Origin of the sequence: Agromyces allii (assembly GCF_009749385.1) — a bacterium.
GTDB classification, from domain to species: domain Bacteria; phylum Actinomycetota; class Actinomycetes; order Actinomycetales; family Microbacteriaceae; genus Agromyces; species Agromyces allii.
Genome location: NZ_WBIN01000002.1, coordinates 1 through 57,233, shown reverse-complemented (window position 1 = coordinate 57,233; position 57,233 = coordinate 1). Strand labels below are relative to the sequence as shown.

The 57,233-nt window shown below is 70.7% G+C and carries 54 protein-coding genes (1 of these 54 running past the window's edge); 21 read left to right on the top strand and 33 right to left on the bottom strand.

The window, feature by feature from the left end:
* The 5 genes from ligA to GQR16_RS02760 form a co-directional block, all read right to left on the bottom strand.
* A protein-coding gene (gene ligA / locus GQR16_RS02780; RefSeq protein ID WP_157413660.1) for an NAD-dependent DNA ligase LigA crosses the window boundary here: on the bottom strand, positions 1–721 show its 5' end (the start). The gene continues 1,631 nt to the left of window position 1, outside the view; only the first 721 of its 2,352 coding nucleotides appear in the window; the start codon lies at positions 719–721; the stop codon falls past the left edge of the window.
* A gap of 99 nt (positions 722–820) precedes the next feature.
* Positions 821–1,579 carry an aminoglycoside 3'-phosphotransferase gene (locus tag GQR16_RS02775; RefSeq protein WP_157413659.1) on the bottom strand — a complete coding sequence of 253 codons (759 nt, stop codon included), beginning with the start codon at positions 1,577–1,579 and terminating at the stop codon, positions 821–823.
* A gap of 37 nt (positions 1,580–1,616) precedes the next feature.
* On the bottom strand, positions 1,617–2,483 hold the full coding sequence (locus tag GQR16_RS02770; protein WP_157413658.1) for a YrzE family protein: 867 nt from the start codon (positions 2,481–2,483) through the stop codon (positions 1,617–1,619).
* 181 nt (positions 2,484–2,664) lie between these two features.
* Positions 2,665–3,786, bottom strand: coding sequence for a tRNA 2-thiouridine(34) synthase MnmA (gene mnmA, locus GQR16_RS02765; RefSeq protein ID WP_246200450.1), 1,122 nt, complete (start codon positions 3,784–3,786; stop codon positions 2,665–2,667).
* A 94-nt stretch (positions 3,787–3,880) separates the two neighbouring features.
* Positions 3,881–5,104, bottom strand: a complete 1,224-nt coding sequence (locus GQR16_RS02760) for a cysteine desulfurase family protein (protein WP_157413657.1) — start codon at positions 5,102–5,104, stop codon at positions 3,881–3,883.
* Positions 5,105–5,142: 38 nt separating this feature from the next.
* Between GQR16_RS02760 and glgX the strand changes: the two genes are divergently transcribed.
* Together glgX and ybaK are read left to right on the top strand one after the other, a co-directional pair.
* Positions 5,143–7,311 carry a glycogen debranching protein GlgX gene (gene glgX / locus GQR16_RS02755; protein WP_157413656.1) on the top strand — a complete coding sequence of 723 codons (2,169 nt, stop codon included), beginning with the start codon at positions 5,143–5,145 and terminating at the stop codon, positions 7,309–7,311.
* On the top strand, positions 7,311–7,808 hold the full coding sequence (ybaK, locus tag GQR16_RS02750) for a Cys-tRNA(Pro) deacylase (protein ID WP_157413655.1): 498 nt from the start codon (positions 7,311–7,313) through the stop codon (positions 7,806–7,808). Before glgX ends, ybaK begins: the two co-directional genes overlap by 1 nt.
* A 62-nt stretch (positions 7,809–7,870) precedes the next feature.
* Here the strand turns inward: ybaK and glgP are convergent, their stop codons facing one another.
* Positions 7,871–10,444, bottom strand: a complete 2,574-nt coding sequence (gene glgP / locus GQR16_RS02745; protein ID WP_157413654.1) for an alpha-glucan family phosphorylase — start codon at positions 10,442–10,444, stop codon at positions 7,871–7,873.
* A gap of 82 nt (positions 10,445–10,526) precedes the next feature.
* Here glgP and GQR16_RS02740 point away from each other — a divergent pair, with 82 nt between their 5' ends.
* Complete coding sequence (locus GQR16_RS02740) at positions 10,527–12,548, top strand: alpha-1,4-glucan--maltose-1-phosphate maltosyltransferase (protein WP_157413653.1); 2,022 nt, start codon at positions 10,527–10,529, stop codon at positions 12,546–12,548.
* Positions 12,541–14,748 (top strand): 1,4-alpha-glucan branching protein GlgB, encoded by a 2,208-nt coding sequence (gene glgB, locus GQR16_RS02735; protein ID WP_157413652.1) that lies wholly within the window; start codon positions 12,541–12,543, stop codon positions 14,746–14,748. Before GQR16_RS02740 ends, glgB begins: the two co-directional genes overlap by 8 nt.
* A gap of 73 nt (positions 14,749–14,821) precedes the next feature.
* On the opposite strand, the gene GQR16_RS02730 is transcribed toward glgB, so the two are convergent.
* Together GQR16_RS02730 and GQR16_RS02725 are read right to left on the bottom strand one after the other, a co-directional pair.
* A complete protein-coding gene (locus tag GQR16_RS02730; protein WP_157413651.1) occupies positions 14,822–15,772 on the bottom strand; it encodes a tetratricopeptide repeat protein in 951 nt (316 codons plus the stop codon).
* Positions 15,769–17,736 (bottom strand): DUF8094 domain-containing protein, encoded by a 1,968-nt coding sequence (locus GQR16_RS02725; protein ID WP_157413650.1) that lies wholly within the window; start codon positions 17,734–17,736, stop codon positions 15,769–15,771. The genes GQR16_RS02730 and GQR16_RS02725 overlap by 4 nt, the downstream gene beginning before the upstream one ends.
* A 215-nt stretch (positions 17,737–17,951) precedes the next feature.
* On the opposite strand from GQR16_RS02725, the gene GQR16_RS02720 reads away from it, so the two are divergent.
* Positions 17,952–19,568, top strand: a complete 1,617-nt coding sequence (locus GQR16_RS02720) for a coiled-coil domain-containing protein (RefSeq protein ID WP_157413649.1) — start codon at positions 17,952–17,954, stop codon at positions 19,566–19,568.
* A gap of 32 nt (positions 19,569–19,600) precedes the next feature.
* Complete coding sequence (locus GQR16_RS02715; RefSeq protein ID WP_157413648.1) at positions 19,601–20,665, top strand: AI-2E family transporter; 1,065 nt, start codon at positions 19,601–19,603, stop codon at positions 20,663–20,665.
* A gap of 62 nt (positions 20,666–20,727) precedes the next feature.
* On the opposite strand, the gene GQR16_RS02710 is transcribed toward GQR16_RS02715, so the two are convergent.
* The 9 genes from GQR16_RS02710 to rpsB form a co-directional block, all read right to left on the bottom strand.
* Positions 20,728–21,474, bottom strand: coding sequence for an alpha/beta hydrolase (locus GQR16_RS02710; RefSeq protein ID WP_157413647.1), 747 nt, complete (start codon positions 21,472–21,474; stop codon positions 20,728–20,730).
* Entirely contained in the window at positions 21,471–21,779 is a 309-nt protein-coding gene (locus GQR16_RS02705; protein ID WP_211373417.1) for a hypothetical protein, read from the bottom strand. The genes GQR16_RS02710 and GQR16_RS02705 overlap by 4 nt, the downstream gene beginning before the upstream one ends.
* 102 nt (positions 21,780–21,881) lie before the next feature.
* Complete coding sequence (locus GQR16_RS02700) at positions 21,882–22,538, bottom strand: aggregation-promoting factor C-terminal-like domain-containing protein (RefSeq protein WP_246200448.1); 657 nt, start codon at positions 22,536–22,538, stop codon at positions 21,882–21,884.
* 62 nt (positions 22,539–22,600) lie between these two features.
* Entirely contained in the window at positions 22,601–23,155 is a 555-nt protein-coding gene (locus tag GQR16_RS02695) for a DivIVA domain-containing protein (RefSeq protein WP_157413646.1), read from the bottom strand.
* Between the two features lie 20 nt (positions 23,156–23,175).
* A complete protein-coding gene (locus GQR16_RS02690; protein ID WP_246200446.1) occupies positions 23,176–24,081 on the bottom strand; it encodes a phosphatidate cytidylyltransferase in 906 nt (301 codons plus the stop codon).
* A gap of 87 nt (positions 24,082–24,168) precedes the next feature.
* The gene (gene frr / locus GQR16_RS02685; protein ID WP_157413644.1) at positions 24,169–24,723 is read right to left on the bottom strand and encodes a ribosome recycling factor; all 555 of its coding nucleotides are present in this window, start codon (positions 24,721–24,723) and stop codon (positions 24,169–24,171) included.
* 31 nt (positions 24,724–24,754) lie between these two features.
* Complete coding sequence (gene pyrH, locus GQR16_RS02680) at positions 24,755–25,486, bottom strand: UMP kinase (RefSeq protein ID WP_157413643.1); 732 nt, start codon at positions 25,484–25,486, stop codon at positions 24,755–24,757.
* A 170-nt stretch (positions 25,487–25,656) separates the two neighbouring features.
* Entirely contained in the window at positions 25,657–26,481 is an 825-nt protein-coding gene (gene tsf, locus GQR16_RS02675; RefSeq protein ID WP_157413642.1) for a translation elongation factor Ts, read from the bottom strand.
* 39 nt (positions 26,482–26,520) lie between these two features.
* Positions 26,521–27,444 carry a 30S ribosomal protein S2 gene (rpsB, locus tag GQR16_RS02670; RefSeq protein ID WP_157413641.1) on the bottom strand — a complete coding sequence of 308 codons (924 nt, stop codon included), beginning with the start codon at positions 27,442–27,444 and terminating at the stop codon, positions 26,521–26,523.
* Between the two features lie 271 nt (positions 27,445–27,715).
* On the opposite strand from rpsB, the gene GQR16_RS19555 reads away from it, so the two are divergent.
* Positions 27,716–28,285 carry a M23 family metallopeptidase gene (locus GQR16_RS19555; protein WP_170298399.1) on the top strand — a complete coding sequence of 190 codons (570 nt, stop codon included), beginning with the start codon at positions 27,716–27,718 and terminating at the stop codon, positions 28,283–28,285.
* A 25-nt stretch (positions 28,286–28,310) separates the two neighbouring features.
* Here the strand turns inward: GQR16_RS19555 and GQR16_RS02660 are convergent, their stop codons facing one another.
* From GQR16_RS02660 to GQR16_RS02650, 3 genes are all read right to left on the bottom strand, one after another.
* On the bottom strand, positions 28,311–29,294 hold the full coding sequence (locus GQR16_RS02660) for a tyrosine-type recombinase/integrase (protein ID WP_157413979.1): 984 nt from the start codon (positions 29,292–29,294) through the stop codon (positions 28,311–28,313).
* Between the two features lie 61 nt (positions 29,295–29,355).
* Positions 29,356–30,261 carry a metallophosphoesterase gene (locus GQR16_RS02655; RefSeq protein ID WP_157413639.1) on the bottom strand — a complete coding sequence of 302 codons (906 nt, stop codon included), beginning with the start codon at positions 30,259–30,261 and terminating at the stop codon, positions 29,356–29,358.
* Positions 30,262–30,313: 52 nt separating this feature from the next.
* Positions 30,314–30,784 carry a DNA-processing protein DprA gene (locus GQR16_RS02650; RefSeq protein ID WP_157413638.1) on the bottom strand — a complete coding sequence of 157 codons (471 nt, stop codon included), beginning with the start codon at positions 30,782–30,784 and terminating at the stop codon, positions 30,314–30,316.
* 32 nt (positions 30,785–30,816) lie between these two features.
* On the opposite strand from GQR16_RS02650, the gene GQR16_RS02645 reads away from it, so the two are divergent.
* From GQR16_RS02645 to GQR16_RS02635, 3 genes are all read left to right on the top strand, one after another.
* Positions 30,817–32,274: a recombinase family protein gene (locus GQR16_RS02645; RefSeq protein ID WP_157413637.1), complete on the top strand. Its 1,458-nt coding sequence runs from the start codon at positions 30,817–30,819 to the stop codon at positions 32,272–32,274.
* Positions 32,275–32,908: 634 nt separating this feature from the next.
* Complete coding sequence (locus tag GQR16_RS02640) at positions 32,909–33,802, top strand: P22 phage major capsid protein family protein (protein ID WP_157413636.1); 894 nt, start codon at positions 32,909–32,911, stop codon at positions 33,800–33,802.
* 298 nt (positions 33,803–34,100) lie between these two features.
* Positions 34,101–34,448: a hypothetical protein gene (locus GQR16_RS02635; protein WP_157413635.1), complete on the top strand. Its 348-nt coding sequence runs from the start codon at positions 34,101–34,103 to the stop codon at positions 34,446–34,448.
* On the opposite strand, the gene GQR16_RS02630 is transcribed toward GQR16_RS02635, so the two are convergent.
* Together GQR16_RS02630 and GQR16_RS02625 are read right to left on the bottom strand one after the other, a co-directional pair.
* Positions 34,445–34,651 (bottom strand): hypothetical protein, encoded by a 207-nt coding sequence (locus GQR16_RS02630; protein WP_157413634.1) that lies wholly within the window; start codon positions 34,649–34,651, stop codon positions 34,445–34,447. The two genes, GQR16_RS02635 and GQR16_RS02630, sit on opposite strands and share 4 nt — an antisense overlap.
* 24 nt (positions 34,652–34,675) lie before the next feature.
* Positions 34,676–35,128, bottom strand: a complete 453-nt coding sequence (locus GQR16_RS02625) for a hypothetical protein (protein WP_157413633.1) — start codon at positions 35,126–35,128, stop codon at positions 34,676–34,678.
* Between the two features lie 154 nt (positions 35,129–35,282).
* On the opposite strand from GQR16_RS02625, the gene GQR16_RS02620 reads away from it, so the two are divergent.
* On the top strand, positions 35,283–35,621 hold the full coding sequence (locus tag GQR16_RS02620; protein ID WP_211373416.1) for a terminase: 339 nt from the start codon (positions 35,283–35,285) through the stop codon (positions 35,619–35,621).
* 2 nt (positions 35,622–35,623) lie between these two features.
* Positions 35,624–35,947: a hypothetical protein gene (locus tag GQR16_RS02615; RefSeq protein WP_157413632.1), complete on the top strand. Its 324-nt coding sequence runs from the start codon at positions 35,624–35,626 to the stop codon at positions 35,945–35,947.
* Positions 35,948–36,017: 70 nt separating this feature from the next.
* Here the strand turns inward: GQR16_RS02615 and GQR16_RS02610 are convergent, their stop codons facing one another.
* Both GQR16_RS02610 and GQR16_RS02605 read right to left on the bottom strand, forming a co-directional pair.
* Entirely contained in the window at positions 36,018–37,028 is a 1,011-nt protein-coding gene (locus GQR16_RS02610) for a hypothetical protein (protein ID WP_157413631.1), read from the bottom strand.
* A gap of 6 nt (positions 37,029–37,034) precedes the next feature.
* A complete protein-coding gene (locus tag GQR16_RS02605; RefSeq protein WP_157413630.1) occupies positions 37,035–38,705 on the bottom strand; it encodes an N-6 DNA methylase in 1,671 nt (556 codons plus the stop codon).
* Positions 38,706–39,446: 741 nt separating this feature from the next.
* Between GQR16_RS02605 and GQR16_RS02600 the strand changes: the two genes are divergently transcribed.
* Both GQR16_RS02600 and GQR16_RS02595 read left to right on the top strand, forming a co-directional pair.
* On the top strand, positions 39,447–39,668 hold the full coding sequence (locus GQR16_RS02600; protein ID WP_157413629.1) for a hypothetical protein: 222 nt from the start codon (positions 39,447–39,449) through the stop codon (positions 39,666–39,668).
* A gap of 10 nt (positions 39,669–39,678) precedes the next feature.
* Complete coding sequence (locus GQR16_RS02595) at positions 39,679–39,849, top strand: hypothetical protein (protein ID WP_157413628.1); 171 nt, start codon at positions 39,679–39,681, stop codon at positions 39,847–39,849.
* Positions 39,850–39,854: 5 nt separating this feature from the next.
* On the opposite strand, the gene GQR16_RS02590 is transcribed toward GQR16_RS02595, so the two are convergent.
* From GQR16_RS02590 to GQR16_RS02555, 8 genes are all read right to left on the bottom strand, one after another.
* Positions 39,855–40,724 (bottom strand): DNA-processing protein DprA, encoded by an 870-nt coding sequence (locus GQR16_RS02590; RefSeq protein WP_157413627.1) that lies wholly within the window; start codon positions 40,722–40,724, stop codon positions 39,855–39,857.
* Positions 40,721–42,259 (bottom strand): YifB family Mg chelatase-like AAA ATPase, encoded by a 1,539-nt coding sequence (locus GQR16_RS02585; protein WP_157413626.1) that lies wholly within the window; start codon positions 42,257–42,259, stop codon positions 40,721–40,723. The genes GQR16_RS02590 and GQR16_RS02585 overlap by 4 nt, the downstream gene beginning before the upstream one ends.
* Positions 42,259–42,615, bottom strand: coding sequence for a YraN family protein (locus GQR16_RS02580; RefSeq protein WP_157413625.1), 357 nt, complete (start codon positions 42,613–42,615; stop codon positions 42,259–42,261). The genes GQR16_RS02585 and GQR16_RS02580 overlap by 1 nt, the downstream gene beginning before the upstream one ends.
* A gap of 126 nt (positions 42,616–42,741) precedes the next feature.
* A complete protein-coding gene (locus tag GQR16_RS02575; RefSeq protein ID WP_067875570.1) occupies positions 42,742–43,065 on the bottom strand; it encodes a DUF2469 family protein in 324 nt (107 codons plus the stop codon).
* 5 nt (positions 43,066–43,070) lie between these two features.
* Positions 43,071–43,772, bottom strand: coding sequence for a ribonuclease HII (locus tag GQR16_RS02570; RefSeq protein ID WP_246200444.1), 702 nt, complete (start codon positions 43,770–43,772; stop codon positions 43,071–43,073).
* A gap of 1 nt (position 43,773) precedes the next feature.
* Positions 43,774–44,529 (bottom strand): signal peptidase I, encoded by a 756-nt coding sequence (lepB, locus tag GQR16_RS02565; RefSeq protein WP_157413624.1) that lies wholly within the window; start codon positions 44,527–44,529, stop codon positions 43,774–43,776.
* 91 nt (positions 44,530–44,620) lie between these two features.
* Positions 44,621–44,968, bottom strand: a complete 348-nt coding sequence (rplS, locus tag GQR16_RS02560; protein WP_067875560.1) for a 50S ribosomal protein L19 — start codon at positions 44,966–44,968, stop codon at positions 44,621–44,623.
* Between the two features lie 243 nt (positions 44,969–45,211).
* The gene (locus GQR16_RS02555) at positions 45,212–45,724 is read right to left on the bottom strand and encodes a hypothetical protein (RefSeq protein WP_157413623.1); all 513 of its coding nucleotides are present in this window, start codon (positions 45,722–45,724) and stop codon (positions 45,212–45,214) included.
* An 86-nt stretch (positions 45,725–45,810) separates the two neighbouring features.
* Here GQR16_RS02555 and map point away from each other — a divergent pair, with 86 nt between their 5' ends.
* Positions 45,811–46,578, top strand: a complete 768-nt coding sequence (gene map, locus GQR16_RS02550) for a type I methionyl aminopeptidase (protein WP_157413622.1) — start codon at positions 45,811–45,813, stop codon at positions 46,576–46,578.
* A gap of 96 nt (positions 46,579–46,674) precedes the next feature.
* On the opposite strand, the gene nirD is transcribed toward map, so the two are convergent.
* Entirely contained in the window at positions 46,675–47,085 is a 411-nt protein-coding gene (nirD, locus tag GQR16_RS02545; protein WP_157413621.1) for a nitrite reductase small subunit NirD, read from the bottom strand.
* A gap of 202 nt (positions 47,086–47,287) precedes the next feature.
* On the opposite strand from nirD, the gene nirB reads away from it, so the two are divergent.
* From nirB to GQR16_RS02515, 6 genes are all read left to right on the top strand, one after another.
* Positions 47,288–49,897, top strand: a complete 2,610-nt coding sequence (gene nirB / locus GQR16_RS02540; protein ID WP_157413620.1) for a nitrite reductase large subunit NirB — start codon at positions 47,288–47,290, stop codon at positions 49,895–49,897.
* Complete coding sequence (cobA, locus tag GQR16_RS02535) at positions 49,894–50,706, top strand: uroporphyrinogen-III C-methyltransferase (RefSeq protein ID WP_157413619.1); 813 nt, start codon at positions 49,894–49,896, stop codon at positions 50,704–50,706. The genes nirB and cobA overlap by 4 nt, the downstream gene beginning before the upstream one ends.
* Positions 50,703–51,833 (top strand): uroporphyrinogen-III synthase, encoded by a 1,131-nt coding sequence (locus tag GQR16_RS02530; RefSeq protein ID WP_157413618.1) that lies wholly within the window; start codon positions 50,703–50,705, stop codon positions 51,831–51,833. Before cobA ends, GQR16_RS02530 begins: the two co-directional genes overlap by 4 nt.
* Before the next feature lie 138 nt (positions 51,834–51,971).
* A complete protein-coding gene (locus GQR16_RS02525; RefSeq protein WP_157413617.1) occupies positions 51,972–53,384 on the top strand; it encodes an MFS transporter in 1,413 nt (470 codons plus the stop codon).
* An 11-nt stretch (positions 53,385–53,395) separates the two neighbouring features.
* Entirely contained in the window at positions 53,396–55,573 is a 2,178-nt protein-coding gene (locus GQR16_RS02520; RefSeq protein WP_157413616.1) for a molybdopterin oxidoreductase family protein, read from the top strand.
* Positions 55,570–57,186, top strand: a complete 1,617-nt coding sequence (locus GQR16_RS02515; protein ID WP_157413615.1) for an NAD(P)/FAD-dependent oxidoreductase — start codon at positions 55,570–55,572, stop codon at positions 57,184–57,186. Before GQR16_RS02520 ends, GQR16_RS02515 begins: the two co-directional genes overlap by 4 nt.
* Positions 57,187–57,233 lie beyond the last annotated feature (47 nt).

Sequence of the window (57,233 nt, the reverse complement as noted above, 5' to 3'; positions counted from 1 at the left end):
GCCGCAGGCTGCCCGCTGCGGTGTTCCGGGCGTTGGCGAACTCGGCGTACCTCGTGGGGATCGCGTCGGCATCGCGACCACGGGCCACCCACTCGGTCTCGAACGCGGCCTGCAGTTCGTGCTGGCGCTCGTTCAGCGCCTCGAAGTCGGTCGTTCGCAGGAACACCTCGCCGCGCACCTCGAAGAAGTCGGGGTATCCGGTGCCTTCGAGCCGCCGCGGGATGACCGGGATCAGGTCGACGTTCTCGGTGATGTCCTCACCGACCCGGCCGTCGCCTCGGGTCGTCGCGGTCTCGAGCACGCCGTCGCGATAGGCGAGGCTGATCGCGAGCCCGTCGATCTTGAGCTCGGAGAGCCAGTGCACCGGGCGCCCGGCGGCGGCCTGCGCCTTCGCCGCCCACTCGCGGAACTCGTCGATCGAGAAGACGTTGTCGAGGCTCAGCATGCGCTCGGCGTGCTCGTGCTCGGGGAAACCGGCCGACACGATCGCGGCGCCGACCTGCTGGGTCGGACTGTCTTGACCGGCGAGTTCGGGGAATGCGCGTTCGAGCGCCTCGAGGCGGTGGAAGTCGGTGTCGTACTCGGCGTCGGACAACGGCGACTCGCCGTCGCCGTAATAGGCGAGTCGCGCACCCTCGATGCGCGCGGTGAGGGCGTCGGCCTCGGCGCGCGCCGCATCGAAATCGGTCGGAAGGTCGGTCTCAGCCGGGGTCTCGCTCACATCGCAATCCTACGAGCGCCCACCGACGAGGGCGCGGCTCCCGGCACGCGTCGTCGAGCGGATGCCGCGGCGAGACCATGAAGCCCATGGCGGCCTCGTTCAGGTCGCGTCCCACAGCGCCCGGTAGTAGGCGATGCGCCGCGCGTCGGGCACGACCCCGTAGGCCTCGAAGAACGCGGGCTCGTGCCCGTCGCCGAAGTTCCACTCGAGGCTCCAGCTGCCGACGGCGAGATCGGCCCAGCGGTCGGCGATCCCGAGCCTCGCCACGTCGACGATGCCCGCGAAGGCTCCGTGCACATCGATGAGCGTGTTCGGCGCGCACGGGTCTCCATGGCAGACGACGAGCCGGTCGACGGGCGGCGGCACGCGCAGGCCGTCGGGCACGACGGTGCCGGATGCCTCGGCGACCGCGATGCGCTCGGCGACCGACCAGTCGAACGGGCAGTCGGCGGGGTCGAGGGCGTCATGCAGGCGACGCAGGCCGATGCCCATGGCGCGTGCCGCGGCATCCGCACGGCTCGTCCAGGCCGGCGCCACGGCGGATTCGGCGTCGATCGCCGACGTGGCGAACCATTCGCCGAGCCCGTCACGGCCGGACGCCACGACCCTGGGCACCGCGAAGCGGCCGCGCAGCCACTCGAGGCGTCGTTCCTCGTCGGCGAGCGACTCCCCCGAGCCGCTCGGGTTCCACTTCACGAAGCAGCCGCCGCCGGCGGCCACGGGGAGGTCGACGCGGAAGGTCAGCCCGCCGACGCCGTTGCGCCAGACCGGCGTGATCGGCGCACCGGCCGCGAAGGCGGCGACCGCGTGCGGCACCGGAGTCGGCACGACTGGAACGCCGGCGAGCTCGCGCGTCATGCGAGCTCACCGGCGTTCCGGTCGAAGATCGTGCCGATCAGCCCTCCTCGACGAACCCGGCACGGTCGACGCGGCGGTGGTAGCGCGTGCCGGACATGCCGCCGAGCACCGCTCCGGCGAGGCTGGCGACGAGCACGACCGCAGCGATGGCGAGTCCGGCGAGCGTGAACTCCTCGGGGCTCATCTGGATGCGCGGGTACAGGTTCGCGTTCGCGAGCACGTCGACCTGGCTGCCGATGATGACGCTCACGAGCGACACGACGATCGCGATCACGAGCGCCCAGACCCAGACGGCGAGTCCCTGCACGGCGCCGTTGAACCGCGCCATGCGCGCAGCGACGTAGCCGCCGCACCAGTACGACACGAGGAGGATCGCCGCGAGCACGGCCACCGCGACCCACCCGACGCTCTCGGAGGCCACGCCCGTGAGCACGGCGGCTCGACCGGCCGTGTCGACGCCGAGCGCCGTGGCGGCTCCGGCCACGGTGCCGGTGAGGATCGCCGCGGTGCCGGTGGCGGTCAACCAGCCGAACAGGGCCGAGCCGAGCTTCACGCCGCCGAACGCCTCGCGCTGGCGGGCGACCACGGCGCGGCGGGCCGCTGCGCCGTAGGGTGCGGACTCGCCGTGCTCGGCGGACGCCGACGCGGCAGATGGGTCGGATGAGCCGGATGCATCGACCGGACGCGAGCCGACGGCGTCGACCGGTGCGGTCCGAGCGTTCGCTCCGGCCGCGACGGTCGGGTACGCGACGGTCTCCTGCTGGTCGGCGCGGCGAACCTCGGCGCGGTCGGCGCGGTCATCGGTGCGCTCGTCGATCACGGCGGTGCCGGATGCCGGCGTGCGGGCGGGGACAGGTGCGGGCTGCGTGGCGCTTCGTTCTTCGGGAACTCGGGGGGTGGTCACGTCGTCCTCCTCGGGATGCGCCGCTCGGTCGAGCGACGTCCGCACGAATCTAGTGAAGCCGAGCACGGGCTGCGGGGCCTTGACACCGCGCCCGACGAACCGCTATTCCACGCGTGAGCAGGGCGCATCGAGACGTCGACGCGCGTCGGGCGGACGCCGCGGCGAACGGTCGGTGAACGGCTCAGGCCCCGACGGGCACCGCGCTCACCGTGCGGTCGATCGTGAACTGCCCGAGCACGCGCGTGCCGACGTAGATCACGGCGGTCTGCCCAGGAGCGACCCCGTCGAGCGGGATCTCGGGGGTCACGACGAGCTCGGCCGCGCCCGCGGCATCCGCGACCACCTGGGCGACGGCCGGAACGGGATCGGCGTGCGCGCGGATCTGCACCTCGCAGGCGAACTCGCTCGTGGGGTCGGCGGGCGCGAGCCCGGCCCAGGTGAACCGCGACCCGGCGACGAGCGCGGTCGCGAGCGCCTCCTTCGGGCCGACGACGACGGTGTTCTCCTTCGGACGCACCTCGAGCACGAAGCGCGGCTTGCCGTCGGCGGCCGGCGTGCCGAGGCGCATGCCGCGGCGCTGGCCGACCGTGTAGGCGTGCGCGCCCTCGTGGGTGCCGACGACGGCGCCCGTGCGGTCGACGATGTCGCCGGTCGCCGTGCCGACCTTGTCGGCGAGCCAGCCCTTGGTGTCGCCGTCGGGGATGAAGCAGATGTCGTACGAGTCAGGCTTCTGCGCGACGCTGAGCCCGCGGCGGGCCGCCTCTTCGCGCACCAGCGCCTTCGAGGGCGTGTCGCCGAGCGGGAAGTACGCATGCGCGAGCTGCTCGGCCGTGAGCACGCCGAGCACGTAGGACTGGTCCTTCGCCTCGGCGCTCGCGCGGTGCAACTCGAGCGCACCCGATGCACCGGGGAGGACCTTGGCGTAGTGGCCCGTCGCGACGGCGTCGAAGCCGAGCGCGAGCGCCTTCTCGAGCAGGGCCGCGAACTTGATGCGCTCGTTGCAGCGCATGCACGGGTTGGGGGTGCGGCCGGCCGAGTACTCGGCGATGAAGTCGTCGACGACGTCGGCCTTGAACCGCTCCGAGAAGTCCCACACGTAGTACGGGATGCCGAGCACGTTCGCGGCGCGCTGGGCGTCCATCGAGTCCTCGATGGTGCAGCAGCCCCGGCTGCCCGTTCGCAGGGTGCCGGGCATGCGGCTGAGCGCCAGGTGCACGCCGACGACCTCGTGCCCCGCCTCGACGGCGCGCGCGGCCGCGACGGCGCTGTCGACGCCACCGCTCATCGCTGCAAGAACCTTCACCACTCCAGTGTAGGCAGGGCCTCCTGAGCGGATGCCGCGTGGCGGCGTTCCGGCGTGCGGATGCCGCGGCGAGCGCAGCGCGTTCGGCTCGGGGTCAGCGGTCGAACGAGGTGGCTCGCGCGGCGAGCCCGGCCTTCACGGCCTGCGCGTGCGCGGCGGGCAGTGCGGCGAGGAACGCGTCGACGTCGGCGTCGGTCGAGTCGTGGCCGAGCGTGATGCGCAGGGCGCCGCGGGCGTCGGCCTCGGTGCGGCCCATGGCCATGAGCACGTGCGAGGGCTCCGGCACGCCGGCCTGGCATGCCGACCCGGTCGACACGGCGACTCCGGCGGCGTCGAGCAGGAAGAGGAGCGAGTCGCCCTCGCATCCGTCGAACGAGAGGTGCACGTTGCCGGCCAGCCGACCGGCGGCGTCGGGGTCGCCCGAGAGGTGCACGCCGTCGACCGCGGCGAGCGCGCCCGCGATGAGCCGGTCGCGAAGGGCGGTCATGCGCGCCGCATCGTCGGCGAGGTGCGCGTGCACGGCCTCGGCGGCGGCCGCGAATCCGGCGGCGGCGGCGACGTCCTGCGTGCCGGAGCGCACCTTGCGCTGCTGCCCGCCGCCGTGGATGAGCGGTTCGAGCGCGGCCGACCGGTCGAGCACGAGCGCGCCGATGCCGGTGGGCCCGCCGATCTTGTGCGCCGAGACGCTGAGCGCCACGAGTCCGGCGCCGCGCGGCGCGTTCGTGACGCGACGCAGCGCCCGCACGTCGATCGGCACCTGTCCGTACGCCGACACGGCGTCGACGTGCAGCGGCACTCCGGCCGCGGCCGTCAGGCGCGCGACCTCGGCGACCGGCTGGATCGTGCCCACCTCGTTGTTGGCCCAGAGCATCGTGACGAGGGCGACGGATGCCGCGTGCTCGGCGAGCAGCGCCTCGAGCACGTCGAGCCGCAGGCGTCCGACCTCGTCGAGCGGCACCTCGTCGATCACGGCGCCCTCGTGGGTCGCGAGCCACTCGACCGTGTCGACGGTGGCGTGGTGCTCGCCCGCGGGGACGATGAGGCGCGGGCGCGCGGCATCCGCCTGCCTGCTCCACCAGAGGCCCTTGATCGCGAGGTTCACGGCCTCGGTGCCGTTGCCCGTGAAGACCACCTCGATGCCGTCGACGCCGAGGGTCGCGGCGATGCGCTCGCGGGACTCCTCGAGCACGCGCTTGGCCTGCTGGCCGGCGCTGTGGATCGAGGCCGGATTGCCGACCAGCCGCATCGCGTCGACCATGGCGTCGATCGCCTCTGCCCGCATGGGCGTGGTCGCCGCGTGGTCGAGATAGACCGGCATGCAACCTCCGTCCGTGATGTGGTTCTACTCTAGAACGCATGTCTGAGAGCGATCCCCTGCACGACCTCGGCGCCAGCACTGGCGCCGACGGCGGCACGGTCCGAGTGTGGTCGGCGAACGCGACGTCGATCGAGCTCGAGGTGTTCGATCGCGCCGACGCGGGCTGGGCGACCGACCGGGTCGACCTCGTGCGCGACGAGCACGGCGTGTGGCAGGGGTTCTCGTCGGCGCTCGTGCACGGCGCCCGGTACGGGTTCCGCGTCGACGGGCCCACGGGCGTCGAGCACGCGTTCAACCCCGCGCAGACCCTGCTCGACCCGTACGCGCGCGGCCTCGCGGCCGTCGGCGGCGGATCGTGGCACGGCGTCGCCCTCGACCGGGTGACCGAGGCGCCCGCGGCCGACGGCGAAGAGCGGTTCTCGTGGAACGGCGTCGCGAAGCCCGGAGTGCCCCTCGACCACACGGTGGTCTACGAGGCCCATGTGCGCGGCTTCTCCAAGCTGAACCCGGCCGTGCCGGAGGCGCTCCGCGGAACCTACGCGGGTCTGGGCCACGATGCCTCCCTCGAGTACCTGACCGGGCTCGGGGTCACGACGGTCGAGCTGCTGCCCGTGCACGCGTTCCTCTCGGAGCACCGGCTGAAGCGCCAGGGGCGCACGAACTACTGGGGCTACAACACGCTCGGGTTCTTCGCGCCGCACGCCCCGTACGCCACGGCTGCGGCGCGCGCGAAGGGCGCAGGGGCGGTGCGCCGCGAGTTCGCCGAGATGGTGCGGAGCCTCCATGCCGCCGGCCTCGAGGTCGTGCTCGACGTCGTCTACAACCACACCGCCGAGGAGGGCCGCGAAGGGCCGACGTACTCGTTCCGCGGCATCGACAACGCGTCGTACTACCGCCACGACGCGCACGGCCGCTACGTCGACACGACCGGATGCGGCAACACGCTCGACTTCGGCCGCGACGAGCCGTCGCGCCTCGTGCTCGACTCGATGCGCACCTTCGCCGACGAGCTGCAGGTCGACGGGTTCCGCCTCGACCTCGCCGCGACCCTCGGACGCGACGACCACGGCGCGTACACGCCCGACCACCCCCTCCTGCAGGCGATGCTCGCCGACCCTGTGATCGGCGCCACGAAGCTCATCGCCGAGCCGTGGGACGTCGGCCCCGGCGGCTGGCAGACTGGCAACTTCCCGCGCGGCTTCATCGAGTGGAACGACCGCTACCGCGACCGCATGCGCGACTTCTGGCTCGGCGACCTGCGTCGCGAACGCCAGACGGGCGACGCCGGGAGCGGCATCGGCCGTTTCGCCACACGACTCGCGGGTTCCTCGAACACGTTCAGCCTCGAACGCGGCCCGCTCGCGAGCCTGAACTTCATCACCGCGCACGACGGCTTCACGCTCGCCGACCTCACGGCGTACGACGTCAAGCACAACCTCGGCAACGGCGAGCAGAACCGCGACGGTACCGACGGCAACAACTCCTACAACCACGGGGTCGAGGGCGACACCGACGACGCCTCGGTGCTCGCGGCGCGGCGGCGCAGCATCCGGAACCTGCTCGGCACGCTGCTGCTGTCGGCCGGCGTGCCCATGCTCACTGCGGGCGACGAGTACGGGCGCAGCCAGCGGGGCAACAACAACGCCTACTGCCAGGACTCCGACCTCACCTGGCTGTCCTGGAACGCCGACGACCGCGACGCGGGCCTCGAGGCGACCGCCCGCCGACTCGTGCACCTGCGCCGCGACAACCCGGCGATCCGGCCCGTGCGCTTCGGCGTCTTCGGCGAGACGACGCCGAGCGCGTCGCAGATGGACTGGTACAACGCCGACGGCGAGACCATGACCATCGACGACTGGAACGATCCGGCCGAGCGCACGCTGCAGTACCTCGCGGCCTCGACGCCCGAGGTCGAGGAGTTCAACCGCATCCTGCTCGTCGTGCACGCGCACGAGGCGCCTGCCGAGGTCGTGCTGCCCGAGCACGACGGCGTCACCGGCTACATGCTGCTCTGGGACTCGTCCGACGAGCACCCGGTGACCGAGTCGAGCGAGCACCTGCCCGGCGAGCGCGTGGGCGTTCCGCCGCAGTCGATGCTGCTCTACCGGGCCCTCGGCGAGGCATCGAGCGCGGCCTCGGATGCGACGGCCGTCATCGATCCCCCGACCGGCGACGACCCGGTCGCCGACGCTCGGGTCGGCGGCTGATGGCGAGACGGTCGGATGCCGCGGCCGGCACTCCGGCGACGCTCGCGCTGACCCGGGCGGGCGTGGCCTTCCGGGCTCACGCGTACGAGCACGACCCCCGCGCCGCCGCATACGGCCTCGAGGCCGCCGAGAAGCTCGGCCTCGATCCCGAGCGCGTGTTCAAGACGCTGCTCGCCGTGGTCGACGGCTCGCTCGCGGTCGCGATCGTGCCTGTCGCGATGCAGCTCGACCTCAAGGCGTTCGCCCACGCGATCGGCGGCAAGCGCGCCGAGATGGCCGACCCCGCCGTCGCCGAGCGCAAGACCGGGTACGTCGTGGGCGGCATCAGCCCGATCGGGCAGAAGACGTCCCTGCCGACGGTGCTCGACGAGTCAGCGATCCTCTGCGAGGCCGTCTACGTCTCGGGCGGGCGCCGGGGACTCGATCTCGAGCTCGCACCCGACGACCTGCTCGCCGTCACCGACGGGCGGTACGCGCCGATCGCCCGCGCACGCTGACCCTTCGGGCCCGCCGAGCGGCTCGGTGCGGCGGCGCCCCTCGGACGCCGCCGCACCGCCGCTCAGCCGGCGACCGCGACGAGGCCGAGCTCTGCAGCCGAGACGAGCAGCGGATGCCGCGGCACGACGCGCACCGTGTACCCGAACGACCCGGCCCTGGCGAGCACGATCGTGCCGGTGTAGAGCTGTGGACCCGGGGCGGCGGCTCCGGCATCCGTTCCGCTGATCGCCGGGGTCAATGGGGTCAGGCGCGCATGCTCGATGCGCTCGTCGGAGCGGCTGCGCCCGTGCACGGCCTCGACCGTGACGTCGTCGACGGAGAGCCCGCCGAGATCGACGTGCGCCCGCAGCTGCAGCTCGTCGCCGACGTGCGGCGCCTCGACGCCGCCCGACTCGACATGCCGCACCTGCACGCGCGGCCAGGCCTCGCGCACCCGGTCGGCGTAGGCCGCGAGCTCTTTCGCGCCGCGGTCGTTCTCGGCGGCGACGCGCTCGGCCTGCTCGGCGGCCGGGCGGTAGAGCTCGTCGACGTACTGCCTGACCATGCGGTCGGCGCCGAGCTCGGGCGCGAGCACGCTGAGCGTCGTGCGCACGCGACGCACCCACTCCACGGGCACGCCGTCGTGGTCGCGCTCGTAGTACCTGGTCGCGACGCGGTGCTCGAGCAGTTCGTAGAGGGATGCCGCCTCGAGCGCGTCGCGTTCGCCGGCGTCGCCCGCGGCATCCGCCGACGGAATGACCCAGCCGTAGTCCTCGCCCTCGTACTCGGCCCACCAGCCGTCGAGGATCGACAGGTTCAGCGCGCCGTTCATGGCGGCCTTCATGCCCGACGTCCCGCACGCCTCGAGCGGCCGGAGCGGGTTGTTCAGCCACACGTCGCAGCCGGGGTAGAGCAGCTCGGCCATGCCCATGTCGTAGTCGGGCAGGAAGACGATGCGCTCGCGCAGCTCGGGCTGCGCGGCGAACTGCACGAGCTTCTGGATGAGGCGCTTGCCCTCGTCGTCGGCGGGGTGCGACTTGCCGGCGATCACGAACTGCACCGGACGGTCGGGGTTCGTGAGGATCGACTTCAGGCGCTCGGGGTCCTGCAGCATGAGCGTGAGGCGCTTGTACGTCGGCACGCGCCTGGCGAACCCGACGGTCAGCGTGTCGGGGTCGAGCACCCGGCCGACCCACTTCGGAGGTTGTGCGCCGGAGTGCTGCTCGCTCCAGGCGGCGGCGAGGCGACGACGCGCGTCTTCGACGAGCTGGAGCCGCATGCGACGCTTGACGCCCCAGAACTCCCCGTCGGAGACCGCGGCGCTGCGCCAGTCGGCGTGCTCGGTGTCGCCGGTGCCGAGCTTCTCCTCGGCGAGCGCGACGAGGGCCGGGTCGGTCCACGTCGGCGCGTGCACGCCGTTCGTGATCGACGTGATCGGCACCTCCTCGGTGTCGAACCCGGGCCACAGGTCGCCGAACATGCGCCGGCTCACCTCGCCGTGCAGCTTGGACACGCCGTTCGCGTGCTGCGCGAGCCGGAGCCCCATGACGGCCATGTTGAACGCACTCGTCGCCGGGTCGGCTCCGGGCTCGACGCCGAGCGCGAGCGCGTCGTCGAGTTCGACGCCCGGCAGCAGCGACGAGGTGAGGTAGCGCTCGACGAGGCCGCGATCGAACCGGTCGATGCCGGCGGGCACCGGGGTGTGCGTCGTGAAGACCGTGCCGGCCCGCACGAGCTGCAGCGCCTCGGCGAACGAGAGCCCCTCGCCGATGTGCGTCGAGATTCGCTCGAGCCCGAGGAACCCCGCGTGACCCTCGTTCATGTGGAACACGTCGGGCGCCGGACGCGACGCGAGCTCGGTGTAGAGCTTGACCGCGCGGGCGCCGCCGACGCCGAGGAGCAGTTCCTGGAGCAGCCGGTGCTCGCCGCCCCCGCCGTAGAGCCGGTCGGTGACCGAACGGAGCGCGTCGGAGTTCGACGGGATGTCGGTGTCGAGCATGAGCAGCGTGATGCGTCCCACGGCAGCCGTCCAGACCCTGGCGTGCAGCGACGCGTCGTCGGGCAGCGCGAGCGTGATCTGCACGGGCGAGCCGTCGGGATGGCGCAGCATCGAGAGCGGGAGCCCGTCGGGGTCGAGCACCGGGTAGCGCTCCTGCTGCCAGCCGTCGTCGGTGATCGACTGCGAGAAGTAGCCGGCCTTGTAGAACAGACCGACGCCGATGAGCGGCACCCCGAGGTCGGAGGCCGCCTTCAGGTGGTCGCCCGCGAGGATGCCGAGACCGCCTGAATACTGCGGCAGCGCCGCCGTGATGCCGAACTCGGGCGAGAAGTAGGCGATCGTGCGAGGGACCTCCGCGCCGAGCGACTGGAACCATCGCGGCTGCTCGAGGTACTCGCGGAGTCCGGCGCGTTCGCGCTCGGCCCAGTCGACGTAGCCGCCGTCGGCGGCCAGCTCGTCGAGCCGCTCGGGGGCGACCTCGCCGAGCAGCGTGACGGGGTCGCGATTGGAGGTCCGCCAGAGCTCGGGATCGATGGCTTCGAACAATCGGCGCGTCGGCTCGTGCCACGACCAGCGCAGGTTGGCGGCCAGCTCCTCGAGTGCGGAGAGCGGGGCCGGGACGACGGCACGGACGGTGAACTTGCGAATCGGCTTCACGGCACCAACCTACGTGCCGTGCATGTCGAATGTGTGAACGTCGAGGCGCTCGGGCGGGGCATTCCGCGCTACGGTCGTTCACGTGAGCACCCGTACCGTTCGCGCCGGCCGCATCCCCGTCACCCGGCTCTCGCCCGCCGTGCCCGATCCCCGCTGGCATCCGAAGGCGTTCGACGGCGAGGTCGTGCCGTTCAGGGCGAACGTGTTCCGCGAGGGCCACGACCAGGTCGGCGCGATGCTCGTCGTCACCGCGCCCTCCGGCGTCGAACGGCGTGAGCGCATGACCCTCACCGCGCCCGGAACCGACCGCTGGGAGGCGAAGCTCCTCCTCGACGAGGTCGGCGAATGGCGCTGGTTCGTGACCGGCTTCGACGACGAGATCGGAACCTGGCGTCACGATGCCGCGCTGAAGATCGACGCCGGCGTCGACGTCGAGCTCATGTTCGAGATCGGCGCGCGGCTGCTCGACCGGGCCGTCGCCGAGCGGTCCCGCCCCGCGCCCGCCCGCAAGCGCCTGACGGCGATCGCCGCGCAGCTTCGCGACCCCGCGGCATCCGTCTCGAAGCGTCGCCGACTGGTCGACGATCCCGCGTTCGCCGAGTTCGAGACCCGACCGCTCGCCCTGCTCTCGAGCGACTCCGACGAGCACACGATCCTCGTCGAACGTCGTCGAGCGGGCGTCGGCTCGTGGTACGAGTTCTTCCCCCGTTCCGAGGGTGCGCGGCGCCTGAAGAACGGCGCCTGGAAGTCGGGCACCTTCCGCTCCGCGATCAAGCGCCTCGACGGCGTGGCGGCCATGGGCTTCGACGTGCTGTACCTGCCGCCCATCCACCCGATCGGCGTGACGAATCGCAAGGGGCCGAACAACACCCTCGACCCCGCGCCCGGCGACCCCGGCTCGCCGTGGGCGATCGGCGGCCCCCAGGCCGACGGCACGCCGGGCGGCCACGACGCGGTGCACCCCGACCTCGGCACGCTCGCCGACTTCCGTGCGTTCGTGCGCCGGGCGAACGCGCTCGGCATCGAGGTCGCGCTCGATCTCGCGCTGCAGGCCTCCCCCGACCACCCGTGGGTCGCCGAGCACCCCGAGTGGTTCACGGTGCTGCCCGACGGGAGCATCCGCTTCGCCGAGAACCCGCCGAAGAAGTACCAGGACATCTACCCCGTCAACTTCGACCTCGACCCCGAGGGCGTCTTCGTCGAGGTCGAGCGCATCGTGCGGCACTGGATGAAGCAGGGCGTGCGCATCTTCCGCGTCGACAACCCGCACACCAAGCCCCTCGCGTTCTGGGAGCGGCTCATCGGGGCGATCAACGCGACCGACCCCGACGTGGTGTTCCTCGCCGAGGCGTTCACCCGCCCGTCGATGATGCAGGCCCTCGCGATGGCCGGGTTCCAGCAGTCGTACTCGTACTTCACCTGGCGCAACACGAAGGAGGAGCTCGAGGAGTTCCTCACGAGCGTCACGCAGGAGACCGCCGACTTCATGCGCCCGAACCTCTTCGTGAACACCCCCGACATCCTCACCGAGTACCTGCAGTTCGGCGGTCCTGCGGCGTTCACCGTGCGCGCGACCATCGCCGCGACCGCCGCGCCGAACTGGGGCGTCTACTCGGGCTTCGAGCTCTTCGAATCGGTCGCCAGGCCCGGCGCCGAAGAGGCCATCGACAACGAGAAGTTCGAGTACAAGCCGCGCGACTTCGCCGCGGCCGAGGCCGAGGGCCGCTCGCTCGGCCTGTATCTCGGCATCCTGAACGGCATCCGCTCCGCTCACCCCGCGCTCGGGCAGCTGCGCAACATCAGGTTCCACACCAGCGACGACGACGCCGTGCTCGTCTACTCGAAGCATCTCGAGGGCCGATACACCCCCGACGGCGTCGACGACACGATCATCGTCATCGCGAACGTGGACCCGCATTCCGTGAGGGAGACCACCGTGCACCTCGATCTCGAGTCCATCGGCATCGCGCCGGGCGCGCGTTTCGTCGTCGAAGACCTGGTCACCGGGCATCGCTGGGACTGGGGCGATGCGAACTACGTGCGCCTCGACGCGTTCACGCGCCCCGCTCACGTGCTCCACGTCGTGCGGGTGCCCAATGCCTGAGCCGATGCCGGTGGCGGGCCCGACCGTGCCCGACGACGTGCTGCTGGCCGTCGCCGAGGGCCGCCATGCCGACCCCCACTCGGTGCTCGGGCAGCACCCGCTCCCGACCGATCCGGGGCGAGCGGATGCCGCGGCCACCGTGATCCGCACGCTCCGCCCGCTCGCCGACTCGGTCGAGGCCGTCTTCGGCGACGCGCCCGCGCTGCCGCTCGCGCACATCGGCCACGGGGTGTGGGCCGGCGTCGCCGACGGTGCTCCGCGCGACTACCTGATCCGCGCCGTCTACGGCGAGAACGACTGGACGAGCGACGAGCCGTACCGCTTCGCGCCGAGCATCGGCGAGCTCGACCTGCACCTCATCGGCGAAGGACGGCACGAGGAGCTCTGGCGCGTGCTCGGCGCCCACCATCGCGAGCACTGGGGCATCTCCGGGGCCGTCGCCGGCACCTCGTTCACGGTCTGGGCCCCGCGTGCGCAGGCGGTGCGCGTCGTCGGCGGGTTCAACCGCTGGGACGGCACCTCGCACGCCATGCGCAGCATGGGTTCGTCTGGCGTCTGGGAGCTCTTCGTCCCCGACGTCGAGGCCGGCTCCACCTACAAGTTCGAGATCCGCACGCCCGCCGGCGACTGGATCATGAAGGCCGACCCCATGGCCAGGCAGGCCGAGATCGCGCCCGCCACCGGCTCGATCGTCTCGACCACCTCGCACGAGTGGGGCGACGGCGAATGGATGTCGCAGCGCGCCCGCACCAACGCGCACGAGGCGCCCATGAGCATCTACGAGATGCACCTCGGCTCGTGGCGCCCCGGCCGTTCGTACCGCGACGTCGCCGACGAGCTCATCGAGTACCTCGGCTGGCTGGGCTACACGCACGTCGAGTTCATGCCGCTGGCGGAGCATCCGTTCGGCGGATCGTGGGGGTACCAGGTCACGGGCTACTACGCCGTGACGAGCCGGTTCGGCTCCCCCGACGACCTCAAGTACCTGATCGACCGGCTGCATCAGGCCGGCTACGGCGTGATCATGGACTGGGTGCCCGGCCACTTCCCGAAAGACGAGTGGGCGCTCGCGCGCTTCGACGGGGAGGCGCTCTACGAGCACCCCGACCCGCGGCGCGGCGAGCAGAAGGACTGGGGCACGTACGTCTTCGATTACGGCAACCCCCGCGTGCGCAACTTCCTCGTCGCGAACGCCCTGTTCTTGCTCGAGGAGATGCACATCGACGGCCTCCGCGTCGACGCGGTGGCCTCGATGATCTACCTCGACTACTCGCGCGCCGAGGGCGAGTGGCTGCCGAACGTCCACGGCGGCCGCGAGCACCTCGAGGCGATCGCCTTCCTCCAGGAGGCGACCGCGACGGCGTACAAGCGCAACCCCGGCGTCGTGATGATCGCCGAGGAGTCCACCTCGTTCCCCGGGGTGACCGCCGCGACCTCGAGCGGCGGCCTCGGCTTCGGCTACAAGTGGAACATGGGCTGGATGCACGACACCCTGCAGTACATCTCGAAGGACCCGATGTACCGCTCGCACCACCACCACGACCTGACGTTCTCGTTCCTCTACGCGTTCAGCGAGCACTTCGTGCTGCCGATCAGCCACGACGAGGTCGTGCACGGCAAGGGCTCGCTCCTCCGCAAGATGCCCGGCGATCACTGGCAGCAGCTCGCGAACGTGCGGGCCTACCTCTCGTTCATGTGGGCGCACCCCGGCAAGCAGCTGCTCTTCATGGGGCAGGAGTTCGGCCAGCTCTCCGAATGGAGCGAGGAGCGCGGCCTCGACTGGTGGATCCTCGAACAGCCCAGTCACAAGCAGCTCGCCGAGTTCGTCGGCGCCCTGAACCGCGCCTACCGCGAACAGCCGGCGCTCTGGCAGCTCGACGACGACTCGGCGGGCTTCGAGTGGATCGAGGGCGGCGCGGCGCACCTGAACGTCGTCGCGTTCCTGCGCTACGACCGCGAACGCCGGCCGCTGCTCTGCATCGTGAACTTCGCGGGCGTGCCGCACGAGCGCGTGCGACTCGGCCTCCCGGTCACCGGGCGCTGGCGCGAGATCCTGAATTCGGATGCCGCGCAGTGGGGCGGATCCGGCGTCGGCAACCTCGGCGGGGTCGACGCCACTGCGACGCCGTGGGCCGGCCGCCCGGCCTCGGCCGAATTCACGCTGCCCCCGCTCGGCGCCGTCTGGTTCACGCTCGAGTGAGACACCTCGGGCCCCGCTGATCAGCGGGGCCCGAGGTGTTTCTCCGTGTTCCGCCCGACTCGGCGGACCGGGATCAGAACAGCAGGTTGGTGAGGCGTCGACGCGCGACCACGACTCGCGGGTCGTCCGTGCCGACGACCTCGAACAACTCGACCAGTCGCTCGCGCACGAGCTTCTTCTGATCGGCGTCGAGCTTCACGAAGAGCGTGAGCAGCCGGTCGAACGCGTCGTCGACGTGACCGCCCGACAGGTCGAGGTCGGCCACGTCGAGCTGCGCGGTCAGGTCGTCGGGGTTCGAGGCCGCCGCGTTGCGGATCGCGTCGAGGGTCTTGCCGTTCAGGCGCCCGAGCAGGTTCGCCTGCGCGAGGCCCGCGACCGCCATCTGGTCGCGCGGGTCCTGGGCGATCGCCTTGCGGTAGGTCGCGGCCGCCGTGTCGAAGTCGCCGCGCTCGATCGCGTCGTACGCCTCCTGGTGCAGCGGCGGCAGCGGCGGCTCGACGGGCGCCTGCGCCTCGGCATCGGGGTCGCCCGCGGCATCCGTCGCCTCGAGCGACCCGGTCACGCCGTGCTGCGAGGCGAGCTCGAGCAGCTGGTCGAACACCTGGTCGATGACGTCGTCGGGCTGGGCGCCCGCGAAGAGCGGGACCGGCTGGCCCGCGACGACGGCCACGACCGTCGGCACGGACTGCACCTGGAACGCCTGCACGAGCTGCGGGCTGCGGTCGGCGTCGGCCGTCGCGAGCACGAGGCGACCCGAGCGCGCACGGACGAGCCGGTCGAGCGTCGCGACGAGCTCGACCGAGGGCTCGCTCCACGAGCCCCACACGGCCACGACGACCGGAACCGTGCGCGAGAGCTCGAGTGCGGCCGGAAAGCCCTGGTCGTCGGTCGCGAAGACGACCTGACCCGGTGCCGGCGCGGCCGGTGCGGATGCCGCGGGTCCGCCGGGCTGCGGCGGACGCTGCACGAGCGACGAGAGGTCGACGGCGCCGCGAAGCGCGGCGTGCGGAGTGGGGTCGGTCACGGTACCTCCGATGCGCCGACGAGTCCCTCGGACCACCCGAGGAGTCGGATCTGTTCGTCTGAGCCGACGGCCGGAACGTAGAACACCATCTGGATGCCGATGATGCGCTGCACGCCCTTCGCGCTCTTGCCGGTGAAGCCAGAGAGGGCGGCACCGGGCGCGCCGTCCTGGAAGCCGATCGTGCCGCCGTCGTTCGGCGTCACCTTCTCGGTCTGCTCGATCGTCGCGGTCACGAGCGCGCCGGAGTCGTTCGTCGCGAGCGCGATGGTCGGGCCGTCGCCGACGGCGTTCGAGAACGCGATGTCGGCGGTCGGCGACGTCGCGTGCAGGTCATCGCGAATGACCTGCTGACCAGCGACGCCGAGCTGCTCGCGCAGCAGGTCGCCGTCTGGCTCGAACATCGCCGCGTAGGCGGAGTCGTCGCCCTTCAACAGCACGTCGGCGTAGGCGGCCGCCACCTCGTCCGGCTGCATCACCAGGCCCTTGAACTCGGGAGAGATCAGCGGGGCGCCGATGCTCGCGGGCGCGACCTCCGGAACGTCGGCGTCGGGGGCGAGTGCCATCGCGTACACGATCTTGTAGTTCTCGCGCGGCGAAGCCTGCTGCAGGTAGAGCGCCGTCGGAGCGACGGTGGGGTCGTCGGACGCCTTCTCGATGACGAGCACCGTACGACCGCCGGCCGGCCACCCCGCGACCTGCTGCGGGAGGATCAGCGTCGGCGTGGTCGCCGGAACGGGCACCGGCCCGGCCTGGTCGGGGAGCGTCTTGCGGATCGAATAGTTCGCACGCCGTGCCTCGAGCGCCGGACCGATGAACCGGTCGGCGGCGAGGTCGCCGTCGAGCGCCTCGTCGGCGGCCGCGGCGCTCTCGGCCACGCGGGCCATGATGAGCTCCATCTGCGGCACGGTCACCGCAGGGACGAGCGGTTCGGCGATGGGCTCATCGGCGTCGGGGTCGTCGGTCGCGGGCGGCTCGACCGGCGGAGCGGTGGTGGCCGGTGCCGTGGTGGCGGGCGGCTGGTCGAAGCTCGGCCAGTAGTCGGGCGAGCACGCCGTGAGCGCCAACGCGGGAAGCAGCAGCACCGGAACGAGCGCGACGCGCTTCGAACGGCCGATCGCGCGGCGTCCGCCGCCCATCGGGCCGCGACGGAGTTCGGCGGGCTTCGGCCCGCTGCCGGCTCGGCCCTTCGGCAGGTTGCGGCGCGGTCCGCGCGAACGGCGGTGGTGGAGGAAGCCCGAGATCACCAGGGCGATGCCCACGAGGAACAGGATGCCGCCGCCGAGCAGCAGCGGACCGGCCCACGGCGTCGCGTTGTCGAGCGGCCACGTGAGCGTGACTCGCGACGGCGCCGGGTTCGTGCCGTCGGAGGCGATCAGCACCGCGATGTCGTCGGGCACGTCGATCGTCGTCGTCACGGTGCGCTCCCCCGAGAGCTCGTCGAGCCACAGGTCGGAGCCCACCGGCGAGTTCGCGGGATCCACTTCGATCGACTCGTCGTCGGAGGCCGCATCGCCCGCGGCCGGCGTGGGTTCGGGCGTCGGGGCCGGCGTCTCGCTCGGCGACGGACGAGAGGTCGCATCGGTCGCACCGTCGCCCTCGTCGGTCGAGCCGTCGCCGCTGCCCGCCTCTTCGCCCTCGACGTCGCGCGAGTCGGTCGCGACCAGCTCGTCGGAGTCGGCGTCATGGGTGATCGACACGTGCGGCGCGTCGCCGATCCACGACTCCACGTCGCTCAGCCGACCATAGGCGAGGAAGACCGTGTCGGCTCCGGCCGCGGTGAGCGTCTGCTTGCCCGGGTGCGCGGCCAGCGCCCCCGGCTCGACGACGACATATGCGGCATCCGATTCGACCGTCGACGTCAACGAGACGCGGTCGGGCTCGAGGAACACCGTGCGCTGCGCGATGCCGAATCCGATCATCACTGCGGCGGCGGCGAAAGCCAGGATGGCGAAGACGAATCGCACGTTACCTCCGGTACCGCTCCGGGCGGCATTGAACAAAGACATCCAAGCCTACCGACATCAGCCTGTGAGTCGCCTCCGCCGCGACGCATCCCCGATCGACGCGTCTCACCGCGTCACCGTCGCCGAACCTGTACCCGAGTGCCCCGCACGCACCCGTAGAATCGTTGAATCCCGCACGAGCCCCCACGAACGCGGGACAGAGCCCGGAGGAAGAATTGGCCGTCGAAGAGACCGAGTTCACGCAGGTTTTCCGTGGATACGACAAAGAAGAAGTCGACAAGTCCATCAACGGACTTCGTCGTGACGTCATCACCGCGAACAACCAGCTGACCGAGCAGTCGAAAGAGAACAAGCGACTGCTCGCGCGCATCGAAGAGCTGAGCGCAGAGCTCGAAGAGGTCGGCAGCCCGACCTTCTCGGGCCTCGGCACCAAGCTCGAGAACACGCTGCGCGTCGCAGAAGAGCAGTCCACCCGCCTGATCGCCCAGGCCGACATCGACGCCGAGAAGCTGCGTCGCGCGGCCGACGACGAGGTGCACCTGCTCCGTTCCGACGCGAACGAGCTGGCCGAGCGCACGCTCACCGAAGCCCGCTCGCAGGCCGCACGCCTGCTCGAGAACGCGCGCTCCGAGGCCGACGACATGGTCTCGCGCGCCCACGAGTCCAGCGAGCAGCTGCGCAACGACGCTGCTCGGGATGCCGCGGCCATCCGCGGTGCGGCAGCCACCGAGGCCGCCGACCTCCGCTCGAGCGGCAAGCGCGATGCATCCGCAGCCGTCGCCGGCGCCGAGCGCAAGGCATCCGAGATCCTCGTCTCGGCGAACAACGAGGCCTCAGAGGCCCGTGCCACCGCCGCCGGCCTCACCCAAGAGACCGAGCAGACCCGTGCCGAGGTCGCGATCGAGCTCGACCGCGCCCGCGCCGAGCTCGCCAAGGAGACCGAGCAGGCCCGCATCGACCTCGCCTCCGAGACCGACCAGGCCCGCATCGACCTCGAGCGGGAGACCGCCGAGGCGCGCGCCGCCCTCGAGGCTGAGATCACCGAGCGTCGCGCAGCCCTCGTGCACGAACTCGAGCAGGCGCGCACCGACCTCGACCGCGAGCTCGCGACGAGCCGTGCCGAGCTCGAGCAGCAGCGCGAGCAGACGACCGTCGACCTCACCCGCGAGGCCGAGCTGGCCCGGGTGAAGCTGCAGAGCGAGCTCGACCGCCTTCGCGCCAAGCACGCGGCCGACCTCGAGCAGATGCGCGCCGACCTCCTGCTCGAGCAGGAGCAGGCGCGTGCCGACTTCGACGCCGAGTCCGAGCAGTCCCGCATCGACCTCGACAACCAGCTCACGTCGATGCGCAAGAAGACCACGCACGAGGTCAACCGCATGCGTCGTGAGATCGAGAAGGCGCACCTCGACCTCGAGGCCGAGCTCGCCGCCAAGCGCGACGAGGCCGAGCAGGAGCTGCTCGCCAGCCACCAGGAGGCGACCTCGCAGACGCAGAAGTTCCTCGAGGACGCCAACACCGAGCTCGCCGAGGCGACCGCACGCACGGCCGAGAGCCGCGCCGAGGCCGACCGACTCGAGACCGAGGTCCGCGGCGAGATCGCGAAGCTCCGCGACAAGGCCGACGAAGAGGCGCGCGAGCGCATCGCCGCCGCCCACACGCAGGCCCGCAAGCTCATCGCCGACGGCGAGGAGCGCACACGCGCCCTCGTCGCCGACGCAGAGGACCGGCTCTCGCAGATCAAGATCGAGCGCGATGCGGTGGCCGGCTACTTCGAGAGCCTGCGCGGAGTGCTCACGCAGGCCGAGCAGGTCGCTGCGGCCAGCCGCGGCTGACCCACCGCCAGTCGCGCAGTCGGCGAGGTTCGATGAAGATCCAGAACGCGTTCCGCATCGGCCTCGCCGGCACGCTCGGCGTCGGTGTGGGCATCGTGATCCTCTCGTCGATCGCGAGCCTGTCGACGGTGCTGACCTACGTCGGCGCCGCACTCTTCCTGGCCCTCGGCCTCGAGCCGGCCATCGGCTGGCTCGAGCGCCGGGGGCTTCCCCGTTGGGCGTCCATCCTCATCGTCATGACCGGGGTCGGGCTGCTCATCGCGGCGCTCGTGCTCGCGGTGGTGCCGATCGTCGTCGACCAGGTCGGCCAGCTCGTCGAGGAGATCCCGGCGATCGCACTGCGCGTGCAGTCCACCGACTGGGTCGAGGAGCTCTCCCAGCAGTTCCCGCAGGTCCCGATCGGCGACATCACCCGTCAGGTCACCGCGTCGATCACCGATTTCTTCACCAACCCCCAGCAGCTCAGCGAGCTCGCGGGCGGCGTGCTCCAGGTGGCGTTCGCCCTCGGAGCCGGCATCTTCGCGATCGTGATCGTGTTCATCCTCACGCTGTACTTCTCGGCCTCGCTGAGCGCGATGAAGCACACCGCGTACCAGCTCGTGCCCGCGTCACGTCGGGCCCGATTCGCCGATCTCACCGAGCAGATCACGCAGTCCGTCGGCCGCTACGTGCTCGGGCAGGCGAGCCTCGCCGCCTGCAACGGCGTCGCGAGCTTCATCTTCCTGTCGATCATCCAGGCGCCGTTCCCGGCGGTGCTCGCGTTCCTCGCCTTCGTGTTCTCGCTCGTGCCTCTCGTCGGCACGCTCTCGGCGTCGGTCATCATCGTGCTCGTCTGCCTGATCCCCGGACTCGGGTCGCCGTTGACGGCACTGGTCGCGGCGATCTACTACCTCGTCTACATGCAGGTCGAGGCATACGTGCTGAGCCCGCGCATCATGAACCGCGCCGTGCGGGTTCCCGGAGCCCTCGTCGTGATCGCCGCGCTGGCCGGCGGCACCCTGCTCGGTCTGCTCGGCGCACTCGTCGCGATCCCGGTCGCCGCATCGTTCCTGCTCATCATCAAGCAGGTCGTCATCCCTCGGCAGAACGAGCTCTGAGCGCACGCGCACGTGGCATCCGGCCGGATGTCACGTGGTGGCGCGATTGCGTCAGCGGCGGGTCACACGGCGTCGGCAGGCGGCCAGGTCGTCGGCAGGGGCAGCGCCGACGGGTTGACCGCGGCGACGATCTCGTCGAGCACGCGACGGGTCTGGCTCTCCCCCACCCACAGGTGCCGCCCGCCCTCGACGTCGATGCGGGCGATCTTCGGCGCGACCGCGAACCGCTCGGCCGCGGCATCCGGACGAAGGAAGTCGTCGAACTCGGGAATCAGCGCGACGACCGGCACCGTGACGTCGTTCCAGCGACGCAGTTCTTCGGCCGACGTGCGGTGGAGGGGCGGCGAGAGCAGGATCGCGCCGGCGATGTCGTGCTCGAGACCGTACTTGAGCGCGAGCTCGGTTCCGAACGACCAGCCGACCAGCCACGGGTTCGGCAGGCCGCGCTGGGCGACGAACGCCATCGCCGCCGCGACATCCTCTCGCTCCGAGATGCCCTCGCCGAACGAGCCGTCGCTCGTTCCGCGCGGAGAGGTGGTTCCGCGCGTGTTGAAGCGGAGCACGGCGAGGTTCGCCAGCGCCGGAAGTCGTGCCGCGGCCTTGCGGATGATGTGGGAGTCCATGAAGCCGCCGGCGGTGGGCAGCGGATGCAGCGTGACGAGCGTCGCGACCGGCTCGCCCCCGACCGGGGTCGCGAGCTCGCCGACCAGCGTGAGGCCGTCGGCCGTGTGCAGCCGAACCTCCTCGCGGACGGCCGGGAGTTCGACTGCGGCGCGGATCTCGACCGGCGCGGATTCAGGACTGCTCATCGGGTTCCGATCCTCCAACAGTGCTGATGCCAGTGACGCCGGGCCGAGAGGTCGGCCGCATCGCCCAGCACGCCGTCGGCGCGCCAGACGACGAGATGCGCGACACCCGGAGCGACGTCGAGCCCGCACGCGGGACACACGTAGCGCTTGACGGCCTGCGCCTCCGAGACGGGCTGCACGTTCCACTCCCGACCATCGCGCGACTCGGTGCGGCGCCAGCCAGCGCTCAGCCGATCGACGTCGAGTTCGGGGTGCGGTTCGCGAGCCTTCGCGGCGCGACCATGGGAACGGTTCGAGCGCGGCATGACCACAAGTCTAGGGTCGGATGCCGCATCCGCGGGTCAGCTCGGAGCCATCGCCGGGCCGAGCGGCCGGGCGCGTCGGCGCCGATCGCCAGGACCGGGCTCTCAGTACCACCCGATGGACTCGGAATGCGCCCACGCCCCGCACGGCGTGCCGTAGCGCCCCTGCACGTATCCGAGACCCCATTCGACCTGCGTGGCCGCGTTCGTCTCCCAGTCGGCGCCGGCGGAGGCCATCTTCGAGCCCGGGAGCGCCTGCGGGATGCCGTACGCGCCGCTGCCGGCGTTGTAGGCGTTGACCCGCCAGCCGGACTCCTTGTTCCAGAGCGCCACGAGGCAGTCGAACTCGGTGGTGGCCCATCCGCGAGCGGCGACGGCCGTCGCGGCATAGGCCTGCGCCGAACCGGGATCGGGCGTCACCGCGGGCGGTGCCCAGCCGCTGGAGGCGCTCGTGGATGCCGGCTCGACGTACGCGGGCTTCGCCTCGACGGCGTAGCTCTCCTTCGAGGCGTCGATCGTGTAGTCGCCGTCGACCTCGAGGGCCTGGATCGCGGCGCCGCCGAACCGGTCGACGGTCACCCTGTCGGGTGTGGCGGTGGCGCCCGCATTCGGGTCGACCAGGTTGATCGCGACGAAGCTCAGGGCTGCGCAGAACGCGAAGACGACCGTGACGCCCTGCTTGACGGCGCTGCGCGTGCCCGTCGCCGTACGAGCGGTGTTCGCGGGCGCTGCGCCCTGCTCGATGCCTGTATGCCTGCCCACGATTCGTCGAGTGTATCCGAGGTCCGCACGCTCGAGCGAACGGCGTCCTCGCGGCTGCCCGCTCAGCGGACGGCCTGCATGACGTCGACGACCGCGTCGAGCACGAGATCGACCTGCGACTCGCGGTATCCGCCGCGTTGCGTCGAGAAGACGACACTCCGGACGTCGTCGATCGAGATCGGCCAGCCGTCGCGGAAGTAGCGCGTGAGCTTCTCGGCGAACTTGTCGACGTCGCGCACGCGATACCCCAGTGCGAGCGGACTCATGCGGTCGAACCGGTGGCCCTCGGGCCTGGCGAGTCGGTTGGAGATCACCTGGGCCGTCGTTCGGGCCTCGGCCAGCCAGACCTCGTCGCCGTGCAGACGCGCGGCGACCTGGCGCTCCTCGATGGCGAACGCGTCTTCGAGTCGCTCCATGGCGGCATCGACGTCGGCCGTCGCGTACCCGCCCTTCTGCAGCGCGAACGCCGTGAGTCGGATGCGCTCGGAGTTCAGCGGCGGATCGGACGGGAGGGCGGAGCCGTCGTACGCGCGGCGAGCGATCTGGAGGAACTCGTCGACCTGATCGGCGTTGTAGCCGCGCTGAGGCTTGCGGGTGCGGGGGAAGGTGGAATCCACCGACCCATTATCTCCGAGCTTCACCCGAAGATGCGGAACGCCACGAACGCGACTGCCGCGGACGGCAGGATCGAATCGAGCCGGTCGAGGAATCCGCCGTGACCCGGCAGCCACGAGCTCATGTCCTTGATGCCGAGATCGCGCTTGACGAGCGATTCGGCGAGGTCGCCGAGCGTCGCCGTCAGGAAGATCGCGACACCGAAGATGAGTCCGAACCACCACGTGTTCTCGAGCATGAAGAGCGAGAGCAGCACGCCGGCGAGCACGCTGGCGAGAGCGCCTCCCGCGAAGCCCTCCCACGTCTTCTTCGGGCTGATGATCGGCGCCATCGGATGCTTGCCGAACATGAGTCCCGACGCGTACGCGCCGGTGTCGGCCGAGATCGCGACGATCACGAACGCGAGGGTCCACCACTCACCGCCGTCGGCCGCGGTGAGCACCACGGCGAAGGTCGCGAGGAAGGTGACGTACCCCTGCACGAAGGCGCCGGCACCCAGGTCGCGCAGCAGCATGCGCCCGGAGGTGCGCCGGCCCGCCGACAGCTGCTCGAAGAGCCGCCACGCCGAGACGAAGGCGACGCCGACGAGCACGGCGATGACCTGCCCGCCGGCGCCGCCGAAGTAGGCGAACGGCACGACGGCCACCGCTGCGACGACCGTCGGGATGCGGGGAACGTCGAATCGTCCCTTGCGAAGCGCCTGTGCGAGCTCGTAGCTCGCGAACCCGACGAGGGCGACGGCGAAGACCAGGAAGAGTTCCTTGATCACCAGCAGGCTCAGCAGCAGGGCTGCGCCGAACCCGAGTCCGATGAGGATCGCGAGGATCAGGTTGCGGCCCGTGCGGGCGTTGATCTTCTCCTGCGCCTGATCGAACTGCGCCTTCGAAGCCTCGAGCTGGCGCTCGATATCGACGCGCTTGGCATGCACCTGCGACCGGAACTCATCACGAGCGTTGCGGTCCCGCCCACCGGCGTCCGCATCGTCATGTTCAGGGACGCCCGACATCGTCTTCCCTCAGACCTCGAGGAGTTCGGCTTCCTTGCGCTTGAGCGCGTCGTCGATCGCGTCGATGTTCGACTTCGTGACCTGCTCGAGCTCCTTCTCGCCGCGGCCGACCTCGTCGTCTCCGACCTCGCCCTTCAGCGCGTCGAGGTCGTCCTTCGCCTTGCGGCGGATGTTGCGGACGGAGACCTTGGCGTCTTCGGCCTTGGACTTCACGATCTTGACGAACTCGCGCCGACGTTCCTCGGTGAGTTCGGGCAGGGTCACGCGAACGATGTTGCCGTCGTTCGTCGGGTTCGCGCCGAGGTTCGGGGTGTCGCGGATCGCCTGCTCGATGTCGCGGATGGCGCTCTTGTCGTAGGGCGTCACGACGAGCGTGCGGGCCTCGGGGTTCGCCAGCGACGCGAGCTGCGCGAGCGGGGTGGGGGTGCCGTAGTAGCTCACCAGGATCTTCTGGAAGAGCTGGGGGTTGGCACGGCCGGTGCGGACGGACGCGAAGTCGTCCTTGGCGACCTCGACCGCCTTCTGCATGCGTGCATTGGCATCGGACAGTACATCCGCGATCACGGGGGCTCCTTCGTTCGCTGCTCGGAACAGTCTATCGAGTGGTCGGGGTCTCGCTGTTGCTGACGATCGTGCCGAGGTCGGCGCCGAGGATCGCCGCCGTCACGTTGCCGCCCGGCTCCATGCCGAACACCTGCATCGGCATTCCGTTGTCCATGCACAGGCTGAACGCCGTCGAGTCGACCACCTTGAGGCCGCGCTGGAGCGCCTCATGGTAGGTGATCCGATCGATCTTGTGCGCATCGGGGTTCGTACGGGGGTCGTCGGAGTAGACGCCGTCGACGCCGTTCTTCGCGACGAGCACGACCTCGGCATCGATCTCGAGTGCGCGCTGCGCGGCCACGGTGTCGGTCGAGAAGTACGGCAGTCCGGCGCCGGCGCCGAAGATGACGACGCGGCCCTTCTCGAGGTGGCGCTCGGCGCGGCGCGGGATGTACGGCTCGGCGACCTGGGTCATCGAGATCGCGGACTGCACGCGCGTCTCGGCGCCGGCCTGCTCGAGGAAGTCCTGCAGGGCGAGCGAGTTCATGACCGTGCCGAGCATGCCCATGTAGTCGGCGCGCCCGCGGTCCATGCCGCGCTGCGAGAGCTCCGCGCCGCGGAAGAAGTTCCCGCCGCCGACCACGATCGCGATCTCGACCGTGCGGGCGGCATCGGCGATCTCGCGCGCGAGTGCGCTCACCACGTCGGGGTTCACGCCGAGCGCGCCTCCGCCGAACGCCTCGCCCGAGAGCTTGAGCATGACCCTGCGTCTACGTTCCGTCATCCCCGAACCGTTCCTTCCCCTTGGGAGTCAAAGTTAGTGCCTCCCGTGTCTTCGGCGCAGCGGCGCAACACGGGTCTTTCCGCGACGGATCCGTCGGCGGAGGTCCGGAGCAGTCCGGACACAGCAAAGGAGTCCGGATCGCGAGGCGATCCGGACTCCTTCACAACGACTTACGCCGTGGCCTTGAAGCGGGCGAACGACGACACCGTGATGCCTGCGTCTGCCAGAACCTTCTGGACCTGCTGCTTGTTGTCGCGAGCGTAGTCCTGCTCGAGCAGGGCGACCTGCTTGAAGAACGAGGTCAGTCGACCGTCGATGATCTTCGGCAGGGCCGCCTCGGGCTTGCCCTCGTTGCGGCTGATCTCGGTGACGATCTCGCGCTCCTTGTCGACGACGTCGGCCGGAACCTCGTCGCGCGTCAGGTACGTGGGGTCGAACATCGCGATGTGCTGCGCGATCGCACGGGCGGTCTCCGCGTCGTCTCCCGTGTAGGACACGACGACGCCGATCTGCGGCGGGAGGTCCTTCGAGGTCTTGTGCAGGTAAACCGCGAACTGGTCGCCCGGCAGCGTGACGGCGCGCGTGAGCGCGACCTTCTCGCCGAGGATGGCGGCCGACTCGTCGATGACCTCGCCGACGGTCTTGCCGTCGAGCGGCGCCGCGAGTGCGGCGTCGACATCGGCGGAACCGGCGGCGGCGACCGCGTCGAGGACGCGCTCCGACAGGGCGACGAACTTCTCGTTCTTCGCCACGAAGTCGGTCTCGCACGCGAGCTGGATCAGGGTGTAGCCCGCGGGCGACTCCTTGGCGGCGACGAGGCCCTCGCTGGTGGAGCGGTCGGCACGCTTCGCGTTGCCCTTCGCACCCTTGAGGCGGAGGATCTCAGTGGCCTTCTCGAGGTCGCCGTCGGCTTCCTCGAGCGCCTTCTTCGTGTCGACCATGCCCGTGCCGAGCTGCTCGCGCAGGGCCTTGATGTCGGCGATGCTGATTGCCATTTCCGGCATTCTCCTTTGAGTTGAAGTGGAGCGGCTGAATTACTCGGCAGCAGCCTCGGTGGCGGCCTCTTCGACGACCTCGACGGCCTCGGGAGCGGCAGCCTCTTCGACGACCTCTGCAGCCTCGACCTTGGCCTCGGCCTCGGTCTCGGCGACCTTCTCGGTCTCAGCGGAAGCCTGCTCGGGCGTGGTGGCGGAACCGGCCTGGAGGAGCTCCTGCTCCCACTCGGCGAGCGGCTCGACGGCCGAGACGTTGCCGGCCTCTTCAGGCTTCTGGTGGCGCTCGATGAGGCCCTCGGCAGCAGCGTCCGCGATGATGCGGGTCAGCAGCGCGACGGAACGGATCGCGTCGTCGTTGCCCGGGATCGGGTACTGGACCTCGTCGGGGTCGCAGTTGGTGTCGAGGATGCCGATGACGGGGATGCCGAGCTTCTTGGCCTCGTCGATCGCCAGGTGCTCCTTCTTGGTGTCGACCACCCAGAGCGCCGAAGGGGTCTTCGTCAGGTTGCGGATGCCGCCGAGCGACTTGTGCAGCTTGTCGAGCTCCCGCTTCTTGATGAGGAGCTCCTTCTTGGTGAAGCCGCTCGTGGTGCCCTCGAAGTCGAGCTCCTCGAGCTCCTTCATGCGCGCGAGGCGCTTGGAGACCGTCTGGAAGTTGGTGAGGAGGCCACCGAGCCAACGCTGGTTGACGTAGGGCTGGCCGACGCGGGTCGCCTGCTCGGCGATGGATTCCTGAGCCTGCTTCTTCGTGCCGACGAAGAGGACGGTGCCGCCGTGGGCGACCGTCTCGCGGACGAAGTCGTACGCCTTGTCGATGAAGGCGAGCGACTGCTGCAGGTCGATGATGTAGATGCCGGAACGCTCGGTGAAGATGAACCGCTTCATCTTCGGGTTCCAACGGCGGGTCTGGTGCCCGAAGTGCACGCCGCTGTCGAGCAGCTGGCGGATGGTGACGACGGCCATGAGCCGTACTCCTTTGTTCTCAGTTGACGCACCGACCGGCGGTCGGAGCCCTGGTGCCCGGCACGGCTCCGCCGCCTTCGCGCTCGTGAGAGCTGAAGTCGGACCGAGTGGAGTCGTCTGCCGAAATGGCACGCGTAGTCACCCCGACGCGCGGGGTGCTCTCGAAAGTCTAGCACCGGCACCGATCCTCCCCAACCCGGTGCCGGTCGTCGGGCACCCGGATGCCGATCGTCGCGCCGATCGCGAGCACGATGTCGCAGAGCATGTGGGGATGACCATCCCCCGACGTGCGGTGCGCACGAGACCCAGCTCCGCCTCCGGTCGATCGCGCCGAGCGCTCGATGCCGCGGTGCGCGTCGCAGTGGCGCTGACGCTGGCGGCCGCGATCGCCGTGCAGGGCGGAGGGGCCGCGGCCGCCGACCGGTTGCTCGTGCTGGCCGACTGGACCTGGCCGACGTCGCCGCCGATCCGCGTGCTGGCTCCGTTCCGCGCACCCGCGACCCCGTACGCCGCCGGTCATCGGGGCGTCGACCTGCGGGCCTCGCCCGGCGAGCCCGTCGCCGCGCCCGCCGACGGCGTGGTGTCGTTCGTCGGCATGGTCGCCGGCCGGCCGGTCGTCTCGATCGACCACGGCGACGGGCTCGTGAGCTCACTCGAGCCCGTCGAGGCGATCGCTGCAGAAGGCGAGAACGTCAGGGCGGGCGATCGGCTTGGGTCGGTCGGTTCCGGCGGTCACTGCGAGGATCGATGCGTGCATCTCGGCGTGCGCCTGGACGGCGAGTACGTCTCGCCGATGCGCTACCTCGGCGGGGTGCCGTGGGCGGTGCTGCTCCCCCGATGAAGCCGACGCGCAGTGCGAGGTCGGTTCAGGCCCGAGGGTGCGCCGTGCGGTAGCTCTGCTTCAGCCGTTCGGCCGAGACGTGCGTGTAGATCTGCGTGGTGCCGAGACTGGCATGCCCGAGGAACTCCTGCACCGCGCGCAGGTCGGCGCCGCCGTCGAGCAGATGCGTGGCAGCGGTGTGGCGCAGGGCGTGCGGCCCGCTCGGACCGGTGCCCGGGATCTCGGCGAGCATTCCCGCGACGAGACGGTGCACGCTGCGCACGCCCATGCGCGCACCGCGGGCACCGAGGAACACGGCCTCGGGCCGCGCCGGCCCGCGGCGATTCCCGACCCCCGCGATCTGGTCGTTCCGCTCGGTCGCCCCGCCCCGATCGAGTCGCTCGGTCGCCGCGGCGGCGATCGCAGGTCGCGCGTGCTCGACATACCGATCGATCGCCCGCGCGGCCGGCGCCCCGTAGGGCACGACGCGCTCCTTCGAGCCCTTGCCCATGACCCGCACCACTCGACGCTCCCGGTCGACGTCGGTCAGGTCGAGGCCGACGAGCTCGGAGACGCGCAGGGCCGATGCGTAGAGCAGTTCGATGATCGCGACATCCCGTTCGGCGATCGGATCGCCCTCACCGGCGCGCGCCTCGAGACGCGCGATGGCGGCCTCGAGCGCGGTCTGGGGCACGACCCTCGGCAGCGTTCGCAGCGCACGCGGCGCCTTGAGCCTGGCACCCTGGTCGATCTCGACGAGTCCTCGGCGGGCCAACCACGCGGTGAAGCCCCGAGCGGATGCCGCGCGCCGGGCGATGCTGGCTCGCGCGAGGTCGCGCTCGGTGGCCGCCCACAGCCAATCCCGCAGGAGCGCGAGGTCGATGCCGTCGGGGCCGCCGACCCCCCGCGACTCGGCGAAGGAGACGAGATCCGCGAGATCCGCCGCGTAGGCGGTGATCGTGTGCTCCGAGTACCCGCGCTCCGTCTTGACGTGCGCAAGGTAGTCCGCGAGGACGAGGTCGAGACTCATCACGCCTCCAGCGTGCTCTCATCCACGACGAACGCGCCCCGAGGCGCGCCCATGGCGCGAATCAGAATGGGCGTTTCCGTGAGAAGCGCTCGAGCCGTTCGGCCGGGCCGAGCGACTCGATCTCGTCGAGGAAGGGCGCATCGAATCCGGCGATCGCCGGATACGGGCCCACCGGAACGGTCGAGGTCACGACGTCGGTGTCGAAGAGGTGCACGAGGTTGAACGAGCGCCCGCCGTCGACGCCGACGAGTTCGCGATCGGGTGCCGAGACGTCCATCGTGTAGGCGGTCGCCCCGGCCACGGAGACCGGGATGCCGGCGAAGGTCCCGTTCGTGGCGTAGTGCAGGTGCCCTCCGAGGATCAGGCGCACGTCGCTGCCGCGGATCACGCCGGCGAGTTCGTCTTGACCTCGGAGTTCGAGCACGTCCATGAGCGCGATCGGCGTAGGGATCGGCGCGTGATGCAGCGCGAGCACCGTGCCGTGGTCGGCCGGCGTCGCGAGCACCGCTGCGAGCCATTCGAGGGTCGCGTCGTCGAGCGAGCCATGGTGATACCCGGGAACGGTGGAGTCGAGCGAGACGACCCGCACGCCTCCGACGTCGACCACGTGGTTCACCGGCGCATCGCCCGCCGGTGCCTCGTCGAGCAGGCCCACGCGGAACGCATCTCGCTCATCGTGGTTGCCCATGACCCACACGAGCACGGCGTCGGCGGCGTCGGCGAGCGGTTCGAGGACGGCGCGGACCCGTGTGTACGCATCGGGTTCGCCGAGGTCGGCGACGTCTCCGGTGACGACGATCGCGTCGAGGGCGGTGCCGAGCCGCGACAGCTGGGAGGCCGTCTGCGCGAGCGCCTCGACGGTGTCGGCCTTGCCGCCGAGCGGTGCACCGCCGTCGAGCAGGTGCGTGTCGCTGACATGCGCGATGACCTGCCTCGCTGCCGGATATCTGCCGAGCTGTACTCCCATGGGCACCTCCGTGCGAAAGCCTACGGCCTGCCCCTGTCACGACGGCGGAGCCTCACGTCGCCCGTCGACGACGGCGGACCCATCCGTCGACGCGGTACGCCACGACGTCGTCGAGTTGGAGCACCCCGAGCACCGCCATGACCTCACCGGCGCCGAGGCCGGCGCGACGCGCGAGGTCTGCGACGTCGCGCGGCGCGCGTGTGCTGAGCGCGTCGAGCACCCGAACCTCCTCGGGCGTGGCCTGCGGGGCGGAAGCCGCTCGGCCGCCGCCTGCCGCGGTCTCGGAACCGCCCCCGGTTTCGACCCGGCCGATCAGCTCGACCACCTGATCGGCGTTCACGACGCACACGGCGTCGAACTCCCGAAGCAGGCGGTGGCAGCCGGCCGATGCGGGACTCGTGACCGGACCGGGCAACGCCCCGAGCGGGCGTCCGAGGGTCGCGGCATGGCTCGCGGTGTTGAGCGAGCCCGACCGAGCCCCGGCCTCGAGGACGACGGTGGCGTCGCTCGCGGCGGCGATCAACCGATTCCGCTGTCAGAACCTAGGCTAAGTACATGACCCTTCGTGCCGCGATCTACGTACGTCAGTCCGTCAATCACGCCGAGGGTATCGACCGGGCCGTAGCTAGGTGCGAGCGCCTCGTAGAGGCCCGCGGCTGGACCCTCGTCGACACGTTCAAAGACAACGACGTCAGCGCCTCCAAGTCCCGAGCCTCGACTCGATGGGCCGATCTCCTCGACGAGATCTCGACCCGCCGCGTCAACGTCGTCGTCGGGATCGACGTCGATCGCCTCGTCCGCTCGATCCAAGATATCGGGACACTGATCGACCTCGGCGTCCGAGTGCTCACCGTCGACGGCGAGATCGACCTCACGACCGCAGACGGAGAATTCCGAGCGACGATGCTCGCGGCGATCGCCCGATTCGAGGTCCGGCGCAAGGGCGAGCGCCAGAAGCGAGCGAATGAGTATCGAGCGAGCACGGGCCGCCCCACGCCCGGACGCCGCCGGTACGGCTACGAGTCCGACGGAATTACCGCTCGCGAGTCCGAAGCGGCCGTAGTGCGTCGCATGTTCGCGCATATCGCTGACGGCGGTTCGATCCGGTCGATCGCTCTCGCGCTAAGGAACGAGGGCGTCGACCCGGCGCCCGGCCGCTCATGGTCGACCGGCCGCGTCCGCTACATCGTCCAGAACCCAACGTATGGCGGCTACGTCGTGCGGAAGGGCGAAGCCACCCCCTCGGATGTCGTCGCCGCGATCGTCGACCCTGAACTCGCCGCCGAGGCGCGGGCCGTGCTCGCAGACGAGAGCCGCCGCACGACGCCGGGCCCGACCCCGAGGCACCTTGGCTCGGGCATCGCGGCGTGCGGCGCGCCGGACTGCGCCGCCTTCCTGATGAACCTCGCGGGCGCGTACCGATGCAAGCTCGATTCTTCCCACCCGACGATCACGAAGGACCGCCTCGACACCCGGCTCCGGCGTGAGGTCGCTCGGGCCTTCCTTGAGCTCGGCGACGCCGTCGGCGGCGAGTCGGCGCCAAGCCGCCGGATCGCTCCGCTCGTCGAAGCCCTGACCCGGAACGAGGCCGCGGCGAAGGCAACCGTCGAGGATCGCGACGAGGGCCTCCTCCCGGCAGCTGCGGCCCGCGAGCGTCTCGTCGAACTCCGCTCCCAGCGCGAGGCGATCGAAGCGGATATCGAGGCCGCCCGCTCGGACCGTTCGGCGTCCGCCGTCCTCGCCGAAGCAGCGCGGGAGGCCCTCGCGGGCGTCCCGTCGTCGTTCTCGATGTCCGCCTACGCCGACATGGTCGACGCGGTCGCGTCCCGCTTCGCGGCGCTGGAGCTCGACCGTCAGCGCGAGGTAGTCCGCGCCCTTCTCGACGTCACGGTTCACCCCGGCCGGGACGCTCGTCGCGTCGAGGTCTGGCACCTTGCGGCGACCCGCCTCAACCCCGATTACGTCGACGCCGCGACGTTGGGGCTCGACGAGGAACTCGCCGACGTCGGCTGACCGCTCTCGCGCCCGTCTCCTGGCCCCTCCCGAGTGTTCTCGGCGAGGGGCTTCGTCGTACCGTGCCGCTGGCCCTCTTCTTCTACAAAGGCCCTGTGACGGATGTCTCCCGCCGTCGGCCCTCTTCTTCTACAGAGGCCCCATATGTAAACAGTGCTGGCCCTCTCCTACTTCAGAGGCCCTGTGACCAATGTCTGACCCCGGCAGGCCTCTATGCATATGTGCCCAAGAGGCGCACGTTTCTTCCGCCCCGCGGCCATCATGCCGCGCCTCCGCGAGCTGCGACCGTCCCCTTTCAACGGCCCCAGCTCGCACCCCGCGGCGTCCCTTCTGTGGTCGACGGGACGCCGCCCGGCGGCCCCGTCGCTCGTGCTCCTGTCGCGAGCGATGGGGCCCGCCTCACTTTGCTCCCGTCCTGCTCGCGCCTATCGCGACGCTGCCGACGGTCCGCCGAGGATCTCCTCGGCGCGGCGCTTCGTCACGCCTTCTCGCACCCGTTCAGGCAACGGGCCGCGGTTCGGCTACCGGAGCGCTTCCCATCGACTGACGCCGACCGGCAGGCTCCGGGATCGGCCGAGGTCCGCATAGATGCGACGGGACTCCACCACTCAACCCTCACCATTCAGGAGAGCCCATGCCTAACACCATCCTCACCGCTGACGAGATCGCGACGATCGGCGCGAAGCTTGTCGGAGCCGACCTCGGCCTCTCTAATCTCTTCAGCCGCGATGTCGCGGCCGACTTCGGCGGCGGCAAGGGCGAGACGATCCGCGTCCGCGTTCCCGGCGCTGTACCTTCGCGCGAGCGCGCCGCGGATGACACGACCACGCCGCTTGCTGTCGACACGATTTCCGAGCAGAGCATCTCGGTTGAGCTCTCGACTCTCGCCTACAGCAACGTCGCGATCTCAGTCGCCGATGCGGAGCTGAACCTCGTCGATTTCGCGAAGCAGGTCCTCTACCCTCAGACACGCTCGGTGACCCGAAAGGTCGAGACTGAGGCCGCCGCCGCGCTTCTCGCCACTCCGGCGACGACGCTGGCATACACCGCCGCGACCCCGGCGAAGCTGTTTACTCAGCTTCGGAAGACCCTCCGTGATCGCGGCGTCGACGCCGAGTCGAAGATCGTTGCCGTCGTGGGCTCCTCGGTCTACGCGGACATCCTCGACGCCCCTGTCGGCTCGGGCTTCGACTCGAACGGGACGACCGTCCGCGGGATCGAGATCCACGAGTCGAGCCGGGTCCCGGCGGACAACGTAGTCGCCTTCGTGAAGGAGGCCTTCTCGCTCGTCGTGCGCGCTCCCGAGCCCCCAGCCGGTGCGCCCTACGCGGCGAGCGTCCGCGCCGAGGGAGACTCGCCCTTCGCGCTGACGCACATTCAGGCGTTCGACGTCGCGACCGGCTCGGACCGCTCAATCGTCGAGGCCCTCGTCGCCGTCGCGCCGATGCCCCTCGCGGTCGACCGCGAGAACGGCGTCGTCGAGCTCGTGCCGCACGGCGGCGCGGTCCGCGTCGACACCGCGGCCTGAGCCGCTCACCATTCGGGCCCGCTCACGCTCTCAGAGCTGAGCGGGCCCCCTCCCCGTCCCTGATCTGTCTTGGAGGCCTCATGGCCGCGACTCACGTCCTTACGTGCTCGAACTGCCGATTCCCCTTCACCGCCGCGAACGCCTACGCGACGGCCTGCGGCCCAGTTTGTCGCCGGGCCGCGTTCCGAGCTCGCGATCGTTCCGCCCGCATGCTGGCGGCCGCCGCGTTCTTCGAGGGCGTGTAGACGCTCCAGCTCGTCGACGACCCAGACCTCTCTCCGTCCCGAAAGGACATACGATGCCCCGCTCTCGCCGTCTCTCTGCCCTCGTCCGCGCCGCCGTCGAGGCCGCCGCTCTCCCGCCTTCGGTCGACCGCCTCGACGAGGCGACCCGCGACCGCCTCGAAACCTTCGCGAAGCGTGAGGGCCTCTCCTTGACCGCGGCGCTCGCCGTCGTGCGTTCGGCGCAGTCGGCCGCGCGAACTGAGCTCCGGTCGGACGCGCGCGTCGAGCGGGCCGTCGAAACAGTCCTGGACCGACGTCGCCGAGGAATCGTCGGACTCGACTCCCCCGCGGATTCCAGTGCATCCGCGGCCTTCAACGAGATCACGATGCGGCGCGCCGACAAGCGCCCCGCCTCTGCCTAGTCGCTCAGCTCGGCGAGCTCCTCGGCGAGGACGCGATACTCCTCCGCATACGCGACGAGGAGGCCCGCCTTCACGGACCCCGGCGCTCCGGCCGCCTGCGCCTCGCTGAGCGCCTCGAAGGCGGCTCGCTGGGCGCTGACCTTCAGCGGCTCCTCGGGGGCGTGAGACGCGATCCGTCGGCGGATCTCCGCGCGGTCGATCATGCGATCCGCCAATCGAAACGCCCCTTACAGGCCAAGAACTCCGCCGAGCAGTTGCAACAAGATTCCGCCGACCGCCCAAAAGAGGCCAAGCGCAGCCGCACGGGTATCCTCGCGCGCCTTGTCCCGCTCCCTCGCGTCCTCGGCGCGGCCCAGAGCGTCAACGTCGTGGCGCAGGGCCTCGTCTGCGTCCTGCCGGGTGTCCGCCTCCAAGTCGAGACGCCGGTAGATCGCATCCAGCTCCGAGCGAATAGCAATGACGGCTTCCTCGGTCGTCTCGTTTGCGCTACCGACCCGCGCATAGACGTGCGACCGGACGCGGCCGACTGTGCCGGACACTGCCGCGGAGTTCGTCTTGCTCCGGTTCGTTAGCAACGACCGTCCGTCGGCAACGTCCCGCCATACGCGGAGCAGCGCGCGCCCCGCGAGGAAGAGGCCGATGCCCTCAACGAGGATCCCGAGCACTGTAAGCCACGCCATGCGATGACCATATCGACTGCCGCTGTCCCTTCAGTTCCGGCGAGGCGTGGGGAGGACCCCCCTCCCGCCCCTCCCTTCTAGCTCGGAGAGGCATAGCGCCACAGGCCGAGCCTGATCTGAAACGAATCGACCTACCCGAAAGGAACGACCTCCTATGTCCACGCCAACGCCCGCCGATCTCGGCGCATCTGGCTCGGCGCTCTGGGAGGAGCTGACCGACTTCGTCGTCTTCGACGTTCACGAGACGGCGCTCCTCCTGGAAGCCTGCCGCGTGCGCGATCGTCTCGACGCGCTGAACGCTGTCGTCTGTGCTGAAGGGGTCACCGTGAGCTCGCCACAAGGCGTAAAAGCCCATCCGGCCCTCGTCGAGGCGAGGGCTCAGGGCGTCGCCCTCTCGCGCCTCCTAGCCTCGCTGCGGATCCCCGACGAGAACGACGCTCGTCCCCAGCGCCGAGGCCGTGCTCGCGGCTCCTACGGCCTCCCGGCAGCCTGAGCATGGCGCGACGCATCGCCCGCGGCCTCGTCGATCACGCGGGCGAAGGCTGGAGTTCCCTCACTGCCGCCGAGGCCGCCGTCCGCGGTGTGGTGCTCAGGCTCGACGCACGCGAGGTCGCCGAGCTCGGCGTTTGCGGCGCGGCCGTGCTCGCGGCCGGGCGCGACCCGACCCTGACCCGCGCACGCCGCTTTGCGGCCGACTACTTCCTGACACTGCCGCTTACGACACGCGGGAGCTCCGCCGGATCGCGAAACTACTGGCGACTCTCCTCAACGATTTCTAACGCCGTTCCCCGTGCCATTCGTGCGTTCGGCGTGACGTGAACGTAACCTAAATGCCTCTACAGAACGGCCCCGCTTCACTCCGAAGCGGGGCCGTTTTGTCGTTTCTACGCTAGATCAGCGTGAGGCGCTCGGGTCCCTCGTCCTCCGGATCGATCCGCGAAGAGGGACTCGCGGACCGAGCCGGCGGCACTCGGTTCCCGTGCTCCTCCATGCGTTCCTTGATCTCACCCGCGATCTCGTCGAGAACCTCGTCAAGCGTCGTAACCCGACCAGCGGCGTCGACGGCCACAGACACAGGGACGTAGCGCCCAGCGGTATCGTCCGCCTTGAACGCATAGATGCCGACCCCGTCTGAATAGGTCGCTGTCAAGTTCTGTGCCTCACGGATCATGCGCTTGTACTGCTTCGACTCCTCGCCCTTGCCGGAGGTGTCTTCGAGGCGCGCCGCCCAGAGCGTGAAGACGCGAGGATCGGCCTTCTTCCGCCATGCATTCCAATGATGGATGCTTGTGCTCGCCTCGTGCCGCGCAAGCTTGAGATCGGTCGCCTGGAACTTGAGCTCCTTACGCCGATTCGACCAATCCGCGAGTCCGCCGCGCGGCTTACCACCCTTCACCCCCGGCGCACCGGTGAGCTTCGCCTCGCAACAAATCAAGGGGTCCCTGAGGACCGTTGTTCCCCGGTCCGGCCATGCAATGTCGATCTGATGCTCCTGAGAGAAGCCCTTGACTCGGCTCCTCGGGGCGAGCTTGCTCGTCGTCTTGTTGCCGAGGATCAGAGCCATGATCTCCGAGAACCAATTGCCCTTGCTTCGATAGAGTCCCTCGCCTGTCTCGTCCTTGTCGACCTTGCCGTCAACGCTGCGAGGGGTCCGCGGGATCACATGCTCGCGACGATACATGTCCATCGACCAGAGCAGATCGAGGAAGTCAACCTCGACTACGCGAAACTGGCGCACATTCTCATTCTGAATGCGCTCCTTGAGTTTCAGCAGCTTCTCGACCGGACTTCCGACGAGGGCTTCGACGCGCGCCTGATCGGCTGGGTCGCGGGATGCCTTCCTGGGATCGGTCGCCTCAGAGGCTGACTCGGCGGCGTCGTCAAGTGCGATATCGGTCACGAATGCTTATTCTCCACGGCTCATGCGTCGCGAGCGCAATTGCCGCGCCGCCTCCAGTAGCTCGGCGATCTCTTGCTCGGCGAGTCCGGCACCCGTGCCGAGGACCGCGGCGTCGACGCGCTTTGCTACCTCAGTCCATTCGCCCGCCGCGAGTTGACGATCCAGCTTCGCCTTAATCGGCTTCAGCTCGGCCCACGCTGCGGCGAGAATCTCTGGGCCGGGGACAGGAAGAGACGCCGCCTCCCGAGGCTCCATTTTGAGGATTCCGCCGCCGTATGAACGTCCGTTGATTTCAGCACCCAGCATCGTCGCCGAGTTCAGACATAGCAGCGGGAGCGCCGCCGCCGCCTCACCCGGCGCGAACGAATTCATGCGTAGGCCGTGCATTGAGTTGAGGAAGCCAACCTTGGCCGAGTTCGTAATGAGTCGCGGGTAATTGTGGCTCATGTAGGTAAAGAAGAGGTCCGGCGGAGCTGCAACCGGGGGACGCCACCACGGCGAACGAATCTGGCATTTGTACGCCTGATCGACGCCTTGCGCCTCGCCGTGAGCCGTGTACGACTGGCGCGCCTCGGAATCGTCTCTCGCGTCAGGACGGAACAACCACACGCGCTCACCGCGATCACGAAGCTCAACCCAGTCCTTCGCGGTGAAGTTCGCTGACCGGAAGTGGCGAGTGCCCGGCGGGCTAATCCGGACGAGCTGCTCCTCGGTTAGGCCATACTCGCTCCTCGTCTCTTCGGAGATCGCGAAGAACGAGTTCGCACCGGTCACCGCTCCGAGTTCGATCCGCCCGTAATCTCCGAGCGCCGTGAAGTGATTCGTCACGACCTCGCGGTAAAGACCACGCTGCTTCTTCGGAACGAGAATGTCCGTCCACTTCCCGGAAGTCGGAGGCGTGACGTTCGTGTGCATGTACGGCCGGATCTGCGCGAGATCCTCCGACGACTCGACGTGATAGAGCGAGAAGGCATCGCACCCGCCGCGCCCTTCGGCGAGCAGAAGCACGACGTCCGCAAGCGCATCTTCGAACTGGAGCCGCTCGAACAGAACGAGGCTGACGCGCTCAAACCGTGACCGAAGCCACGCGCGGATGGGTTCGGCATACCCGACAGTCAGCAACTCGGCCGGAAGCACCATTGCGAGTCGGCCGTCCGGTTTCAGGAAGCCCGCCGAGTGAACCAGACTTGCCGCCCACGACGACGCAAGCCCGCTCAGGCGGACGCCCTGCCGGAGCGCCGCCTCGACGGAGAGCCGTCGAGACAAGCCGACATGCTCCTGATAGCGGACGAACGGAGGGTTGCCAATCACGGCATCCACGAATGGGAGCGGCGCATCGAGCATGTCCGGCGTTTTCACCGCGAAGAAGTCAGACGCTATCAACGTCCCGTCGAGCTCTTCCTCTTCGAGAAGGGCGGACGCTTCAACCAGCGACCCCTCGTGTAGGTCCACTCCGTAGAGCTGCCGATCGAGATCCCCTGCCGTTCGACCGAGTCGCTTCAGCTCCTGGCCTGCCGCAATCAGGAAGACTGCTTCCCCGCACGTCGGGTCGAGGATGCTTGCCTCGGCGTCGCCACGAATCGCCCATTCAGCCAAGTGCTCCGCAATCGCGGGCGGCGTGAAGAACGCTCCGCGCGCCTTACGGAGGTCAGCAGAATCGCCGGGAAGTAGCTTCACTCTCTCACCCTAGATGCGACCGACGACACCACCGGACAGGCTCGCCAGCTGGGAGGCCCGGGCACCCGCTCAGCTTCTCGCGCGAGCGCCGGGCGGAGGAGGCCCGGGCCGCCGGAGTGACGAAGGTGACGAAAGTTCCGTCACTTACCATTCCCCCTCTAAGGCGTCTCTCTCTCAAGCGGAGAATAGGGAAGTGACGGAACTTTCGTCACTTCCGTCACCGCCGGGACTCAGCCCGCCTCAACCGAGCGCTCCCGCTCCCCACGGGGGCCCCGCCCGGCCCTAGTTAAATCTGAGCGCCTCACTCGCGGCCGTTCACGTCGTCCGAGGCATCGTCGGCCGTCCGGCCCGCGATCGTGCCTCAGAGAGGCGCAGAGCGCCGCGGACGCCGAGAGGCCCCGTCCGTGGATACGGGAGGCCTCTCGGTAGCCTGTGAGCGAGGCCGGAGCTACTAGTCCTAGTTCCGGCCTCGCCTCACGCCGCGGCGGGGATGCAGTACGAATACGACCCGTCGCCCCAGACCGCTCGGCGGCGCCCCTCGGCGTCCGTCTCGATCGCCCACGCGCTCAGCTCGCCCTCGAAGTCGTCCATTTTGTTCCCTCCTGACCGGCCAGTGTGGCCGCGCCGAGCTCAGTATTAAGCGCGACCCCGCCCCGCGTCAAATCGCAGATCAGGTCGCGTAAAACGCTCTTACGCGGCTCCGCTCACGGCGACGTCGGCGGCCCGTGCGATCCTCGTCGCATGAGCTCACCGCGCCCGGCGCTCGCGCGCGTCGCGATCAAGTTCACCGCCGAGGACGGCCGCGAACTCGTCGTTGAGTTCGAGGTCTCCCCGAGCGCACCGGTTCGCGTCATTCGTGGCGACCTCGATCTCGTCAACGCCGGGACGCGCGAGGCGATGCTCGTCGGTGTCCGCCGCGCGCTCGCGTGGGATGCCGCGCACCGCGGGCCGACCGCGGGATAGCCTCGGAGGCATGAGCGATATCGACGCCGACGGCCTCCCCTCAGGGCCCTTCTGCCCGAGATGCGGCGGCGAACTCGACCGTGAGATCCTGCCCGAGCGCGCGAGTCTCCGCGTCGCTCTTGTCTGCCCTGCGCATGGCGCGGTAAGCCTCGCCGACCCGTTTACACGCGGCGGCGCCTGACCCACTTATTGCGGATTCCGCTGCAGGAAGCGCCACTTCGTGGGCGAGGCGCCGCACGGGAGCTCCGACACGACCGCGCCGGTCTCGGCGATGCGCTGCAGCAGCCCGTCGTGCCCGGCCGGGTAGAAGCGGTCGACCCCGCCCGCGAGGAACGCGATCGTCGTGCCGCCGCTCGCGAGTGCCGCGCGGTGCGCCATGCCGTCGATGCCGTAGGCGCCTCCGGAGACGACGGTCACCCCGCGGTCGGCGAGCCCCGCCGAGATCTCCATGGTCACGTGCTCGCCGTACCCGGTCGCGGCGCGCGCTCCCACCAGGGCGACCGCGGGCGGCGCGGGCCGAAGGACCGCGGGGTCGCCGCGGACCCAGAGCCCGAGCGGCGCATGTGCGCCGAGGTCGTCGACTCCAGCCGGCCAGCAGGCGTCGCCCGGCACGATGAAGGTGGCGTCGACGCGCGCCGCCTGGGCGAGGCCGCGAACGAACGCCGGATGGTCGATGCGCGGCGTCCACCTCGCGAGGGCTGTCTCGAGGTCGTTCGTCGTCAGGTGCTCCCCCGCGGCGTCGACCGCGTCGATGAACCGTTCCACGGGTGCGCGCTCGAGCAGGAGATCGACCGTGCGCACCGTCCCGAGCACGGCGACGAGGCGCCCGAGCGTGCCGTCGCCGGGTTCGGCGAGTGTTCCGAGGATCGCCCGAGCGAATGCATCGACCTCGGCGACGGCTTCGGACGCGGTCTCGGAGACCGGCGCGCCCGGCGCGACGGGCGCGGCACCCCCGAGCAGCTCATCGGGCGCCCGATCGGGCCGCGCGGGGCGGTCGGGTCGGACCGCCGCGAACTCGGAACGCAGGTGCCGCTCGGCACGCTCCACGGCGCTCATCGCCCGAAACCCTGACGGAAGAAGAGCGCGTTGCCGATGTGTCCCGCATCGGGCCGTGCCGCTCCGGCGAGGTCGGCGAGGGTCCACGCGGTCTTGAGCACCCGATCGTAGCCGCGCATGGTGATGCCGCCGCGTTCGAGCGATCGATCGAGCGCGGCGGTCGCGTGCCCTCCGGGGTGGAGCCGTCCGGCGCCGCGAAGCCACGGCCCGGGCATCTGCGCGTTGGTGCGCCAGGGTGTGCCTCGAAGCCGCTCGGCCGCGGTCGCACGCGCTTCGGCGACCTTCGCCCGAGCCTCGGCGCTCGTCATGCCCGGCCGGTCGCTCGCACCCCGAAGGTGCGCCGCGGACAGTCGCGGCACCTTGAGCTGCAGGTCGATGCGATCGAGCAGCGGCCCCGAGATGCGTGCGAGGTATCGCCGCCTGGTGTTCGGCGGGCACGTGCACTCTGCGGTGCCGTCGAGCCCGCAGGGGCACGGATTCGCGGCGATCACGAGCTGGAATCGTGCGGGGAAGCTCGCGACGGCGTTCGCCCGATGGATGCTGATCGTGCCCGACTCGAGCGGCTGACGGAGCACGTCGAGCACCGCGGCCGGGAACTCCGGCGCCTCGTCGAGGAAGAGCACTCCGTGCGATGCACGCGCGGCGGCACCCGGTCGGATGAGCCGACTGCCGCCGCCGACCATGGCCGCGGCGGTCGCGGTGTGGTGCGGCGCCTCGAACGGCGGCCGGAACGACAGGCCCGATCCGACCTGTTGCCCTGAGAGCGAGCGCAGGCACGACACCTCGAGGGCCGCGTCGGCGTCGAGATCGGGCAGGATGCCTGGCAGCCGCGACGCGAGCATGGTCTTGCCCGCCCCCGGCGGGCCGATCATGGAGAGGTGGTGCCCACCGGCGGCCGCCGCGAGCAGCGCGTCGATCGCGTCGGCGTTGCCCGCGACATCCGCGAGATCGCCGGATGCCTCCGCCATGCCCTGGTGCTCGGTGCGAACCGAGGCAACGGCATCGACCTCGCGCGCGTCGAACCGGCCGCCGTGGTGGATCGCCGCGTCGAGCAGCGAGACCACGCCGATGATCGTCACGTCGGGTACGAGACCTGCCTCGTCGGCGTTCGCCCTCGGCACCATCACCGTCCGATGGCCCGCCCGGACGGCCGCGAGCACGGCGGGCAGGATGCCGTCGATCGGTCGCAGGCGACCGTCGAGGCCGAGCTCGCCGAGGTGCACGACCCGGGCGACGGACTCGACGGACACCTCGCCTGCAGCGGCGAGGCAGGCGACCGCGATCGCCAGGTCGAACCCCGAGCCGTGCTTCGGCAGTGCCGCGGGCGAGAGGTTCACGGTGAGCTTGCGCTGCGGCAGCGGGCAGCCGGCGTTCACGGCGGCGGCGCGCACACGTTCACGCGCCTCGCCGAGCGCGGCATCGGGCAGGCCGATGATCGAGAAGCCCGGAAGCTGGGCCGACAGGTCGGCCTCGACCTCGACGATCGAGCCCGTGAGCCCGAGCAGGGCGACCGCATGCGTTCTGGCGACGGTCATCAGCTGATGCCCTCGAGGTGCTCGATGAGCGCAGGCGCCTCGTCGGGCGCGAGCACCGCGACGGCGTCGATGCGGATGCGTGCGGCCGCGGCATCCGTCGTCTCGCACCAGGCGACCGCGAGCCGTCGCAGCCGCGCGAGCTTGACCGGCGTGATCGCCTGGAACGGATGCCCGTAGTCGTGCGACGTGCGCGTCTTGACCTCGATGAAGACCGTCGCATCGCCGTCGCGCGCGATGATGTCGATCTCGCCGTGCGCGCACCGCCAGTTGCGGTCGATCACGCGCAGTCCGCGCGATTCCAGGTGGTCGACCGCGAGCTGTTCGCCGCGCCGACCGAGTTCTGCATTGTGGGCCACCTGCACCACCTCCGCGATCAGCGTGGTGGCGCAGAGGCATCCGCTCGCCGTCGCCGGCCTCGAGGTGCGACCCTCAGTCGTGCGCCCGCCGTGTGGAGGAGCGGTCGCCCCGGCGGAAACGGCCGACTACTCGTCGAGCGCGAGCTCTTTCGGCAGCTCGAACTCGCGCGTGGCGAGCTCTTCGACGTTGACGTCCTTGAAGGTCAGCACGCGCACCGACTTGACGAAGCGGTCGGCACGGTAGACGTCCCAGACCCAGACGTCTTTCATCGTGAGCTCGAAGTAGAAGTCGTGCTCGGTGTCGCGGCGGACGAGTTCGACCTCGTTCGCGAGGTAGAAGCGACGCTCGGTCTCGACCACGTACTTGAACTGCGAGACGATGTCGCGGTACTCGCGGTACAGGGCAAGCTCGACCTCGCGGTCGTAGTCTTCGAATTCGTCGTCATCCATCGGATTCATCCTACGCCGAGGTCGAAGAGCGCGGGCGCCTCGACGGGGCGTTCGTGGAGCCAGGAACGCCGGTGCAGCCCGCTCGGCCCGTGCTCGGCGATCGCGTCGAAGTGCGCCCGACTCGAGTAGCCCTTGTTCTCGTTCCAGGCGTACAGCGGCAGGTCGGCGTGCGCCGCGTGCATGAGGCGATCGCGGTGCACTTTCGCGAGAACGGATGCCGCAGCGACCGACGCGCAGTCGCGGTCGGCCTTGATGCGGGTGGTGACCCTGGCGCGAAACCCGATCGGGCGGCTGAGCCAGTCGTGGTTGCCGTCGAGCACGAGCGGTGCGTCGTCGAGCTCGCCCGCCCTGCCGGCCCTCGCCTCGCTCTCGCGCAGGGCATCGAGCGCACGCGATCCGGCGAGGCCGAGGCAGGCCATGATGCCGAGTTCGTCGATCTCTGCGGCGGATGCCTCGCCGACCGCCCAGCCGCGAACCCACGCCCCGGCGCGGGGCGCCATGAGCTCGCGCTTGGGCTCGCTGAGCAGCTTTGAGTCGCGGAGCCCCGTGGGCATGCGTCGCACCGTGGGATCGATGACGACGAGTCCGACCGCGACGGGGCCGGCGAGCGCTCCGCGACCGACCTCGTCGCACGCCAGCACCACGGGTGCTCCGGACTCGAAGTACTCGCGTTCGACCTTGAGGTTCGGGATGACGGCCGGAGCCACGTCAGTCGCCGTTCCCTGCGGCCTCGTCGACGCCCGCGAACGTCTCGGGGTAATTGCCGAGCCAGGCCCAGTGCGAGACCGGCCAACTCACCACGAAGGCGCGCCCGACGACGTTCTCGATCGGCACGAAGCCCTTGAGGGGCGTGTCGGCGTTGTAGCGGGAGTCCTTCGAGTTGTACCGGTTGTCGCCCATGACCCAGAGCGACCCGTCGGGGACGACCTGGTCGAAGTCGTCGCGCGACACCTTCGTGTCGCCCGCGGGGAGCACGACGTAGGGCTCGTCGAGGGGCACGCCGTTGACGCTCATCTGCCCGAGGGCGTTGCAGCACACGACGTGATCGCCCGGCAGCCCGATGACGCGCTTGACGAGGTGATCGTTCGAGTCGGGTGCCGAGAGCCCCACGAAGGCGAGGAACCAGTCGACCGCGGCCGCGAGCGGCGGCGTCTCGGGCTCGACGCGCGCGGGCAGCCATCCGCCGGGATCCTTGAACACGACGACGTCGCCGCGCTCGAGGGGCGTGACGCCCGGCACGAGCTGGTTCACGATGATGCGGTCGTCTTTCACGAGCGTCATCTCCATCGACTCCGACGGGATGAAGAACGACCGGATCAGGAACGTCTTGATCAGGAACGAGACGAGGACCGCCACCACGAAGATGACGAGCAGATCCCGGAGGAAGAGCAGTGCGCCCCGCTTGCGACGGTTCACCGGACTCCCATCGCCCTCGATACGAGTGGTGCTGATTTCTTCTGTCATTTAACCGCCTGAGCTCCTCACCCCAAGTGTAGGGGTGAGGAGCTCAGGTCGAAGGCCGTGGCCCGTGCGACGCGCGGGCCGCGAAGCCGGATCAGGCGTCGCGCTTCTCCTTGATCTTCGCCTTCTTGCCGCGGAGCTTGCGCAGGTAGTAGAGCTTCGCGCGACGCACGTCACCGCGGGTGACGACCTCGATGTGGTCGATGACCGGGGAGTGCACCGGGAACTTGCGCTCGACGCCGACCTGGAAGCTGACCTTGCGGACCGTGAAGGTCTCGCGGACGCCTTCGCCCGAACGGCCGATGACGACGCCCTGGAAGACCTGGACACGCGAGCGCGTGCCTTCGATGATGTTGACGTGCACCTTGACGGTGTCGCCCGCGCGGAAGTCGGGGACGTCCGACCGCAGGCTCGCAGCGTCGACGTGGTCGAGGATGTGCATGATGGTTCGCTCTCTGCGCCCGCAACCGGTCGAACGCGGATCAATGAATGGAAGAATCTGGTGCCGCCCGCGCGATCGCTCGCGCTGTGCATGCTCCCCGGAGGCAGAGTCCCGCGGCGGCACAATCCTCTATTGTGCCATGTTCGGCGCCCTCGCGCCAAAGCGAGGCTCCGGTGGGGGCGGATGCCGCGTGCGCACGTCGCCGGACACGGTCGGCGCCCAGGAAGGCGACGCGCCCGGACGTCAGTCCTCGCGGTGCCGCTCCTCGACGACGATGACCTCGCCGATGTCGTAGGGCTGCTGCACGGACGGAGCGCCGCCCGCATCCGTTCGGGGAACCGCCCCGGCCTGCGCGGCGCGCTCGTACTCGGCCATCTGCTCCTGCATGCGCTTGGCGCCGTCGCGCACGAGCTGCACGATCGCGTACCAGAAGGCCACGAGTGCGAGGGCGATCGAGAGCACCGCGAACGAGGCCATCGAAGGGCCCGAGAAGCCGAACGCGATGATCGCGGCGTGCCAGGCGCCGATGATGCCGACGTCGATCCACGACACGGCGCGCGTCTCGCGCACCGTCGGGCGCATCGAGGTGAGCAGGGCGATGACCGCCAGCGAGAGGAAGGTCACCGGCACGGTGATGATGAGGCCGAGCGTGCCCCATCCGCCGCCGCCGAACACGGCCCAGCCGATCACGAGCCAGACGGGCAGCACGATCGTGGCGGCCTGGATCCATCGGAAGAAGATGCGCCGGAAGAGCATGGTCCCAGCGTAACGCCGCGCCGCAGGGCGCGGCCGGGGTGTTCACTCAGGGCGGAGCCGACAGAATGGTCGTGGAGAGGAACACCGTGATCGAACTGAGGACCACCGCCGAGATCGACGAGATGCGCGCTGCAGGCCGCTTCGTCGCGAGCGTCATCGAGGCCACGTCGAAGGCCGCGGCCGTCGGCGTCAACCTGCTCGAGCTCGACGCGCTCGCGCACGAGATGATCCGCAAGGCGGGCGCCGAGAGCTGCTACATCGACTACCACCCGTCGTTCGGCGCGAGCCCGTTCGGCAAGGTCATCTGCACGTCGGTGAACGACGCGGTGCTGCACGGCCTCCCCCACGACTACAAGCTCAGGGACGGCGACCTGCTGAGCCTCGACTTCGCCGCCTCGGTGAACGGCTGGGTGTCCGACTCGGCGCTCTCGATCGTCGTCGGCACGCCGCGCGAGGCCGACCTGCGCCTCATCGACACGACCCAGCGCGCCCTCGACGCCGGCATCGCGGCGGCACGCGTCGGCAACCGCATCGGCGACATCTCCCGCGCGATCGCCGACGTGGCGAAGTCCGAGGGCTACTCGATCAACACCGACTTCGGCGGCCACGGCGTCGGCCGCACCATGCACGGCGACCCTCACATCCCGAACAACGGGCGCCCGGGTCGCGGCCTGCCGCTGAAGCCCGGCCTCGTGGTCGCGATCGAGCCGTGGTTCCTCGAGACCACCGACCGCATCTTCACCGATCCCGACGGCTGGACCCTGCGCAGCGCCGACGGTTCGCGAGGCGCGCACTCCGAGCACACGATCGCCATCACCGACGGCGACCCGATCGTGCTGACGAAGCGGGGCTGAGAACGCACGAACGCCGCGTCGCGGCATCCGGTCTTCGGATGCCGCGACGCGGCGTTCTGCTGTTCGCGGGCCGTTCGAGGCGGGCCCCGCCAGGTCTCAGGCCGCCCGCACCTCGACCTCGACGACGCCGTCGACGACGCGCGACGCGAAGGTGCGCAGCGCGAGCTCCTCGTTCGTGAAGCACTCCCCCGTGACGAGGTCGTAGACCTCCTTGTGCAGCGGCGAGGCGATCGTGAGCCGGTCGCCGCGCGAGCCGGTGATGCCGCGGGCCATCACGGGCGCACCCGTGTGCGGATCGAGGTGGTCGACGGCGTAGACCTCCTCGCCGCCGAGGCGCACGAGAGCGACCTGGTCGGTGCCGAGCAGCGCGACCTCGCCCCATCCGGGCTCCAGCTCCCGGATCTCGCACACGCGCACCCAGGTCGTGCCGCCCTCACCCGCAGTGCCCTCGACGGCGCTCGCCTCGGTGCCGGCCCCGACCGTCGTCGGTTCGATCGTGATCGTCATGTCGCGCTCCTCCCGTTCGGATGCCCCGAACGTACGGCGCGGGTGTTTCCGCACGCGGCAGCGGGTGTTTCCCCGAGGTGAAACCCCCCTCACACGGATGCGGGTGCGAGGTGAGGCACGATTGCGGTCGCGGTTACGCCGCCGTAACAGGGCCGAAACCGCCCGGTCCTACGTTGGCAGCATTCGAGCCCACGGAGGCAGCATGACCGAGAACAGCCCGGCCGGCATCCGCACGCGCGACGTCGTCATCGTCGGCGGCGGGCCTGCCGCCCACCGACTCGCAGACAGCCTGCACATGCGCGACGAGGAGCGCACGCTCCGCGTCACGGTGATCGGCGACGAGCCGCACCTGCCCTACGACCGCGTCGCCCTCAGCACCCGGCTCGCCGACGGCGCCGCCGACCTCACGCTGCAGCCGACCGCCATGTGGGACGAGTCGCGCGTGCGCCTCGTCACCGGTGAGCGCGTCGAGGCCATCGACTCCGCGGCCCGGACCGCGACGACCTCCGCGGGCACCGTCGTGCACTGGGACGATCTGGTGCTCGCGACCGGCTCGAGCGCGCCCGTCCCCCCGATTCCGGGCGCGGAGAGCATCCGCGTCTACCGCACGATCGAGGACGTCGACAACCTCGTCGCCGAGTCGGCGCAGCTCGCCGAGCTCCACGGCCGGCCCGCCCGCGTCGTGGTGGCCGGCGGCGGTCTGCTCGGCCTCGAAGCCGCCGGCGGCCTCGCCAAGCTCGGCGCGCACGTCGCCGTCGTGCACTCGGGTGGCTGGCTCATGTCGGCCCAGCTCGACGAGGGCGCCGGTCGCGCGCTCGGCCGCATCATCTCGGGTCAGGGCATCGGCCTGCACCTCGGGGTGCGCCCGTCGGCGATCCGCGTCGAGGCCGGCGCCGTCACGGCGGTCGAGCTCACGAACGAGCGCGTGATCGAGGCCGACCTCGTCATCTTCGCGATCGGCATCAGCCCGCGCGACGAGCTCGCCCGAGACCTCGGGCTCGAGCTCGGGCCCCGCGGCGGCGTCGCGATCGACGGCGCGTGCGCGACATCCGCCCCCCATATCTGGGCGATCGGCGAGGTCGCGAGCTTCGAGGGGCGCTGCACGGGCCTCGTCGCCCCGGCGAACGCCATGGCCGAGGTCGTCGCCGACCGCCTGCTCGGCGGGGCGGCCGAGTTCACCACCATCGACGACGCCACGAAGCTGAAGCTCTCGGGCGTCGACGTCGCGAGCTTCGGCGACGCGCTCGCCCGCACCGAGCAAGCGCTCGAGATCGTCTACGCCGACCCCGCGCGCGGGCTCTACCAGAAGCTCGTCATGACCGACGACGCGAAGACCCTGCTCGGCGGCATCTTCGTCGGCGACGCCTCGCCGTACGCCTCGCTCCGGCCGATGCTCGGCATGCAGCTCTCGTCGGAACCCGCCGCCTACCTGTCGGCATCCGGGATGGAGGCGCCGGCGGGCGACGAGCTGCCGGCCTCGGCGCTCGTGTGCGCGTGCAACAACGTGGCCGCCGGCACCATCCGCGACGCCGTCAACGGCACGGAGCACGCCGAGGGCTGCACCGATCTCGGCGAGCTGAAGACCTGCACGCGGGCCGGCACCCAGTGCGGATCGTGCGTGCCCCTCGTGAAGAAGCTGCTCGAGGCCGAGCTCACGAAGTCGGGCATCACGCCATCGCGCGCGCTCTGCGAGCACTTCGAGCTCTCGCGCCAGGAGCTCTTCGAGTCGATCCGCGTGCTCGAGCTCACCTCGTTCGACGAGATCATCGCCCGCATCGGCACCGGTCGCGGCTGCGACGTCTGCAAGCCCGTGATCGGGTCGATCCTCGCGACCCAGCACGGCTCGTACATCCTCGACGGCGGCCGCGGCGGCCTGCAGGACACGAACGACCGGGCCATGGCGAACATGCAGAAGGACGGCACCTACTCGGTCGTGCCGCGCATCCCCGCCGGCGAGATCACGCCCGACAAGCTCCTGGTGATCGCGCAGGTGGCGAGCGACTACGGCCTCTACACGAAGATCACGGGCGGCCAGCGCATCGACCTGTTCGGTGCGCGGCTCGACCAGCTGCCCGACATCTGGAAGCGGCTGGTCGACGCCGGCTTCGAGTCGGGTCAGGCCTACGGCAAGGCGCTCCGCAACGTGAAGAGCTGCGTCGGGTCGACCTGGTGCCGCTACGGCGTGCAGGACTCGGTCGCGATGGCCGTGCAGCTCGAGCTCCGCTACCGCGGCCTGAGGTCGCCCCACAAGCTCAAGTTCGGCGTCTCCGGCTGCGCCCGCGAGTGCGCCGAGGCCCGCGGCAAGGACGTCGGCGTGATCGCCACCGACCAGGGCTGGAACATGTACGTCGGCGGCAACGGCGGCTTCCAACCGGCCCACGCGCAACTGCTCGCGAGCGACCTCGACGACGAGACGCTGCTGAAGTACATCGACCGCTACATCATGTACTACGTGCGCACGGCCGACCGGCTGCAGCGCACGGCCCGCTGGATCGAGGACATCGAGGGCGGCCTCGACCATGTGCGCGACGTCGTCGTGCACGACTCGCTCGGCCTGGCCGAGGAGCTCGAGCGCGCGGTCGACCGCCACGTCGACTCGTATGAGGACGAGTGGGCCGCGACCCTCGCCGACCCCGAGCGCCTGCGCCGCTTCCGCTCCTTCGTGAACGCGCCGCACACGCCCGACCCGTCGGTCGCCCAGGTGCCAGACGGGCGCGGCCAGATGCGACCGGCGACCGCCGAGGAGCGCGAGCGCGGCGAGGCCGTGCTCGTGGCCGGCACCACGATCCCCGTCCGCGGGGTGGACGCATGAGCCGCGTCGGCCGTGACGGCGACGGCCTCGGCCGCACCGGCAGCGTGACGCTCGTCGGCGGCGGCCCAGGTCGCGAGGACCTGCTCACGCTCGCGGCGGTCCGCGCACTGCGCTACGCCGACGTCGTGCTCTACGACCGGCTCGCCCCGCACGGCCGCCTCGACGAGCTCGCACCGGGCGCGCTGCTGATCGACGTCGGCAAGCGCCCCGGCCACCACGCGATCCCGCAGGCCGAGATCGAGGCGCTGCTCGTCGAGCACGCCCTCGAGGGCTCCCGGGTCGTTCGGCTGAAGGGCGGCGACCCGTACGTGCTCGGCCGCGGCGGCGAGGAGGTGCTCGCCTGCCACAAGGCCGGCGTGCCCGTCGAGGTGATCCCCGGCGTCACGAGCGCGATCTCGGTGCCGGGGGCCGCCGGAATCCCCCTCACGCACCGCGGCGTCAGCCACATGTTCACGGTCGTGTCGGGGCACCAGCCGCTCACGGCATCCGAATTGGAGCATCTCGCAGGCCTCGGCGGCACCATCGTCGTGCTGATGGGCGTGAACACGCTGCCCTCGCTCACCGCGGGCCTCGCCCGCGCCGGCATGGCCGGGCGGATGCCGGTGGCGATCGTCGAGCGCGGGTTCTCGTCGGAGCAGCGCACGACCATCGGCGAGCTCGCCGACATCGTCACGACCGCCGGGCGCGCACGGGTCGGCTCGCCGGCCGTCGTCGTCATCGGCGAGGTCGTGCGGCTCGCGCACGACGGCGACGCCAGCGCGGCGGAGCTCATGGAGCGCGCGGTCGGCTTCGCGGCGGTGGCCGGATGAGCGATCTCCTCGAGCTCGCCCCCGGCTTCCGCGTCGACCAGCTCGTCGGCTTCCGCATCGGCGTCACGAGCGATCGCCGGTCTGCCGACCTCATCGACGCGCTCGCCAGGCGCGGCGCGACCGTCGTGCACGCGCCGACCCTGCGCATGACGAACGCGCTCTCCGACGACCCCGTCATCGCCGACACCCGGGCGATCATCGCCGCGCGGCCCGAAGTGCTGCTCGCGACGACCGCCTACGGGGTGCGCCGCTGGTTCGAGGTCGCGGATGCCGCAGGCCTCGGTGAGGACCTGCTCGACGCGCTGGCCGACACCGCGATCCTCGTGCGCGGGCCGAAGGCGCGCGGCGGCATCCGTGCGGCCGGGCTCAACGACGTCGGCATGAGCGCCGAGGAGACCACCGAATCGCTCATCGACCACGTGCTTGAGAACTACCCGCCCGGACTCACGGTGGCCGTGCAGCTGCACGGGTTCCTCGAGGCCTCGCAGCTGCAGCGGCTGAGCGACGCGCACGACCGCGTACTCACCGTGGCGCCCTACCGCTGGGTCGAGGTCGACAAGGCCGACGACCGCGTCGAGCGGCTCATCGAGGCGGCCTGCACGGGCGGCCTCGACGCCATCACGTTCACGAGCGCGCCGGCCGTGCACGCGCTCTTCGGCGCCGCCGAGGAGCTCGGACGGTACGACGATCTCGTCGACGCCATGTGCGGGCCGGTGGTCGCCGCGGCCGTCGGACCGGTCACCGCGCTGCCGCTCGTCGCCGCGGGCATCACGCCCATCCAGCCCGACCGGTTCCGCATGGGCGCGCTGATCAGGCTGGTGTGCGAGTACCTCGAGACGAACCGGGTCATCCGGCTCGAGACGCAGCACGGGCCCCTTGCGCTCCGCGGCAGCGTCGTCGACGTCGCCGAGCGCCGCGTCTCGTTGGCACCGGTCGCACTCATGATCCTCCGCACGCTCGTGCTCGCCCGCGGCTCGGTGGTCGCTCGCGACCGGCTCGCCGCCGGGCTGCCCGGAACGAACGACGAGCACGCGCTCGAGGTCGCCCTCAGCCGCCTCCGGCAGACCCTCGCCGTGCCGGGGCTGATCGCCACCGTGGTCAAGCGCGGGTACCGCATCGACGTGTGACGACCGCCTCACACCCGGTCGCAGCTCGGGTGAGGAGGTGGAGACGCAGGGTTTACGACCGGGCCGATCCGCGGAAACACGACCTCAATAGCTTCGAGTCGAAGGCTCCACCACGTGATCGACACCTCGGAGGCACCCATGACCCAGACGACGAGCACCGCTCCCCCGGTCGCCGCGACATCCGCGACCGCGAAATCCGCGACGGCGACGACCGCCCCCGAGCTGACGACGCGGCCGGGCCGGTGGATCGACGGCTGGGACCCCGAGAACACCGAGCAGTGGGAGACCCAGGGGCGGTCGATCGCACGCCGCAACCTGAACTGGTCGATCTTCGCCGAGTTCCTCGGATTCGTCGTCTGGCAGCTCTGGTCGATCGTCGCCGTGTCGCTGCCGGCGGCCGGGTTCGACCTGACCACGGGCGAGATCTTCTGGCTCATCTCGATCCCGAGCCTCGTGGGCGCCACGCTCCGCATCCCGTACTCGTTCCTCGTGCCGCGCTTCGGCGGCCGCAACTGGACGATCATCTCGGCCGCACTGCTGCTCCTGCCGACGATCGCGATGGTCCTCTGCGTCGGAAACCCCGAGACGCCGTTCCCCGTGCTCCTCGGCGCAGCGGCGCTCGCGGGCTTCGGCGGCGGCAACTTCGCGAGCTCGATGTCGAACATCACGTTCTTCTACCCGCAGCGCGAGAAGGGCTGGGCGCTCGGCCTGAACGCCGCCGGCGGCAACCTCGGGGCCGCGGTCGCGCAGTTCGTCGTGCCGATCGTGATCGCCATCGGCGCCGGCGCAACGCTCAACCTCCCGATCGCCGGCTGGATCTGGATCCCGTTCATCCTCGTCGCGATGTTCGGCGCCGCGCGATACATGAACAACCTCTCGAACGCGAAGGCCGACTTCTCGGGATCCGCCGCCGCGCTGAAGGAGCCGCACCTCTGGCTGCTGTCCCTGCTCTACATCGGCACGTTCGGCTCGTTCATCGGCTTCGCGAGCGTCTTCCCGAAGCTCATCGCCGACCAGTTCCCCGAGTTCTCGAGCATCGCCGTGGCCGGAACCTCCATCTCGCTCGCCTTCCTCGGCGCACTCACCGGATCACTCGCCCGCCCGTACGGCGGACGTCTCTCCGACCGCTTCGGCGGTGCTCGCATCACGATGACGGCGTTCGCCTCGATGGCCCTCATCACGGTGGCGGTGCTCGCGACGCTCCCGCTGGGCAACTTCTGGCTCTTCCTCGGGCTGTTCCTGCTCCTCTTCGCCTCGGCCGGCATCGGCAACGGCTCGACGTACCGCATGGTTCCGGTCGTGTTCGCGGTGCGCGGCGGCGGCACGGGCGACGTGTCCACGCAGCGCAAGGCGGCGGCGGCGCTCGGCCTCATCTCGGCGATCGGCGCCTACGGCGGATTCCTGATCCCGCAGGCCCTGAACCTGTCCTTCCAGTCGACCGGCGGCTACGGCGCCGCGTTCGCCGGATTCATCGCGGCCTACGTCGTGCTGCTCGCGCTCACCTGGGCCGTGTACGTGCGCCCCGGCCGCCTCAGCGCCCACAAGATCTGAATCGAGCCCCATTGACCCACCCCGCCGACACGCACTGCCCGTACTGCGCGCTGCAGTGCGCGATGACCCTCACGCCGACGATCGGCACGACGGATGCCGCGGCGAGCGCCTCGCCCGACGCCCACGTGCACTCGGCGCCGGTCACGGTCGAGGGCCGCGACTTCCCGACGAACCGGGGCGGCCTGTGCAAGAAGGGGTGGACCTCGGCGGAACTCCTGCGCTCCCCATCGCGCCTCGGCGCCCCGCTCGTGCGGGGCGCCGACGGCGCGTTGCACGAGGCCTCGTGGGATGAGGCGCTCGACCTGATCGCGACGTCGCTCCGCGGCATCCGATCGGAGCACGGCGCCGACGCCGTCGGCGTCTTCGGCGGCGGCGGCCTCACGAACGAGAAGTCCTACCTGCTCGGCAAGTTCGCCAGGCTCGCGCTCGGCACGAGCCGCATCGACTACAACGGCCGCTACTGCATGTCGTCGGCCGCGGCCGCGGGCAACCGGGCGTTCGGCGTCGACCGCGGCCTGCCGTTCCCGCTCGAGGACCTCGACGGCGCCGACACGATCCTGCTGCTCGGCACCAACGTCGCCGAGACGATGCCGCCGTTCATCGGCCACCTGGCAGGCGCACAGGCAGCCGGCGGACTCGTGGTGGTCGATCCCCGCCGCACGGCGACCGCGCGGCTGACCGAAGACGGCAAGGGCCTGCACCTGCAACCGGCGCCGGGCACCGACCTCCCGCTGCTGCTCGGGCTCATCCACGTGGTCATCGCCGAGCGCCTCGTCGACGTCGACTACGTCGAGTCGCGCACGGTCGGGTTCGACCGGCTCCGTCGCAGCGTGGCCGCCTGGTGGCCCGAGCGCGTGCAGTCGGTGACCGGCGTCGCGGCGCTCACGATCAAGCGGCTCGCCCGGCGGCTCGCCGCGGGCGGCGGAACGTACATCCTCACCGGGCGAGGCGTCGAGCAGCACGTCGACGGCACCGACACGGCGACCGCGGCGATCAACCTCGCGCTCCTCCTCGGCCTTCCCGGCCGTGCGGGCAGCGGCTACGGCACGCTCACCGGCCAGGGCAACGGCCAGGGCGGTCGCGAGCACGGGCAGAAGTGCGACCAGCTGCCCGGCTACCGCAAGATCGTCGACCCCGAGGCGCGCGCCCACGTCGCCCGCGTCTGGGGCGTCGACCCGTCGGACATCCCAGGACCCGGCGTGCCCGCGATCGAGCTCCTCAAGCTGCTCGGGGTCCCCGGCGGCGTGCGCGCCCTGATGGTGCACGGCTCGAACCTCGTCGTCTCCTCACCGAACGTCCGCGACGTGCGCGCCGGCCTCGAGCGGCTCGACCTCCTCGTCGTCTGCGACTTCTTCCTCTCGGAGACCGCCGCGCTCGCCGACGTCGTGCTGCCGATCACGCAGTGGGCCGAGGAGGAGGGCACCATGACCTCGCTCGAGGGCCGCGTCATCCGCCGCCGCCGCGCACTCACGCCCCCCGCCGGCGTGCGCGACGAGCTCTGGATCCTGCACGAGCTCGCCGAACGCCTCGGCTGCACGGCCGCGTTCGACACCGACCCCGCGCTCGTCTTCGAGGAGCTGCGGCTCGCCTCCGAGGGCGGCCTCGCCGACTACTCCGGCATCGACTACGACCTGCTCGACCGGGGGGATGCCGCGTACTGGCCCTTCCCCCGGGGCGGCCGCGGCACGCCTCGCCTCTTCGCCGACCGCTTCGCCCACCCCGACGGCCTCGCGCGCCTCGTGCCCGTCACGGTGCGCGACTCCGCGCGGCCGACACCGGCGCCCGGATCCGACGAGATCACGCTCGTGACCGGCCGCCTGCTCGAGCACTACCAGAGCGGCGCGCAGACCCGGCGGGTGCCCGAGCTCCTCGAGTCCCAGCCCGAGGCGCTCGCCTCGATGCATCCGGCCACCGCCGAGCGCCTCGGCATCGGCGACGGCGACGAGGTCGAGGTGGTCAATCACCGCGGTCTCGTGCGCTGCCGGGCCAGGCTGACCCCCGACATCCGCCCCGATGCCGTGTTCCTGCCGTTCCACTACGGCGACGAGCAGGCGGCGAACCTGCTCACCTCCGACGAGGTCGACCCGATCTCGTCGATGCCCGAGTTCAAGACGAACGTGGTGCGGGTGCGACCCGTCGCCGACGCGGCATCCGTTCGACTGCCCGAAGAGACCGGAGTCCTCGCATGAGCCGACCGAGCCCGCTGAAGGTCGTCCTCGTCGGCTACGGTCCGGTCGGTGCGCGGTTCGTCGAGGAGATCCTTCCCGGCGTGCAGCGCGGCGCCGTCGAGCTCACGGTGCTCGCCGGTGAGGACGTCGAAGCGTACAACCGCGTGCTCGTCGCCGAGTACGCCGTCGGCAACGCCGACCTCGACTCGATGATCGTCGGCGACCGCATCACCGCCGAGGATGCCGGGGCTCGCGTCCTGCTCGGCGTCGCCGTCACGGCCGTCGACCGCGAGGCCCGGACGGTCCTGCTCGACACCGGCGAGGAGCTCGCCTACGACCGGCTCGTGCTCGCCACGGGCGCTCGGGCGAACGTGCCGACGCTCGACGGCGTCGAACGGCACCGCCGCGATCTCGCCTCGCTCGAGAAGTACGGACGGCAGCTGGTCGCCCGCGACGACGAGCTGCCCGCCGGCATCACGGCGCTCCGCGACCTCGCCGACGCCGAACGCGTGCTCGAGGCCGTGCGCGAGCGCCGGCGCATCATCGTGCTCGGCGCGGGCGTGCTCGGACTCGAGCTCGCACTCGCGGCCGCGCACGCCGGAGCGCAGGTCTGCGTCGTGCACCACGGACCCCACCCGATGCCGCGCAACCTCGACCGGGGCGGCGGCCAGGTGCTGCGCGCGGCCCTGCGTCGCACGGGCATCCAGGTGATCGCGCACAGCCGCGCCGAGGCGGTCGCGTTCCGCACCGACGACGACGGCCAGCGCCGCTTCGACATGCTCGTCACGGCCGACGGCAAGCAGCTCCGCGGCGACCTGCTCGTGCTCTCGTGCGGGGTGAGCGCGCGCACCGAGCTCGCCGTGCTCGCGGGCCTCCGCACGGCCGCGGGCATCGTCGTGCACCCCCACCTCGCGTCGTGGACCGACCCCGCGATCTTCGCCATCGGCGACTGCGCGCAGGTCGTCGAGCGCACCGAGGAGTTTGCGGGCCAGCGGACGCTCCCCGGAGCGCCGTCGGGTCTGATCGGACCCGGCTGGCGTCAGGCGTCCTGGCTCGCGGGATCCTTCCTCGCCGAGGCCGACCAGCTCGCCCACGACGTCGAGACCCCCGTCGAACGCGACGCGCTCGTCATGCTCAAGGCCGAGCACATCGACGTGGTCGCCGTGGGCGACATCTCGGGCGACCCGTGGGACGACGACAGCCTGCACCCCCGTCGCCGCATCGCGCAGTGGGCCGATCCCGAGCACCTCCGGTACGTCAAGATGGTCACCGAAGACGGCGTGCTCACGGGCTTCGTGAGCGTCGGGATGCCGCGCACGGCCGCCGAGCTCACCCTGCTGTTCGAACGGGGCGGCGAGCTGCCCGCCGACCGGTCCCTGCTGCTCCGCTTCGACGGCCCCGACTACGACCCGGCCGCCGATGCCGACGCGTTCGCTCCCGCCACGACCGTCTGCTGGTGCAACGCCGTCACGGTGGGTCGCATCGAGGAGTCCGCCGCCTGCGGCAACACGACCGTCGAGTGCGTCGGGCGCGACACCCGCGCCGGCACGGGCTGCGGCGGCTGCCGCGGCCGCATCGCCGAAGTGCTCGCCCGCGTCGCGGACGCCGACGGAACGCCGACGCTCGCGGCCTGAGCACACGAGGGGCGGATGCCGCCGGCGGGCGCCCAGCCGCCGCGCCC

Bases quoted from the DNA above. Each gene is read 5' to 3' on its own strand.
- GQR16_RS02600 (WP_157413629.1), top strand. From the start codon at position 39,447: ATGAGCTCACCGCGCCCGGCGCTCGCGCGCGTCGCGATCAAGTTCACC.
- GQR16_RS02635 (WP_157413635.1), top strand. From the start codon at position 34,101: ATGCCCCGCTCTCGCCGTCTCTCTGCCCTCGTCCGCGCCGCCGTCGAG.
- GQR16_RS02705 (WP_211373417.1), bottom strand. From the start codon at position 21,779: ATGCCGCGCTCGAACCGTTCCCATGGTCGCGCCGCGAAGGCTCGCGAA.
- GQR16_RS02620 (WP_211373416.1), top strand. From the start codon at position 35,283: ATGTCCACGCCAACGCCCGCCGATCTCGGCGCATCTGGCTCGGCGCTC.
- GQR16_RS02590 (WP_157413627.1), bottom strand. From the start codon at position 40,724: ATGAGCGCCGTGGAGCGTGCCGAGCGGCACCTGCGTTCCGAGTTCGCG.
- glgB (WP_157413652.1), top strand. From the start codon at position 12,541: ATGCCTGAGCCGATGCCGGTGGCGGGCCCGACCGTGCCCGACGACGTG.
- nirB (WP_157413620.1), top strand. From the start codon at position 47,288: ATGACCGAGAACAGCCCGGCCGGCATCCGCACGCGCGACGTCGTCATC.
- GQR16_RS02715 (WP_157413648.1), top strand. From the start codon at position 19,601: ATGAAGATCCAGAACGCGTTCCGCATCGGCCTCGCCGGCACGCTCGGC.
- GQR16_RS02760 (WP_157413657.1), bottom strand. From the start codon at position 5,104: ATGCCGGTCTATCTCGACCACGCGGCGACCACGCCCATGCGGGCAGAG.
- GQR16_RS02575 (WP_067875570.1), bottom strand. From the start codon at position 43,065: ATGGATGACGACGAATTCGAAGACTACGACCGCGAGGTCGAGCTTGCC.
- GQR16_RS02555 (WP_157413623.1), bottom strand. From the start codon at position 45,724: ATGCTCTTCCGGCGCATCTTCTTCCGATGGATCCAGGCCGCCACGATC.
- GQR16_RS02710 (WP_157413647.1), bottom strand. From the start codon at position 21,474: ATGAGCAGTCCTGAATCCGCGCCGGTCGAGATCCGCGCCGCAGTCGAA.
- GQR16_RS19555 (WP_170298399.1), top strand. From the start codon at position 27,716: ATGACCATCCCCCGACGTGCGGTGCGCACGAGACCCAGCTCCGCCTCC.
- tsf (WP_157413642.1), bottom strand. From the start codon at position 26,481: ATGGCAATCAGCATCGCCGACATCAAGGCCCTGCGCGAGCAGCTCGGC.
- GQR16_RS02615 (WP_157413632.1), top strand. From the start codon at position 35,624: ATGGCGCGACGCATCGCCCGCGGCCTCGTCGATCACGCGGGCGAAGGC.
- rplS (WP_067875560.1), bottom strand. From the start codon at position 44,968: ATGCACATCCTCGACCACGTCGACGCTGCGAGCCTGCGGTCGGACGTC.
- GQR16_RS02525 (WP_157413617.1), top strand. From the start codon at position 51,972: ATGACCCAGACGACGAGCACCGCTCCCCCGGTCGCCGCGACATCCGCG.
- GQR16_RS02515 (WP_157413615.1), top strand. From the start codon at position 55,570: ATGAGCCGACCGAGCCCGCTGAAGGTCGTCCTCGTCGGCTACGGTCCG.
- rpsB (WP_157413641.1), bottom strand. From the start codon at position 27,444: ATGGCCGTCGTCACCATCCGCCAGCTGCTCGACAGCGGCGTGCACTTC.
- nirD (WP_157413621.1), bottom strand. From the start codon at position 47,085: ATGACGATCACGATCGAACCGACGACGGTCGGGGCCGGCACCGAGGCG.
- GQR16_RS02530 (WP_157413618.1), top strand. From the start codon at position 50,703: ATGAGCGATCTCCTCGAGCTCGCCCCCGGCTTCCGCGTCGACCAGCTC.
- cobA (WP_157413619.1), top strand. From the start codon at position 49,894: ATGAGCCGCGTCGGCCGTGACGGCGACGGCCTCGGCCGCACCGGCAGC.
- GQR16_RS02775 (WP_157413659.1), bottom strand. From the start codon at position 1,579: ATGACGCGCGAGCTCGCCGGCGTTCCAGTCGTGCCGACTCCGGTGCCG.
- ybaK (WP_157413655.1), top strand. From the start codon at position 7,311: ATGGCGAGACGGTCGGATGCCGCGGCCGGCACTCCGGCGACGCTCGCG.
- GQR16_RS02660 (WP_157413979.1), bottom strand. From the start codon at position 29,294: ATGAGTCTCGACCTCGTCCTCGCGGACTACCTTGCGCACGTCAAGACG.
- pyrH (WP_157413643.1), bottom strand. From the start codon at position 25,486: ATGACGGAACGTAGACGCAGGGTCATGCTCAAGCTCTCGGGCGAGGCG.
- lepB (WP_157413624.1), bottom strand. From the start codon at position 44,529: ATGACAGAAGAAATCAGCACCACTCGTATCGAGGGCGATGGGAGTCCG.
- GQR16_RS02585 (WP_157413626.1), bottom strand. From the start codon at position 42,259: ATGACCGTCGCCAGAACGCATGCGGTCGCCCTGCTCGGGCTCACGGGC.
- GQR16_RS02630 (WP_157413634.1), bottom strand. From the start codon at position 34,651: ATGATCGACCGCGCGGAGATCCGCCGACGGATCGCGTCTCACGCCCCC.
- GQR16_RS02625 (WP_157413633.1), bottom strand. From the start codon at position 35,128: ATGGCGTGGCTTACAGTGCTCGGGATCCTCGTTGAGGGCATCGGCCTC.
- GQR16_RS02645 (WP_157413637.1), top strand. From the start codon at position 30,817: ATGACCCTTCGTGCCGCGATCTACGTACGTCAGTCCGTCAATCACGCC.
- GQR16_RS02655 (WP_157413639.1), bottom strand. From the start codon at position 30,261: ATGGGAGTACAGCTCGGCAGATATCCGGCAGCGAGGCAGGTCATCGCG.
- GQR16_RS02640 (WP_157413636.1), top strand. From the start codon at position 32,909: ATGCCTAACACCATCCTCACCGCTGACGAGATCGCGACGATCGGCGCG.
- GQR16_RS02595 (WP_157413628.1), top strand. From the start codon at position 39,679: ATGAGCGATATCGACGCCGACGGCCTCCCCTCAGGGCCCTTCTGCCCG.
- glgX (WP_157413656.1), top strand. From the start codon at position 5,143: ATGTCTGAGAGCGATCCCCTGCACGACCTCGGCGCCAGCACTGGCGCC.